This window comes from Bacillus sp. JJ1122 (assembly GCF_036964885.1).
Classification (GTDB): Bacteria; Bacillota; Bacilli; order Bacillales; family Cytobacillaceae; genus Mesobacillus.
On sequence record NZ_JBALQL010000048.1, the window covers coordinates 1594 to 51390 of the forward strand.

Consider the following 49797-nt stretch of genomic DNA (forward strand, 5'->3'; position numbering starts at 1 on the left):
AAAGCGAAGCGCCTGGAACGAAAATTACAGCCTTGTTTAACAGAGCCTTTCCTTTAAAATCACCATGCACAATGGATTCAACTGGAATGATAGTTTTTAGAATAAAATCAAGGGAAATACTGATAAAAGGAAGAAATTCAGATATACTCTACTTATAGATAAGTCGTTAATGGTAAAGGAATGAATGAGCATGAACAATGATAGAGAAAACCAAAGTTTAAAATTATTCATTGTCCTGTCGAGAGCATACAGGGCAGTTAATGAGAAAGTAAATAAGGTGATCCAGAAAAATGGGCTGAACCCAACTGAATTTGCTGTCCTTGAGCTTTTATACCATAAAGGGGAGCAGCCATTACAGCAGATTGGCGGAAAAATATTGCTAGCCAGCGGCAGTATCACCTATGTTGTCGATAAGCTTGAAGAAAAGGGATATCTTAATAGGGTCGCCTGTCCTAAAGACCGACGAGTGACATACGCTAAAATCTCAGACGATGGAAAAAAATTAATCGAAGAGATTTTCCCAGAGCACAGCGCGTTGATCCATGAATTGATGGACAGCCTTGCAGATGAGGAAAAGGCAACCGCCATTGAGTTATTAAAAAAGCTCGGACTTTCTGTCAGCAAATATTAAAAAACGGCATCTTAGCCGTTTTTTTCTTTATTTTTTCGGAATAAAAAGGGAAATAAAGAATATCCGTAGAATAGGAAAGAGATGGGGATTGGCTCAATCCCAGATAGAGAAGAAGGGGGCAATAACATGAATTTTGAGCAGTATACATATACGCGTCCAAATCTTGAAGATGTTACAGCGAAATTTGATCAGCTTCTTGAAAAATTCAAGAATGCTGGTTCCGTTGAGGAACAGAGTACAGCAATGAATGAGATTAATGAGCTGAGAAATGATGTTGGCACAATGTTTAACCTTTGCTATATCCGTCATTCAATTGATACAGAGGACGAGTTCTATAAGCAGGAACAGGATTTTCTTGATGAACTGGCACCTCAGGTGGAAGGACTTGTGACAAAATATTATGAAGCATTGGTTACATCACCTTATAAAGATGAACTTGAAGCTAAGTGGGGCCGCCAGCTTTTCGCACTGGCAGAAGCTCAATTAAAACAGTTCTCTCCTGAGATTGTTCCTTTAATGCAGAAGGAAAATAAACTATCTACTGAATATACGAAACTTGTAGCTTCAGCAAAAATTATGTTTGAAGGTGAAGAAAGGACTCTTGCACAGCTTGATCCTTTTACAGAATCTAAAGACCGTGAAACAAGAAGAAAAGCAAGTGAAGCAAAATTCGCATTTTTCTCAGAACATGGTGATGAATTTGACAGGATTTATGATGAGCTTGTAAAGGTAAGAACGGAAATCGCCCATAAGCTTGGTTACAAAAACTTTGTAGAGCTTGCTTATTTCCGTATGTCCCGAACAGATTACGACAGCAAAATGGTTGCTGCTTTCAGGGACCAGGTTCACCAATATATTGTACCTGTTGCTACAAAGCTCAAGGAACGCCAAATGAACCGCATTGGGGTAGAAGGGTTAAAGTATTATGATGAGCCGTTTGGCTTCAAAACAGGCAATGCAGTACCTAAAGGAAGCCCAGAATGGATTGTAGATAACGGACAGAAGATGTATGATGAGCTTTCGAATGAAACAGGCGAATTTTTCCGATATATGAATGAAAACAACCTTATGGATCTTGTAGCTAAGAAGGGGAAAGCTGGAGGCGGTTATTGTACGTATATCGAAAATTATAAATCGCCATTTATCTTTTCTAATTTCAATGGTACATCAGGCGACATTGATGTTCTCACTCACGAGGCAGGGCATGCTTTTCAGGTTTATTCAAGCCGCCATTTCGAAATTCCTGAATACAATTGGCCAACATATGAAGCCTGTGAAATCCATTCAATGAGTATGGAATTCTTCACTTGGCCTTGGATGGAATTGTTCTTTAAAGAGGATACAGATAAGTACAAATTCTCACATTTGAGCGGAGCTCTTCTGTTTCTGCCTTACGGGGTTTCAGTTGATGAATTCCAGCATTGGGTATATGAAAACCCGGAAGCAACTCCTGCAGAGCGCAAGCAGCAATGGCGTGAAATCGAGAAGAAATATCTTCCTCATAAAGATTATGACGGAAATGCATACCTGGAGGAAGGCGGATTCTGGCAGCGCCAGGGACATATTTATAATTCTCCTTTCTATTATATCGATTACACTCTGGCACAAATCTGTGCATTCCAATTCTGGAAGCGTTCAAGAGAAAACCAGGAAGAGGCATGGAAGGATTACGCGAACCTATGCAAGCTAGGCGGCAGCATGGCATTTACTGAGCTAGTTAAAGCTGCTAATTTAATCTCACCTTTTGAAGAAGGCTGTGTCGAATCAGTAATTGGAGAAATTGAAAGCTGGCTGGATTCAGTAGATGACAGCAAACTATAATTGTAAAAAAGCGAAGCCTGCGGGCTTCGCTTTTTTACGATTTTTTATGAAAATTTGCTGGAAAAGTAATCTTTGTAAACCTTATTGTGAGCCAAAGTATTAATAACTTTATCCACCATTTATTCCATATCAGCCACTAAACTTGGCAGAAAAACAATCTGGCAAGGACCAGTTTGTTATCTGCGTTCCTTTTTAACCTGCCTGTAGAAAAATACCTCATAAATGACAGGTACTAGTATCAGCGTCAGCAGGGTAGAGGAGGTAAGTCCCCCAATAACCGTCACTGCCAGCCCTTTTGAAATTAAAGTGCCTGATGATGTTGTCAGTGCTAAGGGAATTAACGCTGCTATGGTAGCGAAGGCGGTCATCAGGATTGGTCGAAGTCTTGTTATGCCTGCCTCCACAAGAGCTTCTCGTATTGTCATTCCTTTTTCCATACGGTTCTGGCCGATCCTGTCGACAAGTACGATGGCATTTGTTGTAACAATCCCAATCAGCATCAGTAATCCGATCATGACACTTACAGACATTGGTTCATCAGCAATCCAAAGTCCAAGCAATGAACCAATTGGGACGAAAATCAAGGATGAGAGAATGATTAAGGGAATCCTTGCTTGCCCAAATGTGATCAGCATTGTCAGGTAAACAAGACCAATTGCGACCACTATTGCAATGCCCAGCTGAGTGAACGTCTCGACTGTTTCATCACTACCTCCGCCGCCTTCCAATGAAACACCTTCAGGAAGCTCAAGGTTTTCTACACCGTTTATGACGCTTGTAGAAACAGAACGAATATCATTGGAAGCGATTTGTGCAGAGATTTGTGCAAATATTTTTCCGTCCAATTTTTGAATGGACGTAAAGGTGTCCGTTTCAGTAACCTCGGCAATATCTGTAATCGGTACAGGTCCCTGCTGGGTGAAAATAACCGTATTCTTTAAATCTTCTATTGTCTCTGATTGGTCATTATAAGTAATTGAAACCTTCCGTTCCTCTTCACCTAATTTCATTGTACCGGCATCCACAGGCTTAGTTTTATCTGTGATCGTTCCAAGAATCTGGAATCCTGATAGACCAAGTTCTGCAGATTTTTCCGGGTCAATATCAACAATCACTTGCTTTTGTTTTTCGGAGAAATTGTTCGATACATATTTTAAATCATCTTGCTTTTTCATATATTTTTCAACTCTTGCAGCTGCCTCCTGTAATGCTGCCAGGTCAGTTGAATAAAGGTCAATATTTACATTGTTATTGGATGGAGGTCCGCCTGTAGATTGCTCCTGTATTCCCAGTTTCGCATCTGGTTCAATATTAAGGATAATTTCCTCCATTTCTTTTTCTAGCTCTGGTATAAAGGTAGAAACGCTGACGCCGTCATCAAGGCTGATAAAATAATTCGCCTGGTTCTGGCGCTTCAGACCTGTTTGGAAATCGCGGCTGCCGATCCCTACCGTCACATCCTTGATTTCATTTTTATCTGCAAACATTTCCTCTACCTTCAATGAAACATCATTCGTCTTTTCGAGCGATGTAGAAGAAGGGAGCTGGAAGGTAGCGACAAGCAGCTTTTGTTCCTCGTTAGGGATAAAAGTAAAACCAAGGCCTTTCACAAGGAAACCTGAGCCTGCCAAAAGCAGGAATGAAAGTACAATGACGAGTGTTTTATGGTTAAGTGACCACTTAATGGCACTTGCATATGCGCGCTGCATAACGCCTTCCTTTTCTTCCTTAGGCACCTTTTTAAAGGAGAATTTAGCAAGTATAGGAACAATCGTAATCGCAACGATTAATGATGCTAGCAATGAGAATACGATTGTCAATGCAAATGGAAGAAAGAATTCTCCGGTAATCCCGCCTACAAGACCCAGAGGCAGGAAAACGACGACGGTTGTTATGGTCGAAGAAGTAATTGCTTTCAGGATTTCTTTGGTTGAATCCTGTATTAGTTCATCTTTCATACCTTCCTTTGTCTTCCTGACTCTCCTGAAGATATTCTCGATTACAACAATACTGTCATCCACAACTCGGCCAACAGCAACGGCCATGCCTCCGAGTGTCATGATATTCAGGGAAATATCGAGCTGATTTAGGAAGATAGAAGAGATTAATAGCGAGAGCGGTATTGAAACGATCGCTATAATTGTAGCCCTGAAGTTTCTTAGAAAAATAAGCACCGCAATCGAGGCGAATAGTGCTCCCAACAATCCTTCTTTTACTAATGTATTAACAGACTTTTCGATGCCCTCTGCAGAATCAAAGCCAATTGCATAGTCCAGGCGATCGCTATAGCCGTCTATTACGGTTAATACTTTTTCAGCAATCTCTACTGTATTGGCATCCTGTTTTTTTGTGATCGCCATTGATAAAGATTCTTTTTCATTGTAGCGGGTGATTTCTGGCTTTTCTGTTATAACATCAATGGAGGCTATATCACCTAGTTTTACTGCAGGAGCCTCCGGTGCAAATTTTGACTTAATCAGCAAGTTTTCAAGTTCATTGATCTCTTCAATTTTCTCTTGTACCCTGACTGGGACCTGGATTTCATTTTCGTTCAGGTTCCCTGCTGGGAAGCTGAACTTTTTTGAGTTAATCGTTTCTTTAATTTCATTCAAGCTTAGGGCGAGTTGAGAGGCTTTTTTCTGGTCAACGGTAATCTGCAGTACATCCTCAGTCTGCCCGCCAACGGAAACACTGTTAATTCCCTGTATTTTATTAAGGTCAGGAATGATTTCTTCATTTACAAGCTGTTCAAGGTCTTGGTCGCCTTTGGCGAAAAGTGAAATGTTAAAAATAGGGAAGGAGCCAAAGGAAAATCTGTTTACATTCGTCTGTACATTTTCTGGAAGTCCTGCCTCTTTTATATAAGTATTTACTTGCTGCTCGGCATCATCGAGATCTGTATTAAATGGGAACTCCAGATTGATGATGGCGATACTTTCAAATGATGAGCTCTGCATCTTTTTGATGCCTTCAATTCCTTTTAATTTTGTTTCAAGTTTTTCCGTTACCTGTTCATTAATATCCTGCGGGGAAGCACCGGGATACACAACTTCGATTGAAAGTTGTGGAAACTCGATATTAGGAAGCAAATCCACTTTTAAACGTGTAAAGGAATACAATCCGCCAAGAATTAATAAGAAGGAAATGATAAATACAGCAAAAGAATTTTTTAAACTGAATTTTGTCAAGAACTGCATATGGTTTACCTCTTTTCATAAAATATATGCTTTTATTCTATAAGCCTTTTATGTACTTTTCATTTTTAAACTGTAAAAAGATAAAAAAACTTAAAAAGCCCGGAACAAGTCCGGGCTTCTGCATTATTTACCTTTAATCGTGATTTTATCATTTTCGATAACGGCAGTCAGTTCATTTTCATCTGGCTTATCAAGAATGAAGTCAGCGATTGAATCCTCAAGCTGCTCCTGGATGGAACGGCGAAGTGGACGTGCGCCAAAGGCAGGGTGATATCCAAGTTCCGCTAATTTCTCTTTTACTTCATTAGAAACTTCTAAGCGGATCTTTTGTTCTTTAAGAGTGTTTTTCAGTTCAGCAAGCATCAATTCGACAATTTGAAGAAGACTTTCCTTCTCAAGAGACTTGAATTCTATAATGCTGTCAAATCGGTTAAGGAATTCTGGCTTGAAAAAGCCGCCAAGTGAATCAAGAACGCTTGATTCAGCAACAGCCTCACTTTGATCAAAACCAACCTTAATCGTTTTGTGTCCAACGCCTGCATTGCTTGTCATGATGATGACTGCATCTTTGAAGCTCACTGTGCGGCCCTGGCTGTCAGTCAGGCGTCCATCCTCAAGGATTTGCAGGAACAGATGCTGGACGTCAGGATGAGCTTTTTCGATTTCATCAAGCAGGATGATGCTGTATGGGTTACGGCGGAGTTTTTCAGTCAATTGGCCAGCTTCCTCGTGTCCTACATATCCTGGTGGTGAACCGATTAACTTGGAAACACTATGCTTCTCCATATACTCACTCATATCGAGACGAACCATGGCGTCCTTTGAACCGAATAATTCTTCAGCAAGGGTTTTAGTTAATTCTGTCTTACCCACACCAGTTGGTCCAACAAACAGGAAAGAGCCAATTGGCCGGTTTTTGGATTTCAAGCCTGCACGGCTGCGACGGATCGCTCTTGCAACCTTTTGGACAGCTTCTTCCTGTCCAATGACTTTATCATTCAGATTAGCAACAAGATTCTTCATCTTTTCCTGCTCATCTTCCTGCAGCTTTCCTACAGGGATTCCAGTTTTCTTTTCAATGATTTCCTGAATATGCTGGACAGTAACGACAGGACGGGCTGAATTTCCCTTTACCTCTAAAGCTTTTTCAAGCTTTGTCTCTTCGTCACGAAGCTTAGCGGCAGTTTCATAGTCTTCCTGCTTAAGAGCTTGTTCCTTCTCCTTTGCAATTTCTGCAAGACGGCTTTCCGCATCGTTTTGATTTGTGTAATCAGAAACAAGATTGATTTTTGAACCAGCTTCATCCATTAAGTCGATCGCTTTATCAGGAAGGAATCGATCCTGTATATAGCGGTGTGAAAGCTGAACGCATGCCTTAATAGCATCATTTTCAAATGAAACTTCATGGAAGTCTTCATACTTAGACTGGATTCCTTTCAGGATTTCGATTGCTTCGTCCACATTTGGTTCAAATACATGCACAGGTTGAAAGCGTCTTTCGAGAGCTGCGTCTTTTTCAATTTGACGGTATTCTTTCAGCGTAGTCGCTCCGACGACCTGCAGTTCACCACGTGCAAGAGCAGGCTTCAGGATATTTCCTGCATCCATGGAGCCTTCTGCAGAACCAGCGCCTACAAGCTGGTGAATTTCATCAATAAATACAATGATATTCTTGCGAGACTGAAGTTCTGAAATAAGCTGTTTCATTCTTTCTTCAAATTGTCCGCGGATTCCTGTATTGGAAACCATGGAAGCTACATCTAACAGATAAACTTCTTTGTTTTTCAATTTATTCGGTACATTGCCTTCTGCAATTTTTAATGCCAGACCTTCAGCGATGGCTGTCTTACCAACGCCTGGTTCCCCAATGAGAACTGGATTGTTTTTGTTTCTTCTGTTTAAAATTTCGATGACACGCTTTACTTCTTCGTCGCGGCCAATGACAGGGTCGATCAGGCCAGTCTTTGCAATCTGGGTCAAGTTTCTTCCGAATTGGTCAATAAATCCGGTTCCCCCACCAGCTGTCTTAGGAGAGGGAGGAGGTACAATTTGATCTGGGTTACTATTGTTCATATTCTCTGTAAATTGTTTAAAGATATCGTTAAGAGGCGATCCTCCAAAACCGGAGAAACTGGACAGTGAGCTGCCGAAGGATGCACCTAATTTTTCTTTGCTGTAGCAATCTTCACAGAGCATTAAATGCTTTTGATTACCGTTTAAATTAACTTTTAATTGAATTTTAGCGTGTTTCTCCTGGCAATTTTGGCAAAGCATTTAAATTCCTCCTTCAATGGTTTTTATATTTATATTCTTGATCAGATAAGTCGTTATTTGACTTTGACTATCTTTGATCAATATATTTTTATTATAATTTGACCTTTCTTGACTTTCAACAATTTTGATTATGGTAATTTTTACATTTTTATAATTAGTCTTTTTAAAAGCTCGTCATTGTTTGTCTTAGTTCACATATATTGAAAGGGAGGAGGGGAATGCTTTGAAGACAAACTGGGGAGCTGCCTTTCAAATCGCTGCTGTTTATGTTGGCACTGTCGTGGGTGCCGGCTTTGCGACCGGGAGGGAGATCGTCGAATTTTTTTCCCGCTTTGGCATATTTGGGTTGATTGGAATATTCATGAGCGGTTATATGCTTATTTACATGGGCTCCAAGCTGATGAGAATTGCTGCCTCAATTGGAGCCCATTCATATGAAGAAATGAATGAACATCTATTTGGGAAGTTTTTTGGTAAAATGATTAATCTGGTCATGCTGGTAATGCTTCTTGGGGTATGTGCTGTCATGCTTTCTGGGGCAGGGGCTGTCTTTGAAGAACAACTTGGGCTGACCAAATCACTCGGAGTATTCATTACCATCGCTCTTTCGCTTGTTGTCATGTTCGTCGGCTTGAAGGGAGTATTTGCGGTCAATACATTTGTTGTGCCAATGATGATTATATTCAGTCTAATCTTATTCTTCCTATCAATAAAATTGCCAGGTTTTATCGAACAAGTGGTTTTTATGCCATATGCAGAGGATGGCTGGAAATCTGTTGTGGCTCCATTTTCATATACAGCATTGAATCTTGCGCTTGCTCAGGCGGTGCTTGTCCCCGTAGCAGCGGAAATTAAGGACGATAATACCGTGAAATGGGGCGGAATTATTGGAGGGATCGCACTGACATTAATTCTCCTTTCGAGCCATTTGACCTTGATCATGCTGCCAGGATTCGAAACCTTTGAAATTCCGATGGCAGTGATCATGAAGCAGCTGGCTTCTGGTCTTTACTGGATTTTTGTATTGATCGTTTATGGAGAAATTTTTACGTCAGTAATTGGCAACATCTTCGGTTTGGAAAGGCAGATCCAAAAATACATCAAGCTTCCTAGTATGCTTGTCGTATCATTATTGTTTCTAATTTGCTATTTCATAAGCCTAATCCATTATGGAACACTGCTTTCGATTCTATATCCCGTTTTTGGTTATATCAGCCTGATTTTTATTATTTTGCTTTGGATGAAACCATTGAATAAAAAAAGTTGAATACGAATTGTTAATATATGGTATATTGTGATAGAATTCAATTATAAACAAAAGCTTGTAAGGTGTGAATGGAATGAAAAATAAAGATTTGGTAATGTCTGTTCTGCTTAATGCTTTTTTAGGTTATCTCTGGATTCTTTTTATCGATCACATAGTTGTAGTTGCAAATTCTCTCGATAACTTTTTCGTGGGGGGGCTAATCATAATTGGGGGTACGACACTTTTTTGGGAAATTGTTAAAAGGGTAACTCCTTTGAATGAATACCAAAACAGGCATTTCGTAAAAATTGCTGGATTTGTCTCTTTTGGGATTGTAGTAGCAGTTAATTTATTTGTTTTCAATTTAATTTAAAGGCTTATTAAACTTGACGGTTGATTTTCTCTCGAATCTTAGAAGTCACAAAAAGAACACTATTATAACCAAAAACTCAGCAAAATAAAAAAGAAGGGAGGTCCCTTCTTTTTTATTTGTTCTCTTTAAGGATGGTTTTGCCCATTTCCAAAAAGGCATTCCTATGATCAGCATTATCCTTCGTGAATAATGTAAATTTGATTGGCTGTTGTTCATTTTTAATCAGATAGGATGTTACAGTCTCTGCTCCGCTTTTTGTTTCCATTGCCCATGCATTTTCAAAGAATGCATCATCCGGAATTTCGGCTTCCTTCAGATCTGGTCCTACAGCTGTTAGCTGTGCTTTTGTGTTTTCTTCCATAAGCGCCCAATCGAGATCTGCAGGAAGCAATTCAATCCTCATAAATACACTGTCATCGTCCTTCCAGAAGAGAACATCTTTATTTGGTTCTTCTCCAGTAAGTTCATATTCAGGTAAAACATACATAGAATAGTTTTGATTGTCATTGTATTTTAAGAAGGCTGTTTCTTCTTTCTGTTCACCATTGACATTATAAGTTAACTTTTGTTCAAGGATCCGAATGACACCATTCTCACCTTTGTCTTCCGATTGCTTCTGTTCTGTTGATTCTTGTCCAGTTGCTTGCTCTTTTTCAGTATTTTCAGGTGCGGATGCTGGCTTTGAAGCTGCAGTCTTATCAGCAGATTGCTCAGCAGAACCACATCCTGCAATAAACATTGCAGACAAGCTAAGCACTGCAAAAGGTTTTACTAATTTATTCATATATATTGCCCCCTGTATTCTCATTTGGTGTTAACTATTCTTTTAGACGCGATTGATATAAATAAGTTACAACGCTATACCCTAAAAAAAAGATAACATGGACAAGATGTGGGAACAATAGAAAAATAATCCATTCAGGGCATTCAAATCTAGGGGGTCTTTGTTTTATCGCAGCGGAAGAAATACAAATAATAATAAATCAAAAACAATATGAGAAACAATAACTAGGGGAAGACTTCTCTTCCAGGCATATAATATGCTCCAGGCAGATCCGGCGATGATCGCAGCGATTACCAGGATGAATTCTCCTGAATAAAGGTGAGCAGAGGCATATAGAAATATAGAAAGTCCGATGCTCATTTTCATGCCAAAATGTTTATTTAGACGCTTTTGGATAAATCCTCTCCAAAAAATTTCTTCTCCAGGAGCAATGATTAAAACGAGAACTATATAATGCCAGATAACTTCCGGTGAAAATCTGCTGTATAGTCGGGAAATTTGCGTGGTGAAAGGGAGGTTAAGTATATCGATAAATGAGCTTCCCAGCCAGAAGAGTCCAAAAAGGCCAAGTCCAGATGCAATCCCTATGGAAAAATATGATAAAGTCGAAGCCTGATCTTCAATTTCTTCATGTTTGATGGAATAACTGATTAACACGAGCATGGATGCTGTGAATATATACCAGAATACTGACTTATCCTCGAAGGTAAAAAATAATAGTAGATGTGCGATCAATATACCTAAAATCAATCTGCGATCAGCGATCCATTTGTTCATTAAAGCTAACCCCTTTCCAAAAACAAAACTTATTGTATCAAAAATTTGCATAAAGTTGTAAGGAAAAGATTTCTTCTAATTGGGGAATGGTAAGACAGAAGTGAATTTTATTTTGGAGGTATTATCATGTCAGAATCAAAACATGAACAAGAACGCAAATGGACTGTCCGTAAGCAGGATCAGCACCCACATGGGAAAGTAAAATCATTTAAGGAATTGGCAGGCAAGGAAAAGAAAAAATAATCCAATAAGAAAAAGCAGCCCAGGCTGCTTTTTCTTGATTTTCGATATATTAATAGGCTGTTTCCTTAATAATCTTATAGTTTTTATGATTGATAACAGTTCTCAGATCTAATTCTAAATCGCGGAAATTGTTCATATAAGTTAAATCGACAATGACGGAATTCTCATTGACTTTTTCTACAACCCCTTGTAATCCTTCTTTGAATTCGATTACATTTCCCACTTCGGCTTTCTTCAAAATAACCTCGCTCCTTCGTTATCTTTCGAATTACTAACATTTTGCACTAATTTTACAAAGTCGTAAAGGAAAATTTGTTATAAATTTTAAATGTTCACGAAATTTTCATTTTATAAAAGTTAGAAAATTCAATTTATATTATTGTTATTATATAAGAAATATCAGATTCCATCTACAAGAAAATTTGTGGTTCCTTTAATTTCTTATAAAATGGAACTAGTTTATAAGGCAAAACGCAAGAAACAACATGGATTCTACTCTTTCATTCCCAACATTGAAATTTCAAAAACCTCACGTTTCATTATATTTAGAAATAGGTGATTGCTTGTTGCATTATTATAGGGAGAATATAAAATAGTGGTTAGTTTGAATAATTAGGGAGTGTACGTCCATGGATAAAGAACAGGCAGTAAGAATGCTTGACAGCTTAAAGAATAAAGAAGTGGATGAAATTTTTGTGTCCAAACAAGATTTCATGATTTTTCGGGAAGTGATCGTTAACAGGGAGGATTTTAAACACTACAGGGGAATTGCCCAAAGAGGCGGGGATGTCATTTATCAATATATGGACGAGCCTAGGAGTTAATAATTTTTATCACCAAAAAGAAACGCTCAGTTAGCGTTTCTCAAACTGTAGACAAACACGATGAAAATCGTGCTTGCTTACAGTTCTTTTTTAGTTTGGAGGAGAAACTGGGCTGTTGATTTCCATTCCAGGCGCTTCGCTTTCAGCGGGACCGGCGCTGAGCCTCCTCGCCGCCGATGGCGTCTGCGGCGTATTCTGTGACCTGTATCTTTGTCGACAAGCTGAGAAACACTTTATTAGCGTTTCTTTTTGTGTGTTAGGCATTTTTTAACACACTCTCACGCCAGTTCATCGACTGTTTTTTCACATAAGTTGTTCTCAGACCACTTCTCATAACAACTCGACGCCAGTTTTTCGCTATTGTCTACAAGCGCGGAAATTAACACCCCACATAATCACAGCCATGTAAATTAGATTGGATAAAAATGGGTATAAGTTTTCTTTTGTTACAACAGATGTTAAACTTTAAAAAAAAGAGGAATTTTCTGAGAACTTAGGGGGAGTCAAGGTGGAATGGTCAACAAAGCTTGAAGAATTAAAAAGAAAAATAAGTAAAAATGTCATCGGCCGTGATTTTGAAGTTGAAATGATGGTCATTGCACTTTTAAATAATGGTCATATTTTAATGGAAAGCGTTCCGGGGACTGGGAAAACGTTGCTTGCTAAAACCTTTTCGAAAGCTATAAGTGGAGATTTTTCAAGGATTCAATTTACGCCGGATGTACTGCCAAGCGATATAACCGGGATTCAATTTTTCAACCCGAAGCTTCAGGAGTTTGAATTGAAGCCAGGTCCCATTGTTACTAATATTCTTTTAGCCGATGAAATTAACCGTGCAACACCTCGGACACAGTCCAGTTTGCTTGAGGCGATGGAAGAACACCAGGTGACGATTGATGGACATACGATTCAGCTAAACACACCATTCCTGGTAATCGCTACGCAAAATCCAGTCGAATCTCAGCAGGGAACTTTCCAACTTCCAGTAGCGCAAATGGACCGCTTTTTTATTAAACTTTCACTTGGTTATCCTGAATTGAATGAAGAAAGAGAAATGATTCGCAAGCATAGATTCGGTTCCTCGAAAGAAGAACTAAATCCTGTATTGAGTAAAGAAAATATTATTCTGCTGAAGAGGGAGCTTGAAAATGTGCAGCTTTCTGAAGTTGTTGAGCAATACTTGCTGAAAATCACAAGGGAAACTAGAAACCATTCTTCCATAGAATTAGGGATCAGTCCTCGTGGAACTCTCGCTTTAGTGAAAGCAGCTCAGGGGAGAGCACTTGTGAAGGGCAGGAGCTATGTAATCCCGAATGATGTGAAGGAAATGGCCCCATTCGTTTTAGGACACAGAATCTATTTATCCGCTGAGGCATCTTTGACGTCGACTCCTGAAAAAGTGGTTCAGGATCTTTTAGAATCTATTCCGCTTCCGGTGGAAGTTGAGGTTTGAGGCTATGCAATGGAAAAAAGTAATCATTGAGGATCGTTTTTTATCCATTCTAGCTTTTCTCGGCGTTCTATTGGTCATTGCCAGCTTTTACTTTAATTCATGGCTGATATTCGGGGCTGGGCTGCTGATTATTTTAATAACAGCGGCTAACTCATATTATTTAACTCACATTGGCGAGGGCCTTGTCTTTGAAAACAAGCGTGAAAGAAACCGTTTTTTCATAGGCGATAACGGCGAATGGTCTCTTCTTTTTGCTAACCATGGACTGCCAATCATGAAGGCAAGGCTGATGGTTTATTTTGACTGTGCCGTAGTACCTGTTTCAGGAGAATTTCATATTCACCAATCAAAGGTTGATGTAGGAATGCCGTTATCATTAAGTCGTAAGGAACAAATAGTGATTAAAATCCCGTTTACAGCAGATAGGCGCGGGATGTCAAAAATCAGGAGATTGGAGCTCCATATACCACATTTTTTTGGCTTTGGGGACACAATCCTGGAGTTTAAAGATGTCATCAGTAGGGAGGCCCTTGTATACCCAGGGCCAATCTCTGTGAGGAACATAGATAAACATAAATCATTTAGACCAGGTAACAGCCCATCGTTATTTTCTGTGTTTGAAGATAATATGGGTCCAGTTGGTACAAGAGATTATCTTCCGGCAGATAGTTTTAACAGGATTAACTGGAAAGCAAGTGCAAGGAGAATGACATTGCAGACAAAGGAATTTGAGCGAATAACCGAAGCTGGTGCTGTTTTGTTTGTTAATGTAGTGGATGGCTTTTCTGTAACTGTCATGCTGGAATTCCTTATGAGCAGCATAACTGAAATGGCTTATTTCTTCCATAAGGCTAACATTCCATTTTCTCTTTGTATGAATATCAGATCGGCGGGTGCCACTCCTTTTACTTATATTCCATTAGGTTCAGGTAAGGATCATTTGCAAAAACTGCTTGATATTTTGGCGATTGCAGACCATCATTCTCCTACAATTCCCTATGACAAGATGCTGTTCTTTTACAAAAGGCATTTTCCTGCCGCACCAACGATGATCCATACAGGAATTCGAACAGAAGGTGCAGATATTTACTTTAAGGATTTCGGCAGGGATGGGATTCAGCTTTTGGAGCTGCAAAGGCATGTGGCGGATGAAGAGGAAGCCTTTTTAGGACCGCTCCAATTAATGATGAAGGAGGTGGCGATGAAATGAATAAAAAAGTCTTGAACATATTTTTTCGTTTTTATATGGAATGGACCTTCGCCACCTTAATCATTTTGATGCTTCACATATTATCTAGACAGCAAATGCCTTTGTTATCCACCATGGCCATCCCAGGAATTGCTTCCTTACTATTTGCCATTCTTTTAGAGAGGAAAAGAAATCAGGCTAAAGCATTATATTTTCTGTTGATTATGCCGGCACTTTATCTGACGGGATTATGGGTTGGGATTCCGATTTTTTACATATCCATAATGGCATTATTCATTTTTTGGCGAACGCTGAATTATCACCAGGATGTAACGAGTAACTCCGAAAGTGTTTGGCTGGTGCTGACATTTCTCATCGGTTTGTTCCTTTCACCGCTTGCGCACTTTTATGATGGTGCTTATCTGAGACAAATTGCATTTCTCTTGGCCTTTCAATTGATGTTTATTATTGCAGGGCAATTTTTTATAAAATGGTTGGATATCGAACTTGTCTCAAAAAGAAAGTTTGCAGGTGACTTTTCAAAATTGCTAGGACTTGGTCTTTTGATATTGTTGATTCTTACATTTGGAAGGAACTTCATTAAGAGTATTTTCTTCTTTATCCTGCAAGGGATTGGCTGGATTTTTTCTATTCTCCTTTACCCCTTATTTACATGGGTAGAAAACCCGATCCTTAAAGAACGAGCTGGCCGTCTATTATCCTCCAGACAGCCGCCGGCAAAAGAGTACGAATCCCCGTTTGCAAATGCAAAGGAGCTAATTAATCCTGATCTTTGGGGACCAATACTCTTTTCTGCTATCGGGGTGCTGATTTTCTTTTATCTTTACAAAAAAACAAGCTTATTCACAAAAGAGCAGGAGGTTGGCGTATCACCTAGCGGTTATGTAACATCGAGCTCACTTGATGATTCCATGTACAGTGACCCCTTCTATAAAAATCGTACAGGAATGCCTGTTAACCAGATCCGTAAGGAAATATACCACCTCGAGAAGTATGCTCAGAAAAAGGATTTGGCCAGGTTAAACCATGAAGCGATCAACGAATGGCTGCAGCGGTTGGGTATTGATTATGATGAGCGGACGGTTCAAACGTATCAGCAGGTCAGGTACGGAGCATCTGCAGAAAATGAAGTCGAGGAATGGTTTAAGGAAGAAATCAAAAGGATAAAAAAACAGTTAACAATCCTGGAAAAAGAGAGAAAAGATATAAGTAAGTCAGGAATTAAAAATTCCCTAAAAAAAGTATTTAAAAGATAGGATTATCCGCCTGAAAAAAGTAAGGTTTGTGATTAAAAACATTTGGCCAATTCTGAGTTAAGATTTGGAAGATGAATGATTTTTAGGGAAAAATGCAATGGAAAAATCAATTGTCACAATTTCGCTAAAATGAAAACGTTTTAATGAAAAAAATGCTTAAAACCTTGAAAAAACCAATGTTTTTTCATTGTCTAACACTTTTCAAAATGCTATTCTTTTGTGTGGGATGCCAGTTACAGTTTTCCGTGGAAACGATTGGAAATAATATATGGTGTGAAAGAACATTACTAATGGGTAAAATACAATTATCATTTTAGCTAGGCCGGAAATTTTGACCTTTCGCTGAATTGAACCATTTAGTTTGGAAGGCATCATGTATGGTCATCTTAATCATTTAATATAAAAGGAGAATGATCTAGTATGGTACAAAAACAATTCAAGGTTGTTGCTGAAACAGGAATTCATGCTCGTCCTGCTACAATGTTGGTTCAGGCTGCAAGCAAATTCGATTCAGAAATCCACTTAGAATATAAAGAAAAAAAGGTTAACCTTAAGTCAATCATGGGTGTAATGTCATTAGGAATCGGCCAGGGAGCAGATATTGCGATCATCGCTGAGGGTAGCGACGAGCAAGATGCTCTAAACACACTAGAAGAAACTTTAAAAAGAGAAGGATTAGCTGAATAATGGGCTTTCTGCAGGGAATTGCCGCTTCAAATGGAATTGCAATCGCAAAAGCCTATAAGCTGGTAGAACCGGATTTTTCTTTTGAAAAAAAGACAGTCGAAGCACCTGCTGATGAAGTGGCACGTTTTCAAGCTGCCCTTCAAACTGCAAAAGCTGAGCTTGCACAAATTCGTGACCAAGCAGGTACTGAACTAGGTGCTGACAAGGCTGCAATATTTGATGCGCATCTTCTAGTTTTAAGCGACCCAGAATTGATTTCACCCATCGAAGATAAAATCAATACCGAACATGTAAATGCTGAACACGCATTGAAAGAAACAGCTGATATGTTTATCAGTATGTTTGAGTCAATGGACAATGAATACATGAAAGAACGTGCTGCGGACATTAGAGATGTGACCAAACGTGTAATGGCACATTTATTAGGCGTTCAAATTCCTAACCCAAGCATGATTGCTGAAGAAGTAGTCATCGTCGCAGAGGATTTGACTCCATCTGATACAGCACAGCTGAACCGCCAATTTGTAAAAGGGTTTACAACTAATATTGGCGGACGTACATCCCATTCTGCAATCATGGCTCGATCCATGGAAATTCCTGCAGTCGTTGGCACAAAAACAGCAATAGAAGAAATCAACAATGGTGACATGGTCGTTGTTGATGGATTAAAGGGTGAAGTACATTTTAACCCTACTCCAGAAGTGCTGGAAGCCTATAAAAAGATTCAGGAAGACTTCGAAAAGCAAAAAGCTGAGTGGGCTAAGCTTGTAAATGAAAAAACAGTTACAGCTGAAGGACACCATGTTGAGCTTGCTGCTAATATCGGAACACCTAAAGATTTAAAGGGTGTTATCGAAAATGGCGGTGAAGCAGTAGGTCTTTACCGTACAGAGTTCCTTTATATGGACAGGGACCAGCTTCCAACCGAAGAGGAACAGTTTACTGCTTATAAAGCGGTGCTTGAAGGAATGGAAGGAAAGCCAGTTGTTGTCAGAACGCTTGATATTGGCGGCGATAAAGAACTTCCTTACTTGAACCTGCCTAAAGAAATGAACCCATTCCTTGGTTTTAGGGCGATTCGTCTTTGCCTTGAGGAGCAGGACATTTTTAGAACGCAGCTTCGTGCCCTTTTACGTGCCAGTGTTTATGGTAATTTAAAAATCATGTTCCCTATGATCGCAACATTGGTAGAATTCAGGGAAGCAAAAGCAATGCTTGAAGAAGAAAAAGCAAAATTAGTTAACGAAGGCACCCAGGTTGCGGAGCACATTGAACTTGGCATCATGGTGGAAATTCCTTCAACTGCAGTGCTTGCAGACCAGTTTGCTAAAGAAGTTGATTTCTTCAGCATTGGTACAAACGACCTGATTCAATACACTATGGCTGCTGACAGGATGAACCAGCAGGTTTCTTACTTGTACCAGCCATATAATCCATCGATTCTTCGCCTCGTAAAAATGGTCATCGATGCTGCCCATAAAGAAGGTAAATGGGCCGGCATGTGCGGTGAGATGGCTGGAGACGAAACTGCGATTCCAATCTTACTTGGTTTAGGACTGGATGAGTTCTCTATGAGTGCTTCTTCTATCTTGAAGGCACGTTCACTCATCAAGCAGTTGAATAAAGCTGATATGGAAAACCTAGCTGCTTCTGTGCTTAATATGAGCACAACAGAAGAAGTTGTAGAGGCAGTAAACAAAGCTTTGGGTTTGTAACATAATTGTAATATAAAAAATGTTTTACCCTATAGATGGCGGGTATATATGAGTAAGCACTTTGGTTAGACTGAAAGTAAGCTAATCATTCTCATTTTCCCCCAGATTTGGCCGGCTGTTCATTCAGCCGGCATTTTTTTTGCGTACAGGGAAATGTGAAAACTTCTAATCACATGTTTGGAAAAGAGGCATTGAAACAATCGAGGGATTGAAAAGAATTCGAACGATGTTTTATAAAGGTGATTGGAACAATGGAAGGGTGGGAACATTCACATCGGATGTTCCAATAAGGGTGATTGGAACAACGAAAGAGCAGAAACCACCTCACTCGATGTTCCAATGAGGGTCATTGGAACAATGGAAGGGTGGGAACATTCACATCGGATGTTCCAATAGAGGTACTTGGAACACTATACGAGGCGAAAAGGAACATTCCTATGTTTAAAAACATTCCTATTCTATAAGATTCTCCTTAAAGAGTAGCAACAATGTCTGTATTCAAAATAAGCGTCTAAAAACCCCAATCTTTTAGAAAACAGCCTATTATTTAAACGGATTTCTCCATTCCATCAGCATTCCGTAATTTAAGGATTCATCATCCTCGAGATAATTGGCTACTGGTTTTACTGGAGTACGTCCGCAGCGGAGCAAAAAGGAAACGACCGGATCTTTGAGGTCTCCTTTTAAAACCTTTTCAATATACTCTTCAATCGATAATTCCTCTGAATGAAAATGATATCCAGGCATCCTTCCCCCACCGAGCAGCCTATCCAAACCTAAATGAACTACAGTCTCATACATCGATTGAAGCATCCATTTTCCTAATCCGAGCCTTCTGTAGGCGGGGCTGATGCATATATCAACTATATACAAGGTATTTCCATTTCTGTTATGGTTTCGGATGTATCCGTGATCTGTTATATCTGCCCAAGAATGCTCCAAATCATTATTGTTTAATTTTACAATTAACCCTGTAATCGAGCCGGCTATCTTTCCATCTATTTCAACGCAAAGCGCTCCTTCGGGAAAAAAAGTTATATGGTTATTAAGCTGTTCTTTATTCCATAAAAGTTCCTCAGGAAAAGGAGGGGGGAAAGCCTCCCGCTGAACTAGAATTAATTCATCAAAGTCATTTTCATTGTAATTCCTTATTACTGCTTTAACTGGCTTCGTTTGGTCGAAAACATATAACTCTTTTTTAAACATGATTGCACCTCGATTTATGACTATAGCTTGAGTTTAAAAAATACAATAAAGCACGTCAATTTTTAGTTATTCTTTTTTTTCCTTGAGTTTATGATATCCCAGAATCAAAATAGAAACTGTTAAAAATGAAATTACTAGAAAACTCTTATATAATGAATTTAATACATACAAGGGGGAATTTATATGGAACTTCAGCTTAGCGGGAAGACAGCTGTTATCGCTGCCTCTAGTCAGGGACTTGGCAAGGCGATTGCGGAAGGACTTTTGAGGGAAGGTGCAAATGTTGTTGTCTCAGGAAGAGAAGAGGAAAAATTAAAAGATGTAGTCGCTGAATTACAACAGATTGGAAGCGGAAAAGTCGTTTTTCGAAGGACAGACATCACGAACCAAGAGGATATTAAGCAATTAATTCAAACTGCCGTAGACCAGTTTGGCGGTGTCGATATACTGGTAAACAATGCTGGCGGTCCTCCCGCAGGCTCTTTTGAAACAATAACCGATGAGCAATGGCAAACTGCATTTGAACTGAATTTGCTGTCCTATATCAGGCTCATTCGTGAAGCACTGCCGTTCTTAAAAAAACAGGGAGGGAAAATTATTAACATAGCTTCCTCTTCAATCAAGGAACCAATTCCAGGACTATTGCTTTCAAATACTTTCAGGACTGGTATTGTCGGCCTGACAAAGACCCTTGCTCAGGAACTTGCTCAATATGGGATCTTAATCAATACGGTAGCACCTGGCCGGATTGCTACAGACCGTGTTAGACACCTGGACGAGGTTAATGCGGAGAAAATGCAAATTTCTCGTGAAGAAGTCGAAGAAAGAGTGAAGGGCACCATTCCTTTAGGGCGATACGGAAAACCGGAGGAGTTCGCGAAAGTGGTAGTTTTCCTTGCATCTGATGCTAATACGTATATGACTGGCAGCTCATTCCTTGTTGATGGCGGTATGGTAAAATCAATTTAATATATAGGTTTGAACTATCTAGAAATGGGTATAAAATCATTGTGCATAAAATTGTAGATCGTTCTGGAAGGCCGGAGAAATTTTTCTTCGGCCTTTTTATATATCGGTTATTGTTTTCATAATGGAATTTCAAGAACAACTTCAATGCCAAAAGAAGAACTGTAATGATAAAATGTACTTAACTATTAAGGAGAGAAGGTATACATATGTTATCCAAGGAAGATACAGTGATTGGTTTTATTGGCACAGGTGTGATGGGAAAAAGTATGGCTGGCCATTTATTGAATGCAGGATATCAGGTCACGGTGTATACGAGAACAAAGGAGAAGGCTGATGAGCTGTTGGAAAATGGAGCCGTCTGGTCTGACTCCCCCGGTGATGTTGCGAAGAAATCCGACGTTATTTTTACGATAGTAGGCTATCCCACAGATGTTGAAGAAATTTACTTGGGTGAGGACGGCTTGATTCCAAATGGGAAACCTGGAACATACTTGATTGATATGACGACTTCGACACCGTCACTTGCAAAGGAGATTTATCAGCAGGCTAAGAAAAAAGAGATGCATGCACTTGATGCTCCAGTTTCTGGCGGTGATGTGGGTGCTAAAGAAGCCAAACTCGCCATTATGGTAGGAGGGGATAGTGAAGCTTTTTTGGAAATTGAACCATTGTTGAATATTCTTGGTACAAACATTTTTCACCAGGGCGAAGCTGGGGCAGGACAGCATACAAAAATGTGCAACCAAATCGCAATTGCCTCAAATATGATCGGTGTATGTGAAGCAATCATCTATGCTGAAAAAGCAGGTCTGGATCCCGAAACGGTATTAAAAAGCATTTCTACGGGGGCAGCAGGAAGCTGGTCACTTTCAAATCTGGCCCCTCGTATGATCAATGGAAACTTTGAACCGGGCTTTTATATCAAGCATTTTATCAAGGATATGAAAATCGCTCTCGACGAGGCAAAACGAATGGATATGGAAGTGCCCGGTTTATCACTTGCAATATCACTTTATGAACAGCTGGCCGGAAATGGTGAAGAAAACAGCGGTACCCAGGCCCTGTATAAGTATTGGAAACAATAAGAAATCCATTAAATATTTTCAAGTCATAGCTTCCCCTTTAGGTAAAATACTAAAACAAAAGGAGGGGATTGTTATGGCAAAAAGAACGAAGAAGAATGATCCGCAGCAAAAAAATAAAAAGGGTTTCGATTCTGCAGTAATTGATTCGGAATTTTCGCATGAAATCGGAAGTGCTGCAACGAACAAAATCCATAAGGATAAAGCAAAAAAAGAAAAAGCTCCTAAAAACAACGGACAATACAAAGGGTAAAGGAAAAGCCGTTTCATTTGGGAACGGCTTTTCTCGATTAAGCTATTGGTTCCATATTCCGTTAGGTTCTCGAAATTTTGGTCATCAATGAGCGCTATTGGTGACCTATTTGTTTAAGTTCTTACGATTTTGGTCATCAATGAGGTCTATTGGTGACCTATTCTGTGAGGTTCTCAAGATTTTGGTCATCAATGAGGTCTATTGGTGACCTAATGGTTCTCAAGATTTTGGTCATCAATGAAGTCTATCGGTGACCTATTTTGTGAGGTACTCAAAATTTTGGCCATCAATGAGCTCTATTGGCAAACACATTGTTTTACCTGTTCAGATACTTCTCAAGTCGGTCTAAACCTTCTTTAAGCGTATCCATTGAGTAAGCGTAGGATAACCGGAAATATCCCTCGCCAAGGTCAGAAAAGGCACTGCCGGGAACTACAGCAAGCTTAACCTTTTCCACAAGCTCCATGCAAAAATCAAAAGAAGATATGTTTTCACGTGGGATTTTTACAAAAAAGTAAAAAGCACCTTCAGGCTTGATCACATCAAGGCTCATAGTAGTCAGGCGGTTGTATACATAATCTCGCCTTAAAGCATACTCCTTTTTCATAGGCTCAGCATCATTAATTCCATTCGTCAAAGCTTCCAATGCAGCCATTTGCGAAATGGAGGTGGCACATGTCACATTGTATTGATGAACTTTTAAAATATGCTTCGCTAAATAATCAGGTGCAAAAAGCATTCCAATTCTCCAGCCTGTCATGGAGTGTGACTTGGATAGACCGTTGATTACAATCGTTTTATCCTTGATAAATTGGGCAATTGAAACATGCTGTTGTTCATAAACAAGTTCACTATATATTTCATCCGCAAGAATGAAGATATCTTTATCCTTAACAAGCTGGGCAATCTCTTTAAGTTCCGTCTCGTTAAGGCTTACGCCAGTCGGATTCGATGGGTATGGAAGAACAATACATCTCGTATTTTCCGTAATCAAGCTTTCAATCAATTGAGCAGTCATACGGAATTGAGTTTTCCTAATATCTGCATAAACGGGAATCGCACCGCAAAGCTTGATGATAGGCTCGTATCCAACATAAACCGGTGCAGGAAGTATCACTTCACAGCCTTCCTCGAGGATGGTCCTGAAAGTTATATCTATGGCCTCGCTGGCACCTGCTGTAATAATTGTCTCGTGTTCGGCTGAATAATTAACGCTATACTTTTGTTGGTAAAAATTAGCCGCTGCCTGCCTTAGCGGAAGCAAACCAGCGTTATGTGTGTATGTAGTGAAATTATTATCAATGGCTTTTTTACCAGCTTCTTTTACGTGATTTGGTGTCGGAAAGTCCGGCTGCCCAATGGTTAACTGAACCATATCTTTAACATCTGCAACCAGGTTAAAAAACTTCCTGATGCCTGAAATCTCGATCTCTGTTACCCTTTTGTTTATTAAATGCTCCACGACTATCATCCCTCCGAAAGAATATCCCTATTTTAACATGTTAAAGCGAAAAGGTGTAAACATACAAAAAGGTTATTTCGTCTCTTTGGAGAATATTATTAAGAATAGCAAGAAGGAGGAGAGAAATATGAATGCAGAACAAATGAAACAGCATTATAGAGATTTTGACCAATGGACAGGTTCATTAAGGGAATTACAAGATGGCGAATGGCACAAGCCTATCAGCGAAGGAAAGTGGTCCGTTGCTGCGGTCGTAGCACACCTTTTGCTATGGGATAAATATTCCCTTGCAGAACGGTTTCCGTTCTTTAAAGAAGGGGCTGAACTACCGCCATATCCGGATTTCCAAAGTGTAAACGATCGTGCCAGAGAGTATGCCGAGATGACTTCAAAAGAGCAAATTCTTGATGAACTGTGTGAAACACGCAGAGGTTATCATGAACTGCTTGAGCAAACAAATAGTGAAAAGCTTGCTGTTTCCTTCAAAATATCTACGCATACATTGACGGTCGAGGAGTATCTTACTGATTTCATTCAGCATGATCTGCACCATCAAAAGCAAGTGGACGAGGCACTCGGCAGAACACTTGTAAAATAACGTGAAAAACTGCTGGCAATCCGATTATCGGGTTGCTTTTTTTGTGAACGAACGTGCTGATTAAATTTCATTTTGGCTGTTTAAAGGTCAATATTGAATTTTATCACCTGGTGGTTCGAGCGGAAATCAACAGTCTATCTTACATAGCATAAAAGTATGTTTGCAGCCAGGAATACTTTCAACCTAAACAGTTCTGATTTGCCAGCCGATAATAAGAATAATGAAAGGTATTATAAAATAGTTTTACTTTATAATTGGAAGGACGAATGAAATGAACGATAGCAGTATTTTATTAGAGGCCGGTACGAATGAGCTTGAAATCGTAGAGTTCAGTATCGGTGAAAATAAGTTTGCCATAAATGTGATGAAAGTTAAAGAAATTCTCAATCCTGTTCCAGTTGTTGCTATTCCGCATGCTCACCCATTTGTGGAGGGAATAATGGAGTTGCGTGGAGAAGTGCTGCCTGTAGTTGATGTGGCTGCTGCACTTGGTCTGCCTAGTTCACCGCATGCGCATCTTGATAAATTTGTTGTTGCAGAATTTAATCAGCAAAAGACCGTTTTCCATGTGCATAGTGTAACCCAGATACACCGTATTTCCTGGGGACAGATTGAAAAACCTTCGGAAATATATCAGGGTGCTGAAAGCCAAGTAATTGGTGTCATAAAGCTGGGAGGGCAAATGATTTTGTTCCTGGACTTTGAAAGAATCCTGCTGGAAATCAATCCTGATTCGGGTATTAAAATGAGTGACGTCAAAAAATTGGGTCCCAGGGAACGATCCAATAAAAGAATTGTGATTGCGGAAGATTCAGCCATGCTGCGCAAAATGCTTCATGACACATTATCTGAAGCAGGCTATCAGTATCTTGAGTTTTTTGAAAATGGAAAGGATGCAATTGCCTATCTTGAACATTTAGCAGAAAATATCCACGACTTCAGAGATGCAGTGCAGCTTGTGATCACAGATATTGAAATGCCTCAGATGGATGGGCATCACCTAACTAAAAGAATCAAAGAGCATTCAGTTCTATCAAAACTTCCTGTCATAATTTTTTCCTCTTTAATCACAAATGAACTGAAGCATAAAGGTACTGTCGTTGGTGCCGATGCTCAAATAAGCAAACCTGACATTGGTGATCTTGTCCTGAAAATTGATGAGCTGGTATTGTAAAATCCAATTTTTCTCTAATAATTCATCATGGCATTAACAAAAGGCACTGTTAAACAAGGCTGTTGATTTTCGTTCCAGGCGCTTCGCTTTNNTCGTCGCTTCGCTCCTGCGGGGTCTCACCTGTCCAGCTGCGCCCGCAGGAGATTGATTTGCTTCCTCGAACCTGCCCACGCACGATGGAAATGCGTTAGCATTTTCGGAGGAGTCTTCGCGCCTGGAACGAAGGTCAACAGAGTAATTAAAATCAACATTCAGCTTTAATAGAGCCAAAAAAAGAAAGCTGATTCTTTCAGCTTTCTTTATGGATAGCGTTCTCCCAGTTTCTTGAAAACTGGTTTTGCGTACTGTCTCGTTTTGCCTGTGCTTACAGGTTCCTGAGCTTCCTTTAAACCAGTATATGTCGCCAGTAATTTTTTTGCGTTGGTTAATGAAATGGTCGCTTTTGGGTTTCTGACTGATTGATCAAGCTTACCTAAATGGGGAAGCATTTCAAAATCAAGTTTTGTTGGCGGAATATGGAAGGTGTAATCACCGCAAACCACGAGCACATCTGATTGCTGTTGGCTGTTCCTTGGGTTGTTGGAAAAATGAAGGCCCGTTTTTTTAGCCTTCCCCTCTTTAAGCATCTTTTTAATTGCATCATGTTTTAGCTGATATAAATATTTTGGGTTTGGCGCAGTCTTGGCATGACGATTCACAGTGAAGATTGCTTGTGAGAGGTTCTCAATCGTTGGACGGAGTTGGGGAATTTTGTTTCTTTCATTATTCAATGGATAGGCTCCTTTCATTCTTTTAGGCTCTCTTTTCAAGATAATTTTATTATACCCTTTATTTGTTTAATTGAGAAATGAAAGCCCATCCGTATATGCAATTCACATGATGCAGTGATAACAGATTATCTGATTATCATTACTCTCGTTCCATTTGGAACCTGCCTGGCTAGCTCTAAAACATCTCTGTTTTGCATTCTGATACATCCTTTGGAGACTTCCTTACCGATTGAAGAGGGATTGTTCGTGCCGTGAATCCCATATCCCCGTTTGGAGAGCGAAAGCCACATGACGCCATAAGGTCCTCCAGGATTTGGTTCTCTATTTACAATGACAAATTCGCCAACGGGTGTTTGTGTCAGCATTTTTCCAATTCCCACAGGATATGTTTTTACTATCTGGCCAGATCGATATAATGTCAGCCTTCTGTTCTTTAATGAAACAGTTGTATAGTACGGAATCGAATTTGGATCAGGCAGCCCGGGAATGATGATACGTTGTCCAGGGTAAATAAGAGCTGGATTTGTTATTGAGGGGTTTGCTGAAAGAATCTGCATAAGGGAGCGCCGGTAATTTGAGGCAATGATGGCTAGTGTCTCACCTGGTTTTACTATATGTTGCATAGAATCTCCTCCTATAGAATCAGCTTATGCCAGGTGTATGCAGGAGTTTCATATGTTACTAATTCTGTAAATGGTGTGAAAATGTCTGTTTTTGGCGAAGGATTTTTAATATTTAAAAATTTTTGTCGTTTTTCCTTATTTTTAAAGTTAAAATAGGAATATAACACTATTTCAGAAACAAGCAGCAGGTACTTTTGTACTTCTGGAATGAGGATGGTTAAATGAATCAGACTAAGCAAGCACGATTAACATATAAAAAGAATAATCCTACCTCAAAAAAAATAGAAACAATGATTTCAGACATCATTTTTAAGCATATAAAAGATCTTGTTTTTATTATGAAGGTTGAAGAAGGTGGGCATTTCCGTTACATATTTGCAAATGAAAACGGTATGTATCATGCCGGGATGAATCCAGAAGACATAGGTAAGAGGATGGAGGAAGTATTGCCCTTTCATCGAGCATACCCAATGAAAAAGCATTATCAGAAGGCAGTTGAGACAGGGAAAGCTGTTGTTTTTTACGATGAAGTAAGTCTTGACCATGGGCGGCAGGTCCTGGGTGAAACCTTGCTTACACCAATTTACGGAGAAAACAGCGATATTGAATTTGTCGTTGCAGTGACACGTGATTTCACCGAAACCTTTATAGAAAAGCAACGAATGATAGAAAGTGAACAAAGGTATCGTTCACTGATTGATCATAACTTGGATGCTGTTTTATCAATAGACCTGAAAGGGAAAATCCTCGATGTAAACCCGGCTGCACAAACCCTTACAGGCTATACTGTTAAACAATTGAAAAACAAAAAGATTTTTAGTCTGATATGCGAAACAGATGTACCAAACTTTAGCAGCATCATAGAAGAAACCCAGCTAGGAAATGCTATGGAATCAATTGATTGCCGTTTCATGCATCGGAAGGGACAGCATTTAACGATTCATCTTAAAACAATCCCAATCGTTATCGATTCGGAAATAAAAGGAATGTATGTCATTCTCCGTGACCTTTCGGATCAGGCAAAAAGTACAGAACTAATCAAATACATGGCATTTCATGATCAGCTGACTGGCTTGCGTAATAGACGTGCACTCCTTGATCAGCTTGATGATATGGTTAACAAGAAAAAAAGAACAAATGATGAATTTGCCCTTCTCTTTATCGATATAGATAGGTTTAAATTTTTGAATGACACGCTTGGCCATATTGTCGGTGACCAAATATTAAAGCAAGTGGCGGACAGGTTACTTGAAATTCAAAAAGAATATTGTACAGTATACCGCCAGGGCGGGGATGAATTTATGATTGTCCTGGAGAATACAGACAGACAGGCAGCCGGGGAATTTGCCCAAAAAGTATTATGCCGCTTTATGGATTCCTTTTATTTTAATTCACAAGAATACTATATAACACCAAGCATTGGTATCAGCCTATTTCCAAATGACGGCAGAGATTCAGAAACTTTAATAAAAAATGCAGATGAAGCCCTTTATAGTGTGAAAGAAAAAGGGAAAGCACACTATCAATTTTACCGTGCTGACATGCAAGCTACAGGCATTAATGTCATTGCGCTTGAAGCCCATTTGCGGAAGGCGATTGAACGTAATGAACTGGAATTATATTTTCAGCCGCAAATTAACTTGTTTACGAATGAAATAAAAAGTTTTGAGGCTTTGCTGCGCTGGAATAGCAAGGAGTTGGGTTTCATTTCTCCGGCTGAATTCATCCCGCTTGCTGAAGATACAGGTTTGATTATCCCGATAGGCAATTGGGTAATCGATAGGGCGTGCAGGCAGATCAGCGATTGGATTGAAAAAGCAGGAAGGCCTATTAGGATTGCTGTTAATATCTCTCCAAAGCAATTCTTGCAGCTTGATCTAATCAGGATCATCAAGAACGCAATCGATCAATATCAAATACAGCCATCCCTGCTTGAAATAGAAATTACTGAAGGGGCAATGCAGGATACAAAGGAAACCATTCCTATTTTAAGAAAATTAAAGGATTTGGGGATTACCATTGCAGTAGATGATTTTGGTACAGGTTATTCGTCGTTAAGCTATTTAAAACAGTTTCCAATTGATGTTTTAAAAATTGACCAAAGCTTTGTCAGAGACATTAAATATAATGAAAAAGATGCGGCAATCATCACGACAATCATCCATTTAGGCAAAAGCCTAGGAATGGAAATCGTGGCAGAAGGCGTCGAAGAACAAAGCCAGGTAGATTTCCTTATAGCCGCCGATTGTGAAAAGGCGCAGGGATTTTATTTTGCCAAGCCGTTAAGAGCCCAAGATGCAGAGGGAAAATTCATTTTAAAACATGAAGCAAGCAGCTAATTTATTAGCTGCTTGTTTTTTCATGATATAGGGTGAAAAGAGCCAGTTCTGGCTGGGACAAGAATCGGAAAGGTAGTCGAGTTGTTCCGAGTCCGCGATTTACATATAGCTTCAATGGATTTATATCCCCAAGAGTATAAAAGCCTTCAATGTATCTTTCCGCGAAAGGCGGCGTTACCAATGGACCGTAAAACGGGATTTGGATTTGTCCACCATGGCTGTGCCCGCTAAGCTGCAATTGAATGGGATAACTGACAGCTTCATCTGCTTTATCTGGCGCATGAGATAAGAGGATAGTGAAAGAATTTTGAGGTATTTTTCCCATCGCGGCGGCGAGATCAGGTTTGCCAAGCATGGCATCGTCAATCCCGGCAATCATGATTGTACTGCCATCAAGGAGTTTAATAGCGGCAGATGTATTTAACAAAAGATGAAAGCCAGATCCTTCCATAATTTGTCTATATAAATCCGAACCGTAGCCTCCATGATCATGGTTCCCATAAACCGCAAATTTCCCTAATGGCGCATTCAGCCTGCTTAGCATGGAGATAATCGTATTTTTTTTCGTAAAATGGCGGGGATCATCGAGTAAATCTCCAGTAAAAAAAATGATGTCCGGTTTAATGTTATTTATTTTTGTGATTAATTCCTCAAGTTGGTCCATCGTATACTGGAAACCAATGTGTGTGTCGCTGAATTGAATGATTTTGACCCCGTCGAACCCAGCGGGCAATTGAACATTTTTAATCTTGTGTCTTGTGATATCAAGCATGCGTGGTTCCACTTCACGTGCATAGAAGTAGCCTCCTGTGCCGGAAGCGGCTACAGCGAGGAAACTACGAAATGCCCTCTTTATAAACGTCCTCCGAGTCACTTTTTCAGACATGCATTTTTACCAACCCATCTCCAAATTTTCTCTATTATACTAGCAAACAACCAGGGAAAATTGAAGTGCCATTTTAGGGAATATCGCTTTAAAGCCTGCTGTATGTGTGTTTTTAAATTCTTCGGGAAGGGAAGAGAAAGGAAAGTAAATAAGTCAGTTCCTAAGAAAATATGATTGAAGCTTAATGTTAACAGAGGTGAAGGACTTTATGAAGGATTACGATTTGCGCATGGAGATGATATTTATCCCAGCAAAAAATGGATTTATAAAAGTATTTATATACGGTTTTTCAAATTTAGGCACATGGGGCAAAGCAGTCGCGGAATTCAATGGACTATCTGTATCAGCCAAAGGTTTTAATAAAAGAAGAACGATCATCCGATCCATTGCCAAGCTGCACGAATCGTTGGTGAAAAAAGGCAGGAGGAATGATTGAAAAAAATAATGAAGATAAGGCTGGAAAATATCCAGCCTTATCACTTAATCATTTATAACTAACGGCTCTGGACTGCATGGCTTTCCAGGTGCCAACAAAACGTTGTTTATTCACAGAGACCTGTTTCCTGCCAGATAAAGGGTCATTTAAATAGACAGTATTGTCCTCATACCCTACCAGAACGACTGCATGCAAGTCGAGCGGAGTTTTTATCACTTCATTGCCATGTTTCCATGATTCCCATCGATTTGGCATCCTGTAATCACCTGTAGTCCAGATTACTACAGGATATCCCTCGGAAACATGTGTAAGAACCTCGTCAAAATTTTTACCGGTCAAATTTACTCCACGGCCTGGAAGGTAACGATTAATCAGATCCACCATTGGTTTGTCAAAAACAGCATAGCCTGCATGCCTTCCAGTCATGTCTCCTACAAACCCTTCAGCAGGATTGCCCCAGCTTAAAATATCTCCTCTAGAAGATCTTTTTAAAGGGTCAGGATCTTTCTTAATTTCCCTGAATAACTTCATCTTATTTGTGTCTGCTCCAGCATATTTAAGCACCATCGCCAGGCTGGTTACTTCACAGCCGTACTTTAATTCAGGGTTTTGCCTAATTAAGGGTACGTTCATCAACTTTTTATCTTTAAATCGTGGCTGAATTTTTATATCATGCTTTTCGTTGATATCTTTTGTTGTTTTTTGGGTCTCCAGTTTTTGATTTGGCTTGGGACTGTTTGTAATAACCTTCGGAGCTTCCGTATTAAGCGTCTGCACATTATTTTCGGCGGGCGAGCCGTGGCTGCATCCAAGCAATGGAAGAAGAATGCCAATGAAATGCCATGCTTTCATGTCATCATCCTTCCATAAGCTCTACTGGTAGTTTGGGTTTATCGAGAGCTTTTATAACATGAGGAAAATGGAAACAGTGTTACTGAGGGATTACTCATATTATGGTAAAATCATTCATATCACATTAATGGAACAGATTAACGATACCTTGATGAAAAAATGAATTTTCGCATTACATAAACTAAGGTGATTTTTTGGATTAAGTTTATTTGTACATCGATCTAACAAAATACTGGTGTGCTAATTAGACGGGGGAGGTGTTATTTTATGGACGCGCTTGATATTTTGACAGATCTTGATCATGTCATTCCTTATTTTCAGCCTATTTTTAATGCGGAAGAGCATCGCATTGTCGGTTATGAGATTTTAGGGAGATATAAAAGCGAGAAAGAAACAGTTAGTTTGGGCCCATTTTTTCTAGATGAAAATATTCCTGAAGAGTATCGAATTGAAGTCGATAATACGGTTTTGACCAAGGCGCTTGAAATCGCTTCTCTATCAGAGAAAGATGATGTCATGTGGTTTGTAAACCGCGATGCCGAGTTATTGATGCTTGATGACGGGGAACAATTTTTACAGCTTATTCTTAGTTTTAAAGAAAAAGGCATCCATCCCAACCAAATCGTCCTTGAAATATCTGATCGGACATATGGTAAAGAAAATAGCCATAGCCATATTGAGCATTTATTAAGTTATTACAAATCCTATGGGATCAAAATCGCCATCGATAAGGTTGGGAACGAGAGCAACCATCTAGACCGGATCGCAGATCTTGAACCAGAAATCCTAAAGATTGATATGTCGTCATTACGTTCGAATTCAGCAGGCTCAGCTTACCTTGATGTCCTTCATTCCTTATCGATTCTTGCCCGGAAAATTGGGGCTACTTTGTTGTTTGAAAATATTGAAACAACGTATCAATTGCAATTTGCCTGGAAAAACGGCGGCAGGTTTTATCAAGGGTTTTATCTTCAAAAACCTTATGAAGCGTTAGTCAGCCGGACTATTTTAAAGGAAAAATTAAAGAAAGAAATTCATGGCTTTATTTTATCCGAAAAGAAAAGACTGCAATCTTTCTTTAATTTGAGAAGTGAACTGAATTCAAAATTTCAGGATTTAATTAGCCGTAATAAGAAAAACCAAAATAGCAATGAATTATTGATTTCCCTTGGTAAAAGTCTGGAGGAGATGGCCTTTAGAATGTACATTTGTGATGAAGACGGTTTTCAAAAATCTCCAAATTTATATAATACAGGAGAAAAATGGTTGATTCAGCCAGAATATATGGATAAAAATTGGAGCTGGCGACCATACTTCCTTGAAAACATCATCAGGATGAGGACTGGGAAAAAGGGCATTTTATCAGATCGTTACAGCGATATAGAAACGGGAGAGGTAATTCGGACATTTTCATTGCCGTTAAACGAAACAGAATTTTTGTTCGTTGATTTAAACTCAGCATACCTGTCTCAAAAAGAAGGTTTATTTTGACAAGATAAGAGACGAATAGCATTGCGGAAATAGCACAATTTATATATAAACAGCCTTCTCAAAGGGGGATTAACATGAGCTTTTTTACAACAATTTTGCTATTGGCGGGGGCCGGAGTGCTGGTTGCAGGTCTTTTCTATACTTGGTCATTTGGCAAAGCACAGAAAAGATCAGATGCCAATCTGGATTCACAGATTCCAGGTGCCGTCCAGGAACACGCCTATATTCGAAATCCGGTATTCCTGACATATATTATTGTGCTTTCCATAGCATTGCTGTTCGTTGTATATTTCGCGGTAACAACAGCAAGATATTAACCTCCTTATGGGGGTTTTTTTTATTCTAAAGGCTGTGTAAAATTCAAGGTTGATTTTTTGCACCTGTAGATTGGAGCGGAGGGCACTCGACTCCTCCAGAAATGCTAAGGAATTTCCAGCGTGGGTGGGCAGGTTCGAGGAAGCTTTTCAGTGTCCTGCAGGCTTACCTGACGCCTCGAAAGCGAGTACCTGGAACGGGTATTAACAGACAAGTGTGGTACTGATAACTGAAACCATAGAGGAAAATCCCGCTTTAATTACATTTTTTTTGACTTTTGCGTTAGTTCGATTTTTTTAAGGGTAAATTGTATCTAACAATCGTATTTTATGTCATAAGTTGATGTTTTTTTGCGAATGAATTACGTAATCCTCTAGGGTAAATGTTGGTAAAATGATATTTACATTCCTGAAGAAAGGGGAAGGAAAAATGGACAAGCGATCATGGCTATTATTGTTATTTTTTTCAATACTAATATGGGTAGTTCCTTCTAACACTTATGCCCAATCTGAATCAATGGACAGAGAGCAAGTATTTGAATTTCTCGGGAAAGCGTTCGATGCGCAGGTTTCCTTGAGTGAGCAGGGAAGGTCAATGGAAGGAATTGAAAGTATTCTTGAACCGTATTTTACAGAAGACTATAAATCATTGTTTATAAAAGAAAATGTGGTTGGACAGGAAAATCAATACCAGACATATGGAACAGATTTTGCCCCTTATTACATCCCGTTTTACGCATTCTCTGAAAAAACAAAAGTGGTTGAGGTGAAAGACGAAATTTATGTTCTTGAATATTTCCCTGGGAATGGCGAGGGTCCGGTAAGCTATGACAGCCATTATGAAGGATTGAAAATAGTAAAGGAACAGGGCAGCTGGAAGGTAGCAGATTATATGAATGATAAGATTCCTGAAGAGGTCATTAATAAGGCCTATCCAGAAAAAGCGGAAAAGAAGGAAGTATCCAAAGTAAACCTGGATAAAAAACAACATGCTAATTCTCTTGTTTTTGGTCCGAATTTTGCATCGTTCAAAACCTTCATCGAATTAGGGGTTATATTTAGGAATGAAAACAAAACACTTTTATTTGGTTTATTGTAAAGTGGACCGGGAGGCCAATGAAAAGAGGTGCCAGGAGGCACCTCTTTTATTGTTGTTAATTGATTAATCAATGACATTCAGTACCAGCTTTAACTTTCCAATGTCAAATCCAATTATAACCTCGGTGCCGACTACGATAGTAGGTGTAGAGTATGAACCATAACGATCAGTTAGTTCCTGCCTGCTTTTTTCGTCTTCATGAATATTTTTTTCTGAAAACGAAAAACCGTATTCGGTTAGGAACATTTTAACAATTTTGCATGGTGGGCATTCGTTCTGTGTATAGACGATGATGTCACTCATTTAACGATTTCCTCCTGAATCTTTTTCTAAATAATGGACCAGTCCCATCGAACTTACATTAATATCCAAATACAGCAACTCAAATATAGAATGATTTTCTGCCAAGCCGTGGTTAGTCAAATATTCTTTTATTTTATCAAAGAGTCTTTTGGTAACTTCCTCGATCCTTTGGGCAGTACCCTCGCAAGTTGTTACCGCATGTTTAGCTTCCGTTAAGAAAATTTCCAGCCAGTACTCAACTTGCTTGAATGCTTCAGCAGGATTTTCTGACATTCCATAATGGCCAAAATAAATCCGTTCGACTCGCAGTTCCTTGTACTTATTGATCGACTGAATCATTTTTTCTGGGTCGAACTGATTTGGAGAAGTGGATGGTAGATAAAATTCTATGTCTTCGCGGTGAATTTGCGGATAATAGATACCCGCAGTGTCTCCACTGAATATTCCATTAGTTGCTGGGTGATGTATACTGAAATGGTGATTTGCATGTCCTGGAGTATCGAAGAACTGCAATGTCAATTCTTCTCCAATAACCAATGTATCACCATCACCTTTCGTGATGATCCGGTCTTCTGGTATTTCCAGAATTGGATCGAATAGTTCGGTGAATTTTTCTCCATACACAGCTTTAGCTCCCGCAATTAACCTTGAGGGGTCAGCTAAATGTCTTGCTCCTTTTGGATGAACAATAACTTTTGCCTGGGGGCAATGCTCCAGCAGCAGTCCTGCACCTCCAGCATGATCGAGATGGATATGAGTAACAATTATGTAAGCAATGTCCGCAGGTGTAACTTTAAGTGATTCCAGACCCTCTAAGATAAATGGGATCGAAGGACTGGCAGAAGTTTCTATTAGCGTTATTTTTTCTTCTAAAAGCACATATGTCCCGGTGCGTTCAGTCATACTTAAATCAAAATCATCAATTAGATAGATATTTTCGGATAACCTTGCTGGTTTTTTCAAAAAAACACTCCTTTCGCGTAGCTTTTACTTGTACAACGCCTTACAATATTTTATTCTGTTAATATTGACATGTAAAGAATAAAGTATAGAATATTCTGAAATCATTTTACATGGATATAAATATGCCAATTGAGAAACCTATTGATAGATAATTGGTTTTCGCTTTGAAAGGAGAGGGAGCAATGTCACAGCTTCAGGGAATCATCACACGATTAAAGAACTTGCAAGAGCAGTCTAACGGAGGTGAACCTGCACAACGCTTTTTTGAGGTAAACGGAGAGCGTAAGTGCCAGGTTACATACCATCCGAAAACTGAAACATACGAATTGGAAATATATAATGAAAAAGAAAAGCCGAAGAAATACCAGTTCGACAATATTGATATGATTACGATCGAGATTTTTGATCTGATTCAATAATATTCCCCATAAAAAAAGGAACCAGCTGGTTCCTTTTTTTATTTCTTTTATGTAAGCTTGAAAAACATTTAAATTGCCAATTAAGCGGCAATAGTGTTGTATGATCGATATGGTGTTCACGACCATACATGAGTCAAAACACAGAATGTATCGTAAAAGAAATCGTTCTACATATATAAGCTTAGGACATTGCACACTTGGCTATACAATCTTTTGATAATGATCAATTCTTTAGTGCAAACTAATTGAAAGCGTCTGCAAATGAATTATGATAAAATGGAGAAGAAAGAAATCCATTTTAGGGAGTTTTCGCCATGATTAGTCTTCACAGCGGAGAGTTTTTAGAAATAAACATTAAAGATTTAATGATTCCTTCTGAACGGGTTGCCCATGTGCAAATTGGCAACAGCTTAGAGCATGCTCTTCTAGTTTTAACGAAAAGCGGTTATACAGCAATTCCAGTCCTGGACCCCCACTATCGCCTCCTGGGCTTGATCAGCACACCAATCATAATGGATTCAATCCTTGGACTCGAGAGAATAGAATTTGAGCAACTTGAAAAAAAACGGGTTGAAGAAGCCATGAATAAGAAAATTCCTAGAATCAGCATCCACTCAACTCTAAAGTCCTCTTTAGATCTTCTTGTCGATCATCCATTTCTTTGTATTGAAGATGAATCCGGTATATTTGAGGGAATCCTGACAAGGCGGACCGTTTTACTGCAATTATCTAAACAAGTAAAAAGGCCTTATAAGAATTAGGGCATGTTCCAGCTCCCGTCCGCGGGGGCTGAATTTTTTATTTAGACAGAGGTGAAAGATGGTATGGGACAAGCAGATATTACAAAGCAAAAAACGCTTAGACGGGAGACCAAACGACCGCTCGTTTTGGTCACAGTTATGCTTGCAATGTTTATGGGGGCGATTGAAGGAACTATCATTTCAACCGCCATGCCAGCTATTGTAGGAGAACTAGGCGGGTTCGCTTTGTACAGCTGGGTTTTCTCAGCGTATCTTTTGATGAATGCCGTTACAGTCCTTATATATGGAAAATTATCGGATTTATTTGGACGGAAGCCAATTTTAACATTTGGAATAATCATCTTCTTGATTGGTTCAATTTTGTGCGGAATGGCTGAAACAATGGAAATGCTGATATTATTCAGATTCATTCAGGGGTTTGGCGCTGGAGCAGTCGCGCCAATAGCTACAACGATTGTAGGGGATATTTATACAAAGGAAGAACGGGCGAAAATCCAAGGCTACCTATCCAGTGTCTGGGGCATCTCAGCAATCACTGGTCCAGCACTAGGAGGACTGCTTGTAGAGTATGTAAGCTGGCGTTATGTATTCTGGATTAATGTTCCGCTTGGAGTCCTGGCCATCGCCGGCCTCTGGTTATTTCTCCATGAAAATGTAGAGAAAAAGAAACATAAAATTGACTATCCTGGTGCAATTCTCCTGACTGTGTCGATTAGCTCATTAATGATAGTCTTTGTCGAGGCAGGAACAAACTGGGCATGGACATCCTTAAATACAATAGGGTTGACAGGGATCAGTATTGTAGCGTTTTTCTTGTTTATTTTTCAGGAACAAAGAGCGGAAGAACCGATGATGCCTTTCAATATTTGGCGTGAGCGGTCCATTTTCATTGCGAACATGACCTCGCTTACTACAGGTGTCATGCTGATTGGTATATCCAGTTTTCTGCCTGCCTTTGTACAGGGGGTTATGGAACGTTCACCAATTGTAGCTGGGTTTACGCTGACGTCTATGTCGATTGGCTGGCCAATCGCAGCTGCAGTTGCCGGAAGACTCCTTTTAAATATAGGATATCGAACGACTTCCTTAATTGGTGGAGCGGCATTAATTTTGGGCAGTGTTATGTTTGTAACGTTAACACCAGAGGCTGGTCCACTGTGGGCTGCGGCAGGTTCTTTTTTAGTAGGTGTTGGAATGGGTCTTACCAGCACTGCGTTCATCGTTTCCATACAAAGCACCGTGGCGTGGCAGCAGAGAGGTATTGCAACAGCCGCCAATATGTTTATGAGGAATCTTGGTAACACGGTCGGAGCCGCCCTGCTTGGCGGCATCCTCAATAGCAGCATCATCAGTTTTATGAAAAAGAATGTTGCCGATGGCCAGGATCTGTCCCTTGATACCACTAACGTTCTTTTGAAGGAAACAGAGAGAATGAAACTGCCACTAGAACTAAAAGAGATTCTTCAGAACGCTCTGACAAATGCATTGCATTCTGTGTATCTTGTTGTTTTGGTTTTCGCGGTAGTTAGTATGCTCTTCATCCTTTTCTTGCCCAAGAAAGAAAAAACTGCAGAATGATTTGCAGTTTTTTTTTGTAGTCTTACTAATATTAATAATGAAAGATGCTTCATTTTTGGATAAAATATAAGTAAAACTTATTAAGAGGTTCAATATGTCATCGATTTCAGAGTTTCACCTTCTATCTGTACTTGCACAGGAAATGAATATGAGAAAAGCGTCAGAAAGACTTTTTGTTTCACAGCCAGCCCTCTCACAAAGACTTCAGACAATCGAAAAAGATTGGGGTGCTAAATTATTCCTTCGCTCACAAAAAGGTCTTACTTTAACACCGGCTGGAGAGGTGGTCATTCAATTTGTAAATGAAACAATCTCCAGAGAGGAAAAAGCACGAGAATCAATCCATGCATTAAACTCTGAAGTGTATGGAACGCTAAAAATTGCGGTGGCATCCATTGTCGGACAAAACTGGCTTCCACAGGTGCTGAAAAAATATGTCAGCCGGTACCCTCAGGCTAAAATATCCCTCGTCACAGGCTGGAGCAGCGAGATTTCAAAAGCATTATATGAAGATCAAGTCCATATTGGAATCATTCGGGGAACTCCTGATTGGAAAGGGGTTAAAATCCATCTTTTTAAGGACAGCTTATATCTGGTTGATACGGAAATTACTAGTCCCGAGCAGGTACTCGAGACAGACAGACCTTTCATCCAATTTAAAAGTGACTCGAATTATTATCAAGAAATCCAAGATTGGTGGCTAAGACAATTTCAGACTGCCCCTCGGAGGACGATCATTGTGGACCAGATCGAAACGTGTAAACAAATGACATTCAATGGGATAGGTTACGCAATACTTCCAGCGATTACGCTGAATGGAGCGGAGAAAGACATCTTCAAAGTTCCATTGCATGATGAAAATAATGAGCCGTTAGGGCGCGATACATGGCTTCTTGGTTATGAATCTGCTTTTCAATTAAAGCAGGTGCAGGCATTTATCGAGATCGTCAAGGAACATATTGTTGATTCAAACAAGAAAGTAAAATAGTTTTTCTTGTTTTCAATACTTTTGTTTGTTAAAGTAATTTTTAGAAAAAGCAGTTTTCAAGGCACTTTTCGTATGATTTGCAGCTTTCTTATTACATGCTAATCTGTGTGAATATTATTTTGGCAATTTAACACTAAGCTGATGAAAAGAGCTTTTGAAAAAATACATACTTGGAGGTAAGAAATATGAAAATGATGGATGCAAACGAAATTATTTCGTTTATACAAAATAGCAAAAAAGCAACACCAGTTAAGGTGTATGTAAAAGGAGACCTTGAGGGGATCGACTTTGGGGCTAACTCAAAAACCTTCATCACTGGGAATACAGGCGTCATTTTTGGGGAGTGGGCAGAAATCAATCCTGCTCTTGAATCCAATCAGGCGAAGATTGAAGACTATGTTGTAGAAAATGATCGCAGGAACTCAGCTATTCCATTGCTGGACATGAAAAACATCAAAGCGCGTATTGAGCCTGGAGCAATCATCAGGGATCAGGTTGAAATTGGTGACAATGCTGTTATCATGATGGGTGCTTCCATCAATATCGGTGCAGTGATTGGCGAAGGCACAATGATTGATATGAACGTAGTGCTTGGCGGCCGCGCAACTGTGGGCAAGAATTGCCATATTGGAGCAGGATCTGTCCTTGCGGGAGTTATTGAACCACCTTCTGCTAAACCAGTTATAGTTGAAGATGATGTAGTGATTGGAGCAAATGCAGTTGTCCTTGAAGGAGTTACTGTCGGTAAGGGAGCAGTAGTAGCTGCCGGTGCTATCGTTATTGATGATGTGCCTCCTTATACTGTGGTTGCAGGAACTCCTGCGCGCGTGATCAAGGAAATCGATGAAAAAACAAAATCAAAAACTGAAATCAAACAGGAGCTTCGCCAGCTATAAAAGCGAGAAAGCGTGGATACATGATCCGCGCTTTCTTTTATAAGGGAGAGAACATTATGGAGCATGAAACTTTTATAAAAATCAGAAGAGACTTGCACAAGATTCCAGAGCTTGGTTTCAAAGAATATAAAACTCAGGCTTATCTTCTTCATTATTTGCACCAGCTCACTGGAGAGCGATTGGAAATAAAAACTTGGGAAACGGGGATCTTTGTCAAAATCCAGGGTGAAAACCCTAAAAAAATGATTGGATACCGTGCAGACATTGATGGTCTCCCAATCACCGAGGGTACTGGGCTTGAGTTTAAATCCCTGCACGAGGGCCAAATGCATGCATGTGGACATGATTTACATATGAGCATTGCACTAGGACTGATCACGCATTTTGTCAGCCATCCTATTGACGATGATCTACTTTTTATTTTCCAGCCTGCTGAGGAGGGGCCTGGCGGTGCAGAGCCGATGCTTGCGACCGATATCATGGCAGAGTGGAAGCCGGATATGATCATCGCCCTGCATATTGCTCCGGAATATCCAGTTGGGACCATCGCAACGAGGGAAGGACTCCTGTTTGCCAATACTTCAGAACTTTTCATCGATCTTGAAGGGAAAGGAGGACATGCAGCTTATCCTCATCATACAAATGATATGATCGTCGCTGCGTGTGCGCTTGTTACACAGCTGCAGTCGATTGTCGCTAGGAATATTGACCCGCTGGATAGTGCAGTCGTCACTATTGGTAAAATTACAGGCGGTACCGTGCAAAACATCATTGCCGAGACAGCGAGAATTGAGGGTACCATCCGTACTCTTTCTGTAGATTCCATGTTTAAGGTGAAAGAACGAATTGAGGCACTGGTGAAGGGGATTGAAGTGGGTTATCAGTGCAAAACAGCGATAGATTATGGCTCCATGTACCATCAGGTTTATAATCATGAGGAATTAACAAGCGAATTTATCAGTTTTGCAGGAGCAAATGAGAATATTAATATGATCGTTTGCAGAGAGGCCATGACAGGGGAAGATTTCGGTTATATGTTAAAAGATATTCCAGGATTCATGTTCTGGCTTGGGGTGGATTCGGGATACGGACTTCACCACGCTAAACTGAATCCGGATGAAAAAGCAATTGGAGCTGCAATAGATTTATTAAGCAATTATATAGAATATAAGAGCAAGTAGGCAGATGGGACAAAAAGCAAGAGGGCAGAATGAATTAAATCCCATCTTGCTTTTTTTTCGTGGATAAAGGCTTATCATTTTGTCCCAAATAAAAAGCATGTTAAACTAATATTCGGAATAAGTTATATTTTCCAGTTGTCTGCATAGCTGCGAGATCCGTTTAAATTTATAACAGTTTGGGCAAAACAATTAAGGTGGGACAAAGATCAGGAATTATAATTAATACTTATTTAAATTAATTATAATTTAAGATTGACTACAAACAATTATTCTGATATATTTAGAAACATAAGGTTTAACAGATGCCCAGAGGCATCTTAAATAAAATTATTGTAATGGAGGGATTTTACATGCCAGAACGTATGGTAGGTAAGCAAGCACCACGCTTTGAAATGGACGCAGTATTAGCAAATAAGGAATTCGGAAAAGTAAGTCTTGAAGAAAACATGAAGAACGACAAGTGGACAGTTCTTTTCTTCTATCCAATGGATTTCACTTTTGTATGCCCAACTGAAATCACAGCTATGTCTGACCGTTACGATGAGTTCGAAGACCTTGATGCAGAAGTAATCGGCGTATCAACTGATACAATCCACACTCACCTTGCATGGATTAAAACTGACCGCAAAGAAAACGGTCTTGGCGATCTTAAATATCCATTAGCAGCTGACACTAATCACGTTGTGTCGCGTGAATATGGCGTTTTAATCGAAGAAGAAGGCGTAGCACTTCGCGGATTGTATATCATCAGCCCAGAAGGCGAATTAATGTACTCTGTTGTTAACCATAACAACATCGGCCGTGATGTTGATGAAACTCTACGTGTACTTCAAGCACTACAAACTGGCGGCCTTTGCCCTGCAAACTGGAAGCCTGGACAAGCTACTCTTTAATCGTAGCGTCAAACACTATGATAATTTAAAAGACCTAACAAAAGTTAGGTCTTTTTCTTAATAACGAAAAGCAAAATTTTTTATAATAAGAGGGGTGCTATTATGAAACTACGTGAACCAATGCCGGAATTGACTGGCGCGACAGAATGGCTAAATGGAGAAGTGACAAAGGAGCAATTAGTCGGAGAAAAGCCGACCTTGATTCATTTCTGGTCAATCAGCTGCCATCTCTGCAAGGAAGCAATGCCTCAGGTCAATGAGTTCCGCGATAATTATAAAGATAAGCTGAACGTGATTGCTGTTCATATGCCACGGTCTGAGGATGACTTGAACCTTGAAGAAATCAAGAAGGTTGCAGCTGAGCACAGCATTTCACAACCAATCTTCGTGGACAGCGAACACAAATTGACAGAAGCCTTTGAAAATCAATATGTTCCTGCATATTATGTTTTTGATAAGGATGGAAAACTAAGACACTTCCAGGCAGGCGGAAGCGGCATGAAAATGCTTGAAAAGCGAGTGAACCGTGTCCTGGACGAATTGGAAAAGACTGAATAAAACACGTCTGGAGAGCCGATTACCATCGGCTCTTTTTTGTGGGTCAAATTTAAAATGCTTATTATGAATTTTGAGGATTGGGTTGTTAAGAATGTTATCTGATTAAATATCAGATAATTCGTACTGACAAAAAAATAAAAAAATTCTTGAAAAAAGCTGGAAAAACATTTCGAAACCCGATATATTATTTTATACGTGCTTTTCTTTTTAGCTCTATATGTAAAATACATACTATTTAAACCCAGTTTGATTTTTAGATCGACCTAATAATCTCTGGTAAAAAAGCACAGCGAAACATAGTTTATCACTTCAGCTTTTTATCAAATCAAAAGAAAAAGAAGCTTTGATTCAAAGGGGGTACATGAATGGAGACATTCAAAAAATTGAGGTTGTATTACTGGCCATACAAAAATTTGTTTTTATGGTCCATCTTTTTTATGCTGATTGTAACGGCTATTACAGTCATCTATCCAATGATTTTACAGCAAACGATTGATGAAGCAGTCATGGGAGGCAGGTATGAGCTGATACCGATCCTTGCTGGCGGTTTTGTCGGTTTCATGGTGGTAAAAGGGGTTTGCACTTATATTTATCAGTATACTGGTGATCTCTTTGGTATTCATTCGGTTTATAAACTGAGAAATTCACTTTATGAAAAATTGCAGTTCCTATCCTTCAGGTATTATGATAACGCCAAAACTGGTGATTTAATGTCCCGGCTTACAGCAGACGTAGAAGGGTTTCGTTTTTTCCTGAGCTTCGGCTTTTCTGAACTGATCCGATTTGTACTGTTAATTGGCATCAGTTTCTCGGTCATGTTCTATTATTCTATTTCATTAACCTTTGTGACTCTTGCGACTTTGCCTTTTCTTGCAGTAGTTGTTTATAAGTTTGATAAGGCGGTTCATCCTGCATTCAGGGGAATAAGAAAATCCTTTGGCAAACTGAATACAAAGGTTCAGGAAAACATCAGCGGAATCAACACCGTAAAATCTCTGTCGAGAGAGAGTTATGAGATTGGGAGATTCAATGATTCCAATGGTGAATATAAAGACAAATACCTATTCACTTCAGATATTTGGGCAAAATATTTCCCATTAATGGAGTTCTTGGGCAACATTAGTGTGGTCCTGCTGCTTGGCTATGGTGGATATCTTGTAATGAATGGTTCCCTGAAGCCTGGAGAACTCGTAGCATTTTATAGCCTTCTGTGGTACATCATGTGGCCCATCATGAACCTTGGCTTCGTAGTTAATCTATTTTCCCAGTCAAAAGCTTCTGGAGAAAGGTTATTAGAAATCCTTGAAGCTGATGCCGAGGTCGATAATAAGGATGGAGCAATTGAAGCCGAAAAGCTTTCAGGTGATGTGCAATTTTGCAACGTAACGCTTCGATATGGAAATGATGAAAACGAAGCACTATATGATATTTCCTTTAAAGCACGTCCTGGGCAGACCATTGGCTTGATTGGATCCACTGGTTCAGGCAAAACCAGCATTACCCAGCTTATGACGAGATTTTATGAGCCTGCAGAGGGGCAGGTATTAATTGATGGACGGGATATCAAGGAGTATTCCTTACGGTCTCTTCGAAGTAATATTGGTATTGTCCTGCAGGAATCCTTTCTATTTTCTTCATCAATTAAAGCAAATATTTCTTACGGCAAGCCAGACGCAACGATGGATGAAATTGTGGATGCTGCAAAACGGGCGCAGGCCCACAGCTTCATAATGGAGCTTCCTGATGGATATGATACCATCCTCGGTGAGAGAGGCATGGGCCTGTCCGGCGGCCAAAAGCAAAGGATTGCTATAGCAAGGGCAATCTGTATAAACCCAAGCATCTTGGTACTTGATGACGCCACAAGCGCAGTAGATATGGAAACTGAATTTGAAATTCAAAAAGCGTTGCTGGAAGTGATGAAGGGAAGAACGACATTTATCATTGCACACAGGATCTCTTCCTTAAAGCATGCCGATGAAATTCTTGTGCTGGATAATGGGTCAATTGCTGAACGGGGTACCCATGAACAATTAATAAAAAATGGCGGAACATATCAAAAAATATATGAGATTCAGTTTAAAGACCGCCAAGGGGTCACACAAACAGGATAAAACTCTTTGAAACAGTTTTATGAATCGTCCGGGTAAACAAGGGGGGAAGGTTTTGAGCAAAAAAAGTAATTCTCAGGTTTTAAAAAGGTTTCAATATTCAACAGACCAGGTGATTGATAAGCCTTTTAATTGGAAGCAAATGTTAAGGCTCTTCAGCTATATTCTTCCATATAAAGCATCGCTTGTTCCACTGTCCATAGCGATGGTTCTCATAACAACTGCCGTCAGGCTTGTTATCCCTATACTTATTGGGATCTATACACTTGATCGTGCAGTGAAAAACAAAGATGCTAACATGTTATTCTGGCTCGTGGCTATAATTGCTGGCCTTTATTCAGCTGCATACATCGCAAATATATTTAGGATACGCTGGATGAATCAATTAGGGCAGAACGTCATTTACGATTTGCGTAAGCACTTATTCACCCATGTCCAGAATCTGTCGCACCGTTTCTTCGATCAGCGTTCGGCCGGTTCGATTTTGGTAAGAATCATGAATGATATTAACTCATTACAGGAATTGTTCACAAATGGAGTCATCAATCTTCTGATGGATATGGTGCTCCTGATTGGAATCTTTTTTATACTATTTTCATTAAGTCCGCAATTAACGCTGGCAATCATGGTGATCTTGCCGATCATGTTCTTGATTTCGACGAAATTGAGAAAAAATATCAGGCGTTCATGGCAAGATGTTCGTTTGAAACAATCGAAGATTAATTCGCACTTAAATGAAAGCATACAGGGAATCAGGGTTACCCAGTCGTTTACTCAGGAAAAAGAGAACATGACCTTCTTCGATGGAATCAATGAGGAAACATTTCAGAGCTGGAAGTCAGCATCGCAGAAGAACGCCATGTTCAGGCCGCTTGTAGAATTGACTAACGCACTGGGGACCGCTGTTTTAATCTGGTACGGTGCACATCTGATCCAAAGCGATACAATCTCAATTGGTGTATTCGTTTCATTTGCGTTTTATCTAGGCATGTTTTGGGAGCCCATATCAAGGCTTGGCCAGGTATACAACCAGCTATTAATGGGAATGGCATCTTCTGAAAGAATCTTTGAATTCCTGGATGAGAAGCCGATTGTATCAGAAGCAGATAACCCTGTAGAATTAAACGACCTCAGAGGGGAAATTCAATTTGAAAAGGCTGTATTCTCATATGACAACAAGAGGATTGCACTAAAAGGAATAAACCTTGGGATAAAGGCTGGCCAGACAGTTGCTCTTGTTGGCCATACAGGTTCAGGAAAAACGACAATCGCCAACTTAATCAGCCGTTTCTATGATCCTACTGCAGGAAGGGTACTGGTTGATGGACATGATTTAAAGAATGTTTCTCTCAGCAGTCTGAGGAAGAACATCAGTATCGTATTACAGGATACATTCATTTTCTCAGGGACAATTTATGATAATATTCGTTTTGGCAGGCCTGAGGCAACTGATGAAGAGGTGAAGGCTGCAGCTGAAGCAGTTGGTGCTGCTGATTTTATTGAAAAACTCCCAAACGGTTTTCAAACAGAGGTAGAAGAGAGGGGCAATATTCTTTCTGTTGGTGAAAGGCAGCTTCTTTCCTTTGCCAGAGCCCTGCTGGCGAATCCTAAAATTCTCATCATGGATGAGGCTACGGCTAGCATTGATACGGAAACTGAGATGAGAATCCAATATGCCTTGAAGACCCTATTAAAAGGCAGAACTGCGATTATTATCGCTCACAGGCTGTCGACAATCCGTGAAGCAGATAATATTTTCGTTCTTGAAAATGGCCTTGTCATTGAAAAGGGAAATCATGAACAGCTTATGAATCAAAAAGGAGAATATTACGATCTTGTCCAGGCACAATTCAATATGCTTGATGCCGTATAAGAAGCCTTCTTTGTGAAGGCTTCTTTTGCTATTTTGAAATTTTAGCAGCTCAGTTAATAAAAATAAACAACAATCAAGAAACTGAGGAGATGTTTATTTTGCTATAAATGTAACATTTTTGTAATAAACCCGTCTGATCCTTAAACAGATTAAAATAAGGGGGCGTGTTGATGTTGAAAAAGATAATGGCAGTCATTTTGTTATTTATTCTCTTGCTTGCAGGCTGCAGCGGCGGGATGTCAGATGAAAGTAAATCTAGCAGTGATATGGGTGCAAAAACGGAATCCATGGATAACTCTGAGAGTAACGATGTTTCATTTTCTGAAGGAGAAAAAGACTCGGCTGTAGAAAATAATGAATCTGATGACGGAAAAGCGAAAACGAACGCTGCTGATGCCGCTATGGAACGAATGGTCATCTATAATGCAGAATTGAATTTAAGAGTGAAAAACTTTGAAAAAACACGTAATGCCCTCGAACAAAAGGCTAAAATCTATAATGGATATATCGTAAATTCCAGTTCCAGCCGTTATGATGGAGAACAGCAGAGCGGCACAATGACCTTCAGGATTCCTCAGGAGCATTTCCAGGCTTTTCTGACCGATGCAGAGGGTTTATCGGTACAAGTATATAATCGTCAGGTTAGCGGTGAAGATGTAACAGAAGAATATGTGGACATTGAATCAAGACTAAAGTCTAAAAGGGCAGTGGAAGCCAGGCTCCTTGAATTCATGAAGCAGGCACAGAAGACCGATGATTTGTTGAAAATCTCTTCTGACCTTGCGAACGTCCAGGAGGAAATAGAACAAGTTTTAGGCAGGAAAAAGTTCCTTGAAAATCAGTCAGCCTTATCTACTGTAACGATTTCACTGGAAGAAAATGCTGTGTCTGTCCCAAAAATCGATAACGAAAACTTGAACACCTGGCAAAAGATTAAAAAACAATTTGCTGATAACATCAATATTATTCTGTCAGCGGGTTCAGGAATCATAGTGTTCTTGATCGGCAATCTGCCAATCTTGCTGATTGTAGGCATTATCGTTTCAGTGATTATATTTTTTGTCAGAAAATATACTAGGCGCACTGAGAATAATAATATCGATTCAAACAGCTAAGTGACAAGCATTGTTTAAAACTAATATGGATTTTGAACATAGTTTTTGTACAGAAGCTAGCTTGCGGTTAGCAAGCGCCTGGATCGGAAATCTACAGACAAATTAATAAAGTGAGAACAAAAAAACCGTTGCAATTTGCAACGGTTTTTCCTATTAAACCTCCATAATGATCGGCAAGATCATCGGGCGGCGTTTTGTTTTCTCATAAAGGAACGGTGCTAAAGTGTCCGTGATTTCATTTTTGATTTCGGACCACTGAGTTGTTTTTCTTTCCATTACTTTGTTTAAATGCTTGCTAATCAAGCTCTGGGCGTCATTGATTAAATCGCCGGATTCCCTCATATAGACGAATCCGCGGGATATCAGATCAGGTCCTGCAGCAATTTTGAATTCCTTCATGTTAATGCTGACTACAACCACAACAAGTCCTTCTTCAGAAAGGATGCGGCGATCACGCAGAACGATGTTTCCGATATCACCCACTCCGCTGCCGTCAATATACACATTTCCGGATGGAATCTTACCTGCTATGCTAACTTCATTATCGCCTAATGCCAGTACTTCACCATTATCCATGATAAAGCAATTTTCCTCAGGAACACCACAGTCGGTGGCAAGCTTTGTATGCATCTTCTGCATACGATACTCACCATGGATTGGCATAAAGTATTTTGGTTTGATCAGGCGAAGCATTAATTTTTGTTCTTCCTGGCCGCCATGCCCTGAAGTATGAATGTCATTTAAAGATCCATGGATTACATCAGCCCCTGCACGAGAAAGCATGTTGATCGTACGATTTACGCTGATTGTATTGCCTGGTATAGGTGATGAAGAAAATACAACTGTATCGCCAGGCTGGATCTGGATTTGACGGTGAGTGCCATTAGCGATTCTCGATAAAGCAGCCATAGGTTCTCCCTGACTTCCAGTACAAAGGATTGTAACCTGGTTAGCAGGCAGTCGATTTATTTGCTGTGCCTCAATGAATGTATCCTTAGGCGCATTAATATAGCCGAGATCTTGTCCAATATTAATTGCTGATTCCATGCTTCTTCCAAATACAGCTACTTTTCTGCCTGTCGTTACGGCAGCTTCAACAACCTGCTGTAATCGATGGATGTTTGAAGCGAATGTAGCGAATATGATGCGGCCATCCACTTTTCTAAAAATATCATGAATGCTTTCCCCAACACGGCGTTCTGACATCGTAAAATGTGGGACTTCAGCATTTGTGCTGTCTGAAAGCAGGCATAGTACGCCTTCTTTTCCGATTTCAGCCATCTTCGTTAAGTTAGCCGGTTCGCCGACAGGTGTAAAATCGAACTTGAAATCTCCTGTGTGGACAACTTGCCCTGGAGGAGTTTTAACAACAACGCCATATGAGTCAGGAATACTATGCGTAGTCCTGAAAAATGTGACCGAAGTTTTGCGGAATTTGATGATGTCATCTTCCTGTATTTCAATCAGTTTTGCTTTTCTCAATAAGCCGTGTTCTTCCAGCTTGTTCTTGATTAAACCTAGAGCAAGTTTTCCTCCATAAATCGGAATATTGATTTCACGCAATAAATAAGGAATACCGCCAATATGGTCTTCATGGCCATGGGTGATGAAAAGACCTTTGATTTTATCTTCATTCTTTACCAGGTATGAATAATCAGGAATAACATAATCGATCCCAAGCAATTCATCTTCTGGAAATTTAATGCCTGCATCAATTAATATAATCTCGTCCTGAAATTGCACACCATAGGTGTTTTTGCCGATTTCGCCTAGTCCTCCCAATGCGAAAACTGCAGTTTGGTCATTTTTTACAAATTTCATAAATTATCCTATCTCCAATACTTCAAAGTCTTCTTTTTGTTTTTCATATTCAAAATAATTACCCTTTACAGCCTCAACATACTCCACGTTATATTGGCGGTCAGCTATTTTTGACCGAACATCTCTTTCAGATTCAGCTTCCACGTATATTGTCTTTGTTTTTTCACGTACGGGAACTTGCTTGTTAGATTCCTGGTAGTAAACTTTAAAAATCATGTTAAATCTCTCTCCTTAATTAAATAAACTTTTTATATTTTATAGGGCTTTTTTTTTTGTATGGATTGCAGCATTT

At 39.6% G+C, this 49797-nt stretch carries 47 protein-coding genes; 32 read left to right on the forward strand and 15 right to left on the reverse strand.

Annotated features, from left to right (window positions below; all coding sequences use genetic code 11):
- Window positions 1-190: 190 nt before the first annotated feature.
- Both V7201_RS22295 and V7201_RS22300 read left to right on the forward strand, forming a co-directional pair.
- A complete protein-coding gene (locus V7201_RS22295; RefSeq protein WP_335378953.1) occupies window positions 191-631 on the forward strand; it encodes a MarR family winged helix-turn-helix transcriptional regulator in 441 nt (146 codons plus the stop codon).
- Window positions 632-757: 126 nt separating this feature from the next.
- Window positions 758-2452 (forward strand): M3 family oligoendopeptidase, encoded by a 1695-nt coding sequence (locus tag V7201_RS22300; RefSeq protein ID WP_335378954.1) that lies wholly within the window; start codon window positions 758-760, stop codon window positions 2450-2452.
- A gap of 176 nt (window positions 2453-2628) precedes the next feature.
- Here V7201_RS22300 and V7201_RS22305 read toward each other — a convergent pair whose 3' ends face one another.
- Together V7201_RS22305 and V7201_RS22310 are read right to left on the reverse strand one after the other, a co-directional pair.
- Window positions 2629-5649 carry an efflux RND transporter permease subunit gene (locus V7201_RS22305; protein ID WP_335378955.1) on the reverse strand — a complete coding sequence of 1007 codons (3021 nt, stop codon included), beginning with the start codon at window positions 5647-5649 and terminating at the stop codon, window positions 2629-2631.
- 123 nt (window positions 5650-5772) lie between these two features.
- Window positions 5773-7923 (reverse strand): ATP-dependent Clp protease ATP-binding subunit, encoded by a 2151-nt coding sequence (locus V7201_RS22310; RefSeq protein ID WP_335378956.1) that lies wholly within the window; start codon window positions 7921-7923, stop codon window positions 5773-5775.
- Between the two features lie 223 nt (window positions 7924-8146).
- Between V7201_RS22310 and V7201_RS22315 the strand changes: the two genes are divergently transcribed.
- Both V7201_RS22315 and V7201_RS22320 read left to right on the forward strand, forming a co-directional pair.
- The gene (locus tag V7201_RS22315; protein WP_335378957.1) at window positions 8147-9190 is read left to right on the forward strand and encodes a YkvI family membrane protein; all 1044 of its coding nucleotides are present in this window, start codon (window positions 8147-8149) and stop codon (window positions 9188-9190) included.
- A gap of 73 nt (window positions 9191-9263) precedes the next feature.
- Complete coding sequence (locus tag V7201_RS22320; protein WP_335378958.1) at window positions 9264-9542, forward strand: hypothetical protein; 279 nt, start codon at window positions 9264-9266, stop codon at window positions 9540-9542.
- 112 nt (window positions 9543-9654) lie between these two features.
- Here the strand turns inward: V7201_RS22320 and V7201_RS22325 are convergent, their stop codons facing one another.
- Window positions 9655-10326 carry a hypothetical protein gene (locus V7201_RS22325; protein ID WP_335378959.1) on the reverse strand — a complete coding sequence of 224 codons (672 nt, stop codon included), beginning with the start codon at window positions 10324-10326 and terminating at the stop codon, window positions 9655-9657.
- Window positions 10327-10491: 165 nt separating this feature from the next.
- A complete protein-coding gene (locus tag V7201_RS22330) occupies window positions 10492-11103 on the reverse strand; it encodes a CPBP family intramembrane glutamic endopeptidase (RefSeq protein ID WP_335378960.1) in 612 nt (203 codons plus the stop codon).
- A gap of 126 nt (window positions 11104-11229) precedes the next feature.
- Here V7201_RS22330 and V7201_RS22335 point away from each other — a divergent pair, with 126 nt between their 5' ends.
- A complete protein-coding gene (locus V7201_RS22335) occupies window positions 11230-11346 on the forward strand; it encodes a DUF6254 family protein (protein WP_335378961.1) in 117 nt (38 codons plus the stop codon).
- Between the two features lie 49 nt (window positions 11347-11395).
- On the opposite strand, the gene V7201_RS22340 is transcribed toward V7201_RS22335, so the two are convergent.
- A complete protein-coding gene (locus V7201_RS22340; protein WP_335378962.1) occupies window positions 11396-11584 on the reverse strand; it encodes a YkvS family protein in 189 nt (62 codons plus the stop codon).
- Window positions 11585-11975: 391 nt separating this feature from the next.
- Between V7201_RS22340 and V7201_RS22345 the strand changes: the two genes are divergently transcribed.
- From V7201_RS22345 to ptsP, 6 genes are all read left to right on the forward strand, one after another.
- A complete protein-coding gene (locus V7201_RS22345; RefSeq protein WP_335378963.1) occupies window positions 11976-12170 on the forward strand; it encodes a hypothetical protein in 195 nt (64 codons plus the stop codon).
- A 508-nt stretch (window positions 12171-12678) separates the two neighbouring features.
- The gene (locus V7201_RS22350) at window positions 12679-13623 is read left to right on the forward strand and encodes an AAA family ATPase (protein WP_335378964.1); all 945 of its coding nucleotides are present in this window, start codon (window positions 12679-12681) and stop codon (window positions 13621-13623) included.
- 4 nt (window positions 13624-13627) lie between these two features.
- Window positions 13628-14833, forward strand: coding sequence for a DUF58 domain-containing protein (locus V7201_RS22355; RefSeq protein WP_335378965.1), 1206 nt, complete (start codon window positions 13628-13630; stop codon window positions 14831-14833).
- The gene (locus V7201_RS22360) at window positions 14830-16089 is read left to right on the forward strand and encodes a hypothetical protein (protein ID WP_335378966.1); all 1260 of its coding nucleotides are present in this window, start codon (window positions 14830-14832) and stop codon (window positions 16087-16089) included. The genes V7201_RS22355 and V7201_RS22360 overlap by 4 nt, the downstream gene beginning before the upstream one ends.
- A 420-nt stretch (window positions 16090-16509) precedes the next feature.
- Entirely contained in the window at window positions 16510-16776 is a 267-nt protein-coding gene (locus tag V7201_RS22365; protein ID WP_144474695.1) for a phosphocarrier protein HPr, read from the forward strand.
- Window positions 16776-18491 (forward strand): phosphoenolpyruvate--protein phosphotransferase, encoded by a 1716-nt coding sequence (ptsP, locus tag V7201_RS22370; RefSeq protein WP_335378967.1) that lies wholly within the window; start codon window positions 16776-16778, stop codon window positions 18489-18491. The genes V7201_RS22365 and ptsP overlap by 1 nt, the downstream gene beginning before the upstream one ends.
- 543 nt (window positions 18492-19034) lie before the next feature.
- Here the strand turns inward: ptsP and V7201_RS22375 are convergent.
- The gene (locus V7201_RS22375) at window positions 19035-19697 is read right to left on the reverse strand and encodes a GNAT family N-acetyltransferase (protein WP_335378968.1); all 663 of its coding nucleotides are present in this window, start codon (window positions 19695-19697) and stop codon (window positions 19035-19037) included.
- Window positions 19698-19880: 183 nt separating this feature from the next.
- Here V7201_RS22375 and V7201_RS22380 point away from each other — a divergent pair, with 183 nt between their 5' ends.
- From V7201_RS22380 to V7201_RS22390, 3 genes are all read left to right on the forward strand, one after another.
- A complete protein-coding gene (locus tag V7201_RS22380) occupies window positions 19881-20666 on the forward strand; it encodes an SDR family oxidoreductase (protein WP_335378969.1) in 786 nt (261 codons plus the stop codon).
- A 206-nt stretch (window positions 20667-20872) separates the two neighbouring features.
- Window positions 20873-21751, forward strand: a complete 879-nt coding sequence (locus V7201_RS22385; RefSeq protein WP_335378970.1) for an NAD(P)-dependent oxidoreductase — start codon at window positions 20873-20875, stop codon at window positions 21749-21751.
- A 73-nt stretch (window positions 21752-21824) separates the two neighbouring features.
- Entirely contained in the window at window positions 21825-22001 is a 177-nt protein-coding gene (locus V7201_RS22390; RefSeq protein WP_335378971.1) for a hypothetical protein, read from the forward strand.
- Window positions 22002-22317: 316 nt separating this feature from the next.
- Here the strand turns inward: V7201_RS22390 and V7201_RS22395 are convergent, their stop codons facing one another.
- Window positions 22318-23463, reverse strand: a complete 1146-nt coding sequence (locus tag V7201_RS22395) for an aminotransferase A (RefSeq protein ID WP_335378972.1) — start codon at window positions 23461-23463, stop codon at window positions 22318-22320.
- Window positions 23464-23590: 127 nt separating this feature from the next.
- Here V7201_RS22395 and V7201_RS22400 point away from each other — a divergent pair, with 127 nt between their 5' ends.
- Both V7201_RS22400 and V7201_RS22405 read left to right on the forward strand, forming a co-directional pair.
- Window positions 23591-24061 carry a DinB family protein gene (locus V7201_RS22400; protein ID WP_335378973.1) on the forward strand — a complete coding sequence of 157 codons (471 nt, stop codon included), beginning with the start codon at window positions 23591-23593 and terminating at the stop codon, window positions 24059-24061.
- Between the two features lie 271 nt (window positions 24062-24332).
- Window positions 24333-25235, forward strand: coding sequence for a chemotaxis protein (locus tag V7201_RS22405; RefSeq protein WP_335378974.1), 903 nt, complete (start codon window positions 24333-24335; stop codon window positions 25233-25235).
- Between the two features lie 299 nt (window positions 25236-25534).
- Here V7201_RS22405 and V7201_RS22410 read toward each other — a convergent pair whose 3' ends face one another.
- Window positions 25535-26023, reverse strand: a complete 489-nt coding sequence (locus V7201_RS22410) for a YkyB family protein (protein WP_335378975.1) — start codon at window positions 26021-26023, stop codon at window positions 25535-25537.
- 107 nt (window positions 26024-26130) lie between these two features.
- Complete coding sequence (locus V7201_RS22415; RefSeq protein ID WP_335378976.1) at window positions 26131-26628, reverse strand: L,D-transpeptidase family protein; 498 nt, start codon at window positions 26626-26628, stop codon at window positions 26131-26133.
- Between the two features lie 221 nt (window positions 26629-26849).
- Between V7201_RS22415 and V7201_RS22420 the strand changes: the two genes are divergently transcribed.
- Complete coding sequence (locus V7201_RS22420; RefSeq protein ID WP_335378977.1) at window positions 26850-28967, forward strand: EAL domain-containing protein; 2118 nt, start codon at window positions 26850-26852, stop codon at window positions 28965-28967.
- A 4-nt stretch (window positions 28968-28971) separates the two neighbouring features.
- Here V7201_RS22420 and V7201_RS22425 read toward each other — a convergent pair whose 3' ends face one another.
- Window positions 28972-29853, reverse strand: a complete 882-nt coding sequence (locus tag V7201_RS22425) for a metallophosphoesterase (RefSeq protein ID WP_335378978.1) — start codon at window positions 29851-29853, stop codon at window positions 28972-28974.
- A 208-nt stretch (window positions 29854-30061) separates the two neighbouring features.
- Here V7201_RS22425 and V7201_RS22430 point away from each other — a divergent pair, with 208 nt between their 5' ends.
- Entirely contained in the window at window positions 30062-30289 is a 228-nt protein-coding gene (locus V7201_RS22430) for a hypothetical protein (protein WP_335378979.1), read from the forward strand.
- A 48-nt stretch (window positions 30290-30337) separates the two neighbouring features.
- Here the strand turns inward: V7201_RS22430 and V7201_RS22435 are convergent, their stop codons facing one another.
- On the reverse strand, window positions 30338-31141 hold the full coding sequence (locus V7201_RS22435) for a C39 family peptidase (RefSeq protein WP_335378980.1): 804 nt from the start codon (window positions 31139-31141) through the stop codon (window positions 30338-30340).
- 267 nt (window positions 31142-31408) lie between these two features.
- Here V7201_RS22435 and V7201_RS22440 point away from each other — a divergent pair, with 267 nt between their 5' ends.
- From V7201_RS22440 to V7201_RS22450, 3 genes are all read left to right on the forward strand, one after another.
- Window positions 31409-32632 carry an EAL domain-containing protein gene (locus V7201_RS22440; protein ID WP_335378981.1) on the forward strand — a complete coding sequence of 408 codons (1224 nt, stop codon included), beginning with the start codon at window positions 31409-31411 and terminating at the stop codon, window positions 32630-32632.
- A gap of 74 nt (window positions 32633-32706) precedes the next feature.
- A complete protein-coding gene (locus V7201_RS22445; protein WP_335378982.1) occupies window positions 32707-32949 on the forward strand; it encodes a hypothetical protein in 243 nt (80 codons plus the stop codon).
- A 427-nt stretch (window positions 32950-33376) separates the two neighbouring features.
- Window positions 33377-34045 carry a DUF3993 domain-containing protein gene (locus V7201_RS22450; RefSeq protein WP_335378983.1) on the forward strand — a complete coding sequence of 223 codons (669 nt, stop codon included), beginning with the start codon at window positions 33377-33379 and terminating at the stop codon, window positions 34043-34045.
- Between the two features lie 63 nt (window positions 34046-34108).
- Here V7201_RS22450 and V7201_RS22455 read toward each other — a convergent pair whose 3' ends face one another.
- Together V7201_RS22455 and V7201_RS22460 are read right to left on the reverse strand one after the other, a co-directional pair.
- Window positions 34109-34348, reverse strand: coding sequence for a glutaredoxin family protein (locus tag V7201_RS22455; protein ID WP_335378984.1), 240 nt, complete (start codon window positions 34346-34348; stop codon window positions 34109-34111).
- Entirely contained in the window at window positions 34349-35311 is a 963-nt protein-coding gene (locus V7201_RS22460; protein WP_335378985.1) for an MBL fold metallo-hydrolase, read from the reverse strand.
- Window positions 35312-35493: 182 nt separating this feature from the next.
- Here V7201_RS22460 and V7201_RS22465 point away from each other — a divergent pair, with 182 nt between their 5' ends.
- The 11 genes from V7201_RS22465 (at window position 35494) to V7201_RS22515 (ending at window position 47684) form a co-directional block, all read left to right on the forward strand.
- A complete protein-coding gene (locus V7201_RS22465; RefSeq protein ID WP_251478007.1) occupies window positions 35494-35730 on the forward strand; it encodes a YkuJ family protein in 237 nt (78 codons plus the stop codon).
- A gap of 314 nt (window positions 35731-36044) precedes the next feature.
- Complete coding sequence (gene cbpB / locus V7201_RS22470; protein WP_335378986.1) at window positions 36045-36491, forward strand: cyclic-di-AMP-binding protein CbpB; 447 nt, start codon at window positions 36045-36047, stop codon at window positions 36489-36491.
- A 63-nt stretch (window positions 36492-36554) separates the two neighbouring features.
- Window positions 36555-38069, forward strand: coding sequence for an MDR family MFS transporter (locus tag V7201_RS22475; protein ID WP_335378987.1), 1515 nt, complete (start codon window positions 36555-36557; stop codon window positions 38067-38069).
- 94 nt (window positions 38070-38163) lie between these two features.
- Window positions 38164-39057 carry a LysR family transcriptional regulator gene (locus V7201_RS22480; protein ID WP_335378988.1) on the forward strand — a complete coding sequence of 298 codons (894 nt, stop codon included), beginning with the start codon at window positions 38164-38166 and terminating at the stop codon, window positions 39055-39057.
- A 185-nt stretch (window positions 39058-39242) separates the two neighbouring features.
- Complete coding sequence (gene dapD / locus V7201_RS22485) at window positions 39243-39953, forward strand: 2,3,4,5-tetrahydropyridine-2,6-dicarboxylate N-acetyltransferase (RefSeq protein ID WP_335378989.1); 711 nt, start codon at window positions 39243-39245, stop codon at window positions 39951-39953.
- Between the two features lie 56 nt (window positions 39954-40009).
- Window positions 40010-41134 (forward strand): N-acetyldiaminopimelate deacetylase, encoded by a 1125-nt coding sequence (locus V7201_RS22490; RefSeq protein ID WP_335378990.1) that lies wholly within the window; start codon window positions 40010-40012, stop codon window positions 41132-41134.
- A 350-nt stretch (window positions 41135-41484) separates the two neighbouring features.
- Window positions 41485-42027, forward strand: coding sequence for a peroxiredoxin (locus tag V7201_RS22495; RefSeq protein WP_251478023.1), 543 nt, complete (start codon window positions 41485-41487; stop codon window positions 42025-42027).
- Between the two features lie 102 nt (window positions 42028-42129).
- On the forward strand, window positions 42130-42585 hold the full coding sequence (locus tag V7201_RS22500) for a TlpA family protein disulfide reductase (protein WP_335378991.1): 456 nt from the start codon (window positions 42130-42132) through the stop codon (window positions 42583-42585).
- Window positions 42586-42950: 365 nt separating this feature from the next.
- Complete coding sequence (locus V7201_RS22505; RefSeq protein ID WP_335378992.1) at window positions 42951-44699, forward strand: ABC transporter ATP-binding protein; 1749 nt, start codon at window positions 42951-42953, stop codon at window positions 44697-44699.
- A gap of 52 nt (window positions 44700-44751) precedes the next feature.
- A complete protein-coding gene (locus V7201_RS22510) occupies window positions 44752-46569 on the forward strand; it encodes an ABC transporter ATP-binding protein (RefSeq protein WP_438825093.1) in 1818 nt (605 codons plus the stop codon).
- Between the two features lie 170 nt (window positions 46570-46739).
- The gene (locus tag V7201_RS22515; protein WP_335378994.1) at window positions 46740-47684 is read left to right on the forward strand and encodes a DUF4349 domain-containing protein; all 945 of its coding nucleotides are present in this window, start codon (window positions 46740-46742) and stop codon (window positions 47682-47684) included.
- 153 nt (window positions 47685-47837) lie between these two features.
- On the opposite strand, the gene rnjA is transcribed toward V7201_RS22515, so the two are convergent.
- Together rnjA and V7201_RS22525 are read right to left on the reverse strand one after the other, a co-directional pair.
- Complete coding sequence (gene rnjA / locus V7201_RS22520) at window positions 47838-49505, reverse strand: ribonuclease J1 (RefSeq protein ID WP_335378995.1); 1668 nt, start codon at window positions 49503-49505, stop codon at window positions 47838-47840.
- A gap of 3 nt (window positions 49506-49508) precedes the next feature.
- Window positions 49509-49721: a DNA-dependent RNA polymerase subunit epsilon gene (locus tag V7201_RS22525; RefSeq protein WP_335378996.1), complete on the reverse strand. Its 213-nt coding sequence runs from the start codon at window positions 49719-49721 to the stop codon at window positions 49509-49511.
- Window positions 49722-49797 lie beyond the last annotated feature (76 nt).

Coding starts and splice junctions, on each gene's coding strand:
- V7201_RS22295 (WP_335378953.1), top strand. CDS start 191: ATGAACAATGATAGAGAAAACCAAAGTTTAAAATTATTCATTGTCCTG.
- V7201_RS22300 (WP_335378954.1), top strand. CDS start 758: ATGAATTTTGAGCAGTATACATATACGCGTCCAAATCTTGAAGATGTT.
- V7201_RS22305 (WP_335378955.1), bottom strand. CDS start 5,649: ATGCAGTTCTTGACAAAATTCAGTTTAAAAAATTCTTTTGCTGTATTT.
- V7201_RS22310 (WP_335378956.1), bottom strand. CDS start 7,923: ATGCTTTGCCAAAATTGCCAGGAGAAACACGCTAAAATTCAATTAAAA.
- V7201_RS22320 (WP_335378958.1), top strand. CDS start 9,264: ATGAAAAATAAAGATTTGGTAATGTCTGTTCTGCTTAATGCTTTTTTA.
- V7201_RS22325 (WP_335378959.1), bottom strand. CDS start 10,326: ATGAATAAATTAGTAAAACCTTTTGCAGTGCTTAGCTTGTCTGCAATG.
- V7201_RS22330 (WP_335378960.1), bottom strand. CDS start 11,103: ATGAACAAATGGATCGCTGATCGCAGATTGATTTTAGGTATATTGATC.
- V7201_RS22335 (WP_335378961.1), top strand. CDS start 11,230: ATGTCAGAATCAAAACATGAACAAGAACGCAAATGGACTGTCCGTAAG.
- V7201_RS22345 (WP_335378963.1), top strand. CDS start 11,976: ATGGATAAAGAACAGGCAGTAAGAATGCTTGACAGCTTAAAGAATAAA.
- V7201_RS22355 (WP_335378965.1), top strand. CDS start 13,628: ATGCAATGGAAAAAAGTAATCATTGAGGATCGTTTTTTATCCATTCTA.
- V7201_RS22360 (WP_335378966.1), top strand. CDS start 14,830: ATGAATAAAAAAGTCTTGAACATATTTTTTCGTTTTTATATGGAATGG.
- V7201_RS22365 (WP_144474695.1), top strand. CDS start 16,510: ATGGTACAAAAACAATTCAAGGTTGTTGCTGAAACAGGAATTCATGCT.
- ptsP (WP_335378967.1), top strand. CDS start 16,776: ATGGGCTTTCTGCAGGGAATTGCCGCTTCAAATGGAATTGCAATCGCA.
- V7201_RS22375 (WP_335378968.1), bottom strand. CDS start 19,697: ATGTTTAAAAAAGAGTTATATGTTTTCGACCAAACGAAGCCAGTTAAA.
- V7201_RS22380 (WP_335378969.1), top strand. CDS start 19,881: ATGGAACTTCAGCTTAGCGGGAAGACAGCTGTTATCGCTGCCTCTAGT.
- V7201_RS22385 (WP_335378970.1), top strand. CDS start 20,873: ATGTTATCCAAGGAAGATACAGTGATTGGTTTTATTGGCACAGGTGTG.
- V7201_RS22390 (WP_335378971.1), top strand. CDS start 21,825: ATGGCAAAAAGAACGAAGAAGAATGATCCGCAGCAAAAAAATAAAAAG.
- V7201_RS22400 (WP_335378973.1), top strand. CDS start 23,591: ATGAATGCAGAACAAATGAAACAGCATTATAGAGATTTTGACCAATGG.
- V7201_RS22405 (WP_335378974.1), top strand. CDS start 24,333: ATGAACGATAGCAGTATTTTATTAGAGGCCGGTACGAATGAGCTTGAA.
- V7201_RS22410 (WP_335378975.1), bottom strand. CDS start 26,023: ATGAAAGGAGCCTATCCATTGAATAATGAAAGAAACAAAATTCCCCAA.
- V7201_RS22415 (WP_335378976.1), bottom strand. CDS start 26,628: ATGCAACATATAGTAAAACCAGGTGAGACACTAGCCATCATTGCCTCA.
- V7201_RS22420 (WP_335378977.1), top strand. CDS start 26,850: ATGAATCAGACTAAGCAAGCACGATTAACATATAAAAAGAATAATCCT.
- V7201_RS22425 (WP_335378978.1), bottom strand. CDS start 29,853: ATGTCTGAAAAAGTGACTCGGAGGACGTTTATAAAGAGGGCATTTCGT.
- V7201_RS22430 (WP_335378979.1), top strand. CDS start 30,062: ATGAAGGATTACGATTTGCGCATGGAGATGATATTTATCCCAGCAAAA.
- V7201_RS22435 (WP_335378980.1), bottom strand. CDS start 31,141: ATGAAAGCATGGCATTTCATTGGCATTCTTCTTCCATTGCTTGGATGC.
- V7201_RS22440 (WP_335378981.1), top strand. CDS start 31,409: ATGGACGCGCTTGATATTTTGACAGATCTTGATCATGTCATTCCTTAT.
- V7201_RS22445 (WP_335378982.1), top strand. CDS start 32,707: ATGAGCTTTTTTACAACAATTTTGCTATTGGCGGGGGCCGGAGTGCTG.
- V7201_RS22450 (WP_335378983.1), top strand. CDS start 33,377: ATGGACAAGCGATCATGGCTATTATTGTTATTTTTTTCAATACTAATA.
- V7201_RS22455 (WP_335378984.1), bottom strand. CDS start 34,348: ATGAGTGACATCATCGTCTATACACAGAACGAATGCCCACCATGCAAA.
- V7201_RS22465 (WP_251478007.1), top strand. CDS start 35,494: ATGTCACAGCTTCAGGGAATCATCACACGATTAAAGAACTTGCAAGAG.
- cbpB (WP_335378986.1), top strand. CDS start 36,045: ATGATTAGTCTTCACAGCGGAGAGTTTTTAGAAATAAACATTAAAGAT.
- V7201_RS22475 (WP_335378987.1), top strand. CDS start 36,555: ATGGGACAAGCAGATATTACAAAGCAAAAAACGCTTAGACGGGAGACC.
- V7201_RS22480 (WP_335378988.1), top strand. CDS start 38,164: ATGTCATCGATTTCAGAGTTTCACCTTCTATCTGTACTTGCACAGGAA.
- dapD (WP_335378989.1), top strand. CDS start 39,243: ATGAAAATGATGGATGCAAACGAAATTATTTCGTTTATACAAAATAGC.
- V7201_RS22490 (WP_335378990.1), top strand. CDS start 40,010: ATGGAGCATGAAACTTTTATAAAAATCAGAAGAGACTTGCACAAGATT.
- V7201_RS22495 (WP_251478023.1), top strand. CDS start 41,485: ATGCCAGAACGTATGGTAGGTAAGCAAGCACCACGCTTTGAAATGGAC.
- V7201_RS22500 (WP_335378991.1), top strand. CDS start 42,130: ATGAAACTACGTGAACCAATGCCGGAATTGACTGGCGCGACAGAATGG.
- V7201_RS22505 (WP_335378992.1), top strand. CDS start 42,951: ATGGAGACATTCAAAAAATTGAGGTTGTATTACTGGCCATACAAAAAT.
- V7201_RS22515 (WP_335378994.1), top strand. CDS start 46,740: ATGTTGAAAAAGATAATGGCAGTCATTTTGTTATTTATTCTCTTGCTT.
- rnjA (WP_335378995.1), bottom strand. CDS start 49,505: ATGAAATTTGTAAAAAATGACCAAACTGCAGTTTTCGCATTGGGAGGA.
- V7201_RS22525 (WP_335378996.1), bottom strand. CDS start 49,721: ATGATTTTTAAAGTTTACTACCAGGAATCTAACAAGCAAGTTCCCGTA.